At 54.2% G+C, this 56,104-nt stretch carries 40 protein-coding genes, 2 pseudogenes and 1 riboswitch; of the genes and pseudogenes, 16 read left to right on the forward strand and 26 right to left on the reverse strand.

The annotated features are described in order from the left end of the window. Together BG60_RS36510 and BG60_RS37375 are read right to left on the reverse strand one after the other, a co-directional pair. Positions 1-1,462 (reverse strand): HNH endonuclease (locus tag BG60_RS36510; protein ID WP_150126553.1); only part of this gene is annotated, 1,462 nt, incomplete at its 3' end. Positions 1,463-1,710: 248 nt separating this feature from the next. Further along, a complete protein-coding gene (locus BG60_RS37375) occupies positions 1,711-2,109 on the reverse strand; it encodes a HEPN domain-containing protein (RefSeq protein WP_075583589.1) in 399 nt (132 codons plus the stop codon). Positions 2,110-2,127: 18 nt separating this feature from the next. Between BG60_RS37375 and BG60_RS30805 the strand changes: the two genes are divergently transcribed. After that, positions 2,128-6,165 carry a helix-turn-helix domain-containing protein gene (locus BG60_RS30805; RefSeq protein ID WP_034473886.1) on the forward strand — a complete coding sequence of 1,346 codons (4,038 nt, stop codon included), beginning with the start codon at positions 2,128-2,130 and terminating at the stop codon, positions 6,163-6,165. 286 nt (positions 6,166-6,451) lie between these two features. Next, on the forward strand, positions 6,452-7,627 hold the full coding sequence (locus tag BG60_RS30810; protein ID WP_033536354.1) for a lactonase family protein: 1,176 nt from the start codon (positions 6,452-6,454) through the stop codon (positions 7,625-7,627). Positions 7,628-7,755: 128 nt separating this feature from the next. Here the strand turns inward: BG60_RS30810 and BG60_RS30815 are convergent, their stop codons facing one another. Beyond that, entirely contained in the window at positions 7,756-8,253 is a 498-nt protein-coding gene (locus BG60_RS30815; RefSeq protein ID WP_051627153.1) for a 6,7-dimethyl-8-ribityllumazine synthase, read from the reverse strand. A gap of 100 nt (positions 8,254-8,353) precedes the next feature. After that, positions 8,354-8,519: riboswitch (FMN riboswitch) on the reverse strand. A gap of 363 nt (positions 8,520-8,882) precedes the next feature. Next, entirely contained in the window at positions 8,883-9,446 is a 564-nt protein-coding gene (locus tag BG60_RS30820; protein WP_033536355.1) for an acyloxyacyl hydrolase, read from the reverse strand. Positions 9,447-9,945: 499 nt separating this feature from the next. Between BG60_RS30820 and BG60_RS30825 the strand changes: the two genes are divergently transcribed. Beyond that, positions 9,946-10,314, forward strand: coding sequence for a hypothetical protein (locus BG60_RS30825; RefSeq protein ID WP_008348650.1), 369 nt, complete (start codon positions 9,946-9,948; stop codon positions 10,312-10,314). A gap of 69 nt (positions 10,315-10,383) precedes the next feature. Here the strand turns inward: BG60_RS30825 and BG60_RS30830 are convergent, their stop codons facing one another. Next, positions 10,384-11,784 carry a sensor domain-containing diguanylate cyclase gene (locus tag BG60_RS30830; protein ID WP_235366237.1) on the reverse strand — a complete coding sequence of 467 codons (1,401 nt, stop codon included), beginning with the start codon at positions 11,782-11,784 and terminating at the stop codon, positions 10,384-10,386. A gap of 1,255 nt (positions 11,785-13,039) precedes the next feature. Here BG60_RS30830 and BG60_RS39760 point away from each other — a divergent pair. The 3 genes from BG60_RS39760 to BG60_RS30840 all read left to right on the forward strand — a co-directional run bounded on the left by BG60_RS39760 (position 13,040) and on the right by BG60_RS30840 (position 16,344). Next, entirely contained in the window at positions 13,040-13,204 is a 165-nt protein-coding gene (locus BG60_RS39760) for a carboxymuconolactone decarboxylase family protein (protein ID WP_080443024.1), read from the forward strand. A 980-nt stretch (positions 13,205-14,184) separates the two neighbouring features. Next, a complete protein-coding gene (locus BG60_RS37385; protein ID WP_080443023.1) occupies positions 14,185-14,301 on the forward strand; it encodes a LysR family transcriptional regulator in 117 nt (38 codons plus the stop codon). Between the two features lie 1,032 nt (positions 14,302-15,333). Continuing rightward, positions 15,334-16,344: a hypothetical protein gene (locus tag BG60_RS30840; RefSeq protein WP_140401997.1), complete on the forward strand. Its 1,011-nt coding sequence runs from the start codon at positions 15,334-15,336 to the stop codon at positions 16,342-16,344. Positions 16,345-16,669: 325 nt separating this feature from the next. On the opposite strand, the pseudogene BG60_RS30845 reads toward BG60_RS30840, so the two are convergent. The 4 genes and pseudogenes from BG60_RS30845 to BG60_RS36515 all read right to left on the reverse strand — a co-directional run bounded on the left by BG60_RS30845 (position 16,670) and on the right by BG60_RS36515 (position 20,566). Beyond that, positions 16,670-17,311: pseudogene (locus BG60_RS30845) on the reverse strand (DUF1109 domain-containing protein). Next, positions 17,308-17,856: pseudogene (locus tag BG60_RS37390) on the reverse strand (sigma-70 family RNA polymerase sigma factor). The pseudogenes BG60_RS30845 and BG60_RS37390 overlap by 4 nt, the downstream one beginning before the upstream one ends. A gap of 284 nt (positions 17,857-18,140) precedes the next feature. Continuing rightward, the gene (locus BG60_RS30855; RefSeq protein WP_033536357.1) at positions 18,141-19,412 is read right to left on the reverse strand and encodes a glycosyltransferase; all 1,272 of its coding nucleotides are present in this window, start codon (positions 19,410-19,412) and stop codon (positions 18,141-18,143) included. A gap of 158 nt (positions 19,413-19,570) precedes the next feature. After that, the gene (locus tag BG60_RS36515; RefSeq protein WP_051627154.1) at positions 19,571-20,566 is read right to left on the reverse strand and encodes a YiiX/YebB-like N1pC/P60 family cysteine hydrolase; all 996 of its coding nucleotides are present in this window, start codon (positions 20,564-20,566) and stop codon (positions 19,571-19,573) included. A gap of 666 nt (positions 20,567-21,232) precedes the next feature. On the opposite strand from BG60_RS36515, the gene BG60_RS30865 reads away from it, so the two are divergent. Then, positions 21,233-22,372: a porin gene (locus BG60_RS30865; RefSeq protein WP_033536358.1), complete on the forward strand. Its 1,140-nt coding sequence runs from the start codon at positions 21,233-21,235 to the stop codon at positions 22,370-22,372. Between the two features lie 51 nt (positions 22,373-22,423). Here the strand turns inward: BG60_RS30865 and BG60_RS30870 are convergent, their stop codons facing one another. Next, on the reverse strand, positions 22,424-23,332 hold the full coding sequence (locus BG60_RS30870; RefSeq protein ID WP_174447759.1) for a LysR family transcriptional regulator: 909 nt from the start codon (positions 23,330-23,332) through the stop codon (positions 22,424-22,426). 332 nt (positions 23,333-23,664) lie between these two features. Between BG60_RS30870 and BG60_RS30875 the strand changes: the two genes are divergently transcribed. From BG60_RS30875 to BG60_RS30890, 4 genes are all read left to right on the forward strand, one after another. Then, complete coding sequence (locus BG60_RS30875) at positions 23,665-24,852, forward strand: M20 aminoacylase family protein (protein ID WP_033536360.1); 1,188 nt, start codon at positions 23,665-23,667, stop codon at positions 24,850-24,852. Positions 24,853-24,895: 43 nt separating this feature from the next. Further along, positions 24,896-26,200 carry an MFS transporter gene (locus BG60_RS30880; protein ID WP_033536361.1) on the forward strand — a complete coding sequence of 435 codons (1,305 nt, stop codon included), beginning with the start codon at positions 24,896-24,898 and terminating at the stop codon, positions 26,198-26,200. Positions 26,201-26,324: 124 nt separating this feature from the next. Then, positions 26,325-27,578 (forward strand): alpha/beta hydrolase, encoded by a 1,254-nt coding sequence (locus BG60_RS30885; protein ID WP_033536368.1) that lies wholly within the window; start codon positions 26,325-26,327, stop codon positions 27,576-27,578. A 240-nt stretch (positions 27,579-27,818) separates the two neighbouring features. Next, a complete protein-coding gene (locus BG60_RS30890; protein ID WP_241484913.1) occupies positions 27,819-28,898 on the forward strand; it encodes an alpha/beta fold hydrolase in 1,080 nt (359 codons plus the stop codon). 43 nt (positions 28,899-28,941) lie between these two features. Here BG60_RS30890 and BG60_RS30895 read toward each other — a convergent pair whose 3' ends face one another. The 6 genes from BG60_RS30895 to BG60_RS37405 form a co-directional block, all read right to left on the reverse strand. Further along, entirely contained in the window at positions 28,942-29,910 is a 969-nt protein-coding gene (locus BG60_RS30895) for a LysR family transcriptional regulator (RefSeq protein WP_033536363.1), read from the reverse strand. A gap of 51 nt (positions 29,911-29,961) precedes the next feature. Then, positions 29,962-31,485 (reverse strand): mechanosensitive ion channel family protein, encoded by a 1,524-nt coding sequence (locus BG60_RS30900; RefSeq protein WP_235590050.1) that lies wholly within the window; start codon positions 31,483-31,485, stop codon positions 29,962-29,964. Then, complete coding sequence (locus tag BG60_RS30905) at positions 31,454-33,637, reverse strand: FUSC family protein (protein WP_075583590.1); 2,184 nt, start codon at positions 33,635-33,637, stop codon at positions 31,454-31,456. Before BG60_RS30905 ends, BG60_RS30900 begins: the two co-directional genes overlap by 32 nt. 167 nt (positions 33,638-33,804) lie before the next feature. Next, the gene (locus BG60_RS37395) at positions 33,805-34,563 is read right to left on the reverse strand and encodes an alpha/beta hydrolase family protein (RefSeq protein WP_075583591.1); all 759 of its coding nucleotides are present in this window, start codon (positions 34,561-34,563) and stop codon (positions 33,805-33,807) included. An 86-nt stretch (positions 34,564-34,649) separates the two neighbouring features. After that, complete coding sequence (locus BG60_RS40230) at positions 34,650-35,009, reverse strand: DUF3331 domain-containing protein (protein WP_080443022.1); 360 nt, start codon at positions 35,007-35,009, stop codon at positions 34,650-34,652. Positions 35,010-35,763: 754 nt separating this feature from the next. Further along, positions 35,764-36,363 carry a methyltransferase family protein gene (locus tag BG60_RS37405; RefSeq protein ID WP_075583593.1) on the reverse strand — a complete coding sequence of 200 codons (600 nt, stop codon included), beginning with the start codon at positions 36,361-36,363 and terminating at the stop codon, positions 35,764-35,766. A gap of 1,052 nt (positions 36,364-37,415) precedes the next feature. On the opposite strand from BG60_RS37405, the gene sdhC reads away from it, so the two are divergent. The 4 genes from sdhC to BG60_RS30925 are packed head-to-tail and all read left to right on the forward strand — an operon-like array spanning position 37,416 to position 40,698. After that, a complete protein-coding gene (gene sdhC / locus BG60_RS30910; RefSeq protein WP_033536299.1) occupies positions 37,416-37,826 on the forward strand; it encodes a succinate dehydrogenase, cytochrome b556 subunit in 411 nt (136 codons plus the stop codon). A 4-nt stretch (positions 37,827-37,830) separates the two neighbouring features. After that, positions 37,831-38,199 carry a succinate dehydrogenase, hydrophobic membrane anchor protein gene (sdhD, locus tag BG60_RS30915; protein WP_033536300.1) on the forward strand — a complete coding sequence of 123 codons (369 nt, stop codon included), beginning with the start codon at positions 37,831-37,833 and terminating at the stop codon, positions 38,197-38,199. A gap of 5 nt (positions 38,200-38,204) precedes the next feature. After that, positions 38,205-39,980 (forward strand): succinate dehydrogenase flavoprotein subunit, encoded by a 1,776-nt coding sequence (gene sdhA, locus BG60_RS30920; protein ID WP_033536301.1) that lies wholly within the window; start codon positions 38,205-38,207, stop codon positions 39,978-39,980. Positions 39,981-39,996: 16 nt separating this feature from the next. Beyond that, a complete protein-coding gene (locus tag BG60_RS30925) occupies positions 39,997-40,698 on the forward strand; it encodes a succinate dehydrogenase iron-sulfur subunit (RefSeq protein WP_033536302.1) in 702 nt (233 codons plus the stop codon). Positions 40,699-41,015: 317 nt separating this feature from the next. On the opposite strand, the gene BG60_RS30930 is transcribed toward BG60_RS30925, so the two are convergent. From BG60_RS30930 to BG60_RS30970, 9 genes are all read right to left on the reverse strand, one after another. Beyond that, the gene (locus BG60_RS30930; protein WP_033536303.1) at positions 41,016-43,589 is read right to left on the reverse strand and encodes a DUF502 domain-containing protein; all 2,574 of its coding nucleotides are present in this window, start codon (positions 43,587-43,589) and stop codon (positions 41,016-41,018) included. Between the two features lie 1,033 nt (positions 43,590-44,622). Next, positions 44,623-45,753 carry a porin gene (locus tag BG60_RS30935; protein ID WP_033536304.1) on the reverse strand — a complete coding sequence of 377 codons (1,131 nt, stop codon included), beginning with the start codon at positions 45,751-45,753 and terminating at the stop codon, positions 44,623-44,625. Positions 45,754-46,072: 319 nt separating this feature from the next. After that, complete coding sequence (locus BG60_RS30940; protein ID WP_033536317.1) at positions 46,073-47,440, reverse strand: MFS transporter; 1,368 nt, start codon at positions 47,438-47,440, stop codon at positions 46,073-46,075. A gap of 682 nt (positions 47,441-48,122) precedes the next feature. Next, positions 48,123-49,097: a LysR family transcriptional regulator gene (locus BG60_RS30945; RefSeq protein WP_033536305.1), complete on the reverse strand. Its 975-nt coding sequence runs from the start codon at positions 49,095-49,097 to the stop codon at positions 48,123-48,125. After that, a complete protein-coding gene (locus BG60_RS37410; RefSeq protein WP_075583594.1) occupies positions 49,094-49,882 on the reverse strand; it encodes a gamma-glutamyl-gamma-aminobutyrate hydrolase family protein in 789 nt (262 codons plus the stop codon). The genes BG60_RS30945 and BG60_RS37410 overlap by 4 nt, the downstream gene beginning before the upstream one ends. After that, positions 49,882-51,138: an NAD(P)/FAD-dependent oxidoreductase gene (locus BG60_RS30955; protein WP_033536307.1), complete on the reverse strand. Its 1,257-nt coding sequence runs from the start codon at positions 51,136-51,138 to the stop codon at positions 49,882-49,884. The genes BG60_RS37410 and BG60_RS30955 overlap by 1 nt, the downstream gene beginning before the upstream one ends. A gap of 4 nt (positions 51,139-51,142) precedes the next feature. Continuing rightward, positions 51,143-51,466 (reverse strand): 2Fe-2S iron-sulfur cluster-binding protein, encoded by a 324-nt coding sequence (locus tag BG60_RS30960; RefSeq protein ID WP_008348707.1) that lies wholly within the window; start codon positions 51,464-51,466, stop codon positions 51,143-51,145. Positions 51,467-51,489: 23 nt separating this feature from the next. Further along, positions 51,490-52,926: a glutamine synthetase family protein gene (locus BG60_RS30965; RefSeq protein WP_033536308.1), complete on the reverse strand. Its 1,437-nt coding sequence runs from the start codon at positions 52,924-52,926 to the stop codon at positions 51,490-51,492. A 54-nt stretch (positions 52,927-52,980) separates the two neighbouring features. After that, positions 52,981-54,300 (reverse strand): aromatic ring-hydroxylating dioxygenase subunit alpha, encoded by a 1,320-nt coding sequence (locus tag BG60_RS30970; protein ID WP_033536309.1) that lies wholly within the window; start codon positions 54,298-54,300, stop codon positions 52,981-52,983. A 365-nt stretch (positions 54,301-54,665) separates the two neighbouring features. Here BG60_RS30970 and BG60_RS30975 point away from each other — a divergent pair, with 365 nt between their 5' ends. After that, positions 54,666-55,397, forward strand: coding sequence for a GntR family transcriptional regulator (locus tag BG60_RS30975; RefSeq protein ID WP_008348710.1), 732 nt, complete (start codon positions 54,666-54,668; stop codon positions 55,395-55,397). 48 nt (positions 55,398-55,445) lie between these two features. Here BG60_RS30975 and BG60_RS30980 read toward each other — a convergent pair. Further along, on the reverse strand, positions 55,446-56,104 hold a 659-nt coding region (locus tag BG60_RS30980), incomplete at its 5' end, for a GMC family oxidoreductase (RefSeq protein ID WP_034473889.1).

Genomic DNA, 56,104 nt, shown 5'->3' on the forward strand with positions numbered 1-56,104 from the left:
TGTTATTTGGCAGTTCAACCCGCTGTTCGTACTTGAATGGAATCGTTTCGATCTCGCCTTTCACTCGCTCGACTCCGCTGAGGTCTACAGTTCGCACTTCGCTCCGGCCGAACTTTGCCTCGACCTCAGCTAAGCCCCCAATATGAGGGAATGGCATGATCTCAAAGAGTTTCCCATCGCAGAGAGCCTTATCCTGTTCGTGCATCGGCAACGCGATCTGCAGATGGAGGTGGGAAAATTGAAGCACGAATATCAAATACGGAACTCTGCTCGCAGAATCTGTTCTGCGAAGCACGGCGTATGTAATTGACCCATTTAAGGTTTGTACTGGAACAAACTGTAGCCACACGGACAGGGGCTTGAACTTATAACTTTCAAACGTATGGCTTTTTTCGAGAATCCACTTTTTAAGATGCTCACATTCAGACGCGTAGTCCGCGGGCATCACGGCCAGCGCCATCTTGACAATGCATTTATAGGCCGCCATAGGAACGTACGCCTGACGCTCTACCCTCAAATGGATGCGATTTTCACCAGACTCGATGAGGCCACTTTCGCCGATCGACGAAACATACAGCTTCAGATGAGTCACATCGTCCGCTTGAACACGCATCTTTCCGTCACCTGACTTGGATGTCGGAATACCTTTGCGCCCTGCTACGCGAAAGACTGAGCGCCAAGGCTGCGTCCACTTCGCAAAGTCGTCGTCAAGCATGTCTCCAAAATGGCGATTACACGCATCGCACTCCGCCAGGTCGACAAGCATCTTGTTCCCGATCTGTTCTGGAAATGCGTGAGACTTCCAACGGAACGTAGCATCCGGCGGCGAATTGCCACAATAGCGGCATCTCCCTGTGCCATCGTGCGGCACATATCGGCTCGAGTTTTCTCCTCCAAACGTATCGGACGCGACGACTTTATAAAACTGTCTGTACCAAGATAGCTTTTGCTGCAACACCGATGTACGAGCAAAACCTAATTCTCGCGACTGCTCTTCCTCCTTCCAACTTATCCGGTTCGAGTCCGGCGCCAAGCGCATATAAGCTTTAAGATCGCGTTCTCCAAGGGGCACGAAAATCAACGCGCCAGCTGTATCTAGTACTTGAGACGCCTCAAGCTCGAGCACACTCGTACCGAGCGCGACGATGGTCTCATGCTCGTATGTGACAAGTTTCGTCGTGTCGATCAAGTTGAACTGGACACCATCCGCGGCGCAGTGCCCTTCTCCAAGCAAATGGTCAACCAAGTCGACTGACATCGCGCTTTCGAGAACATCGCGCGCCGGCAGGTCATTGCCCATCCACAGCACAATGATAGGTTTTTCTTTCTTTCGAACCAACCACACCGCCGTCTGAAGCGCGCACGCTAAGGCAATCCCGTTAGATTTATACGGCGGTGTGTGGGCCCTAATGATTTTGCAGCCCGCGTGTTGCTTCAAATTAGCATCATTAGAAAACGTCACCGAATTGACTCCTCGTCAGAGCGGTCGAGCCAGTCATGTTCCATAATAACGGCTTGCAAGTCGCCTGTGTCCAAACGACGGCATCTGCAAATAAGCAGGCGTCTGTATTTTTGTGACAGTCCCATGTTAAAACTCACCCGATGTTGACTGACAAGAGAGCAAAGTTGCGCGATGAACTTCTGTCGTCGGCGAACATCTTGCGATATGTCGTGCATCCATCAATGGATATTTCAAGGCGATGGTGCATTTCAGACGTCAATCATGGCTTCGAAAATCCGCTGGCCGAGAAGCAAAGACCCGTAATGGGCTTCAACGGCTTCTTCGAGAGAAACCGACGTTTCACCGTAGCGTACGTCTGCAGGTGTTTGCAAACACCTGATAGCGAGTTCTTCAAGCGGCCGCATACCGCCAGTTTCTGCAAGCCCCGCTAGCGTCCGAATGTTGTGGTTGCGCGGAAAGTCGATCAGCTTCATCTTTAAAAAAGATTTGAGTATTTTTTCCGCTGCCTGTGCGGACGACCATTTCGACTGTCCATAGTGCGGGGGGACCGAAAAAACGTGTTTGACCGCTGCGTGAATGTCCGAAAGGGTGACGCCGGACTGCTTTTCGATGATAATACACGGTAAACTGTGTGTGAGAAGTGGCACTCGGGAATTTTTATTCAGATGAATTCATTACATTTTGCCTACGCCAACTTTGGGGAATTACTCGGACGCTTGCGGCTCGGCGCTGGCTTCATCAAGCAGCAAGAGCTAGCCACAGCATTAGGAAGGACCCAACAATCGGTCAGCCGTTGGGAGAGCGGTGCTGCTCGCCCACGCGTGAGCGACATCCGCGCGCTTGAAAAGCTGCTCGGGGCGAAAGATGGTGAGCTCATGATCGCTGCGGGATACCAAACTGCGCCGCAAGAGGTCTCCTTCGAGACCTCGACATCGCTTGACCGGCCTCTTCCACTCCCTGCTCTAACGCCTGAGACTTTTGAGAGTTTCTGCGCCTCTCTGCTCGATGGTCTGTACAGAACTCGCGATGGCAAGGTGTGTCGATACGGCGGTACCGGTCACAAGCAGCACGGAATTGATCTTGTCGCCACCGGCCCCTTTGGAATACATACATTCCAATGCAAGCGAGTTAGTGAATTCGGTGCCCAAAAGGTGCACGCGGCTGTTGCCCAGCAAACGTTCGTTTCTGATCACAAAGTTTTGCTTCTCTCCAGCGTTGCTAGCCCAAAGGCACGAGATGCAATCGCTCTCCATTCCGAATGGGAGTTGTGGGATCGAGAGGACATAACGCGAAAATTTCACCAGTTGTCCGCATTTGATCGTTTGGACCTAGTTGACCGCTATTTCAACGGACAACGCCTCGACCTGCTTGGAGAGCGAGAAGCCGGCCCAATACAGACGGCGGAAGCCTTCTTCAAGCCGTTCTTAGTCCCTGGCCGATTTTTTAATCATTCGTGGGAGCTCATTGGACACGGCTCTGAGGTTGAAGAAGTTTTTGATTCCTTGCGCGACGATTCAATCCTAGTGACTGGACTTGTCGGTGCCGCCGGATCTGGAAAAAGCCGAATTCTGTACGAGATAACGCAGAGACTCGCTGACGAAACCTCCTTCCTGATTGGATGTATTTCTCCGACAGAGGAGATAAAAGCTCACCACTTGGAAAACCTGCGTGATTCCAATGGTGGAAAAACCATTCTTATCATTGACGATGCACACGAGCGCGAGGATTTGGGAACACTTTTGCGTCATGCTTCGGTGCCCGAGAACAATACTCATTTGCTCCTAGCGTTACGCCCCTATGGAAGAGAAGCGCTTCGACTCCAGGCTGCGGATGTGAGCTTGTCAGGTCCACTTGTCCGCTTTGTGGATGTCCAGCAGCAGACCCGCGAACAGGCACGTGCCCTCGCAGAATCTATCCTCGCGGCGTGCGGTGCACCTCCAACTTCGGCGTCTGACATAGCTGGTGCAACTTACACCACTCCACTTGCGACCGTACTGGCGGCACAATTGGTCGCTCGCGACAAAATTTCTCTACAGCTACTTGGGAACGCGGAAGATTTTCGGACCCACGTGCTTTCTCGGCTTCAAGACGTAGTTGCCCTCACTCTAGTAGGAGGTCAGGACGTTCAAAGACTTCGCGCTGTGCTTCGAATCATCGCGTTGCTTCAGCCCATTATCCCTGACGACCCCAGTTTCCTTAACATCCTCGCACAGGTCGAGGGTGTTGGACAGGCAGATGCTACCCGGTTAATTCGTCTTCTCAGCGAGGCAGGCGTTCTTTTTAAGCGCGGCGCTCGACATCGCCTTGCTCCTGACCTCTTGGCAGACGAAGTCATACGCGAGCACTACCTAGGAGCCAACGGCGAAGCGAATCAGGACGTCTCGAAAGTCTTCGACCTCTCCTGCGCGCATCTCTTAAAGAACTTGTTCATCAATCTCGGCAGATTGGACTGGCGCTTACGCGAAGGCAGAACTGACGACAGCTTATTGCTCAACAGTCTCAAGACAAAACTGCAATGGGGCACGAAGTATGACAACCCGCACGCGGAAGCTGTCGAGGCAGTAGCTTATTACCAACCTCGCTTGGCTCTAGACTTTGCAAAAAGGCTCATCGATGAAGGCCACGGAAACACCGCTGTCGTATGCAATATGATTCGGAATGCCTCGTACACCTACAACCACTTGAGCGAAGCATGCCACCTTCTTTGGATCGCGGGACGAAACGATTCTCGGCCTATAAACCAAGACACGAGTCACGGGATACGCGTGCTGAAAGAGTTGGCGACAGTGCAGTTGAACAAACCCCTCGAGTATGTCCAACAAGTCGTCAGATTCGCGTTGTCGCTTTTGGAGCGACCTATGTCTCTCAATTTTGAGCACGCACCATTCTCTGTTTTGGAAGGGGCGCTAGGCACTGAAATCGAAACGACCAACTATGCAAAGGCGACCTTCACATTTACGCGCTACCAGCTTCCGCTGAGTCAAGTTCAAGCTATCCGCGACGAGATAACTGACGCACTGCTCAGTTGCTTGCAAGAAAGGTCGTCCCGCAAAGCTTTTTTGGCAGCACAAACCTTGGCGCAGGCATTGCGCGGTCCGATGCACGGCGATACGTCTGATCAGGCTTGGCAAAAGGCTCACTATAAGCTGCTGCACGAGCTTTATCTCACTCTACAAGAATTCTATCTAGACCCGGTCGTCCTCGTGCAGGTCGCAAAATCCGTAGCCTGGCACGCTTTTCATGGTTGGAAAGACACGTCATCGGAAGCAAATGCAATTTTGGCGCTGCTGAACCGGGATTTGAGAACACGCTTGACCAGAGCCCTCGTTGACGGTTGGGGAACGGACACATGGAAGCTCCATAGTTCACTCGAGCGTGAGGAGCATCACTGTGACAAGCGATTGTTGGCTGAAGAGTTAAGGGCGACCTTCTCCAACTCCCATGACCTCCTCAACGAATTGGATGAATGCCTCTTGGATATTTCGAAGGTGACTCGCGGTGCACATGGAGCGCCATTTCTGTTCATAAACCAGCTCATGGATTCCCAACCCGAGCTTGCCGGCGAGCTGGTGTTAAGAAGCCTCGAGCGTCGAGCTGGCCACCTGAGTCCATACGTAGGCCATGCATTGTCGGTAATCCTGTCCAACGGTGATACAAGTCTCATAAACGATTACATCGCGAGCGGAGAAAATTCATCGGAAGCTCTAGCCAAAGTTGCAGAAGCCTATGGGACATTTTCGACAACTCGACCTTACACGCTTTTTGAAATTAACCTGTTTAAGCGGATCTTCTCAACGACAGACCCGCAGGTATTGTTTTGTGCCTCAAGGCTGCTACGCCAGCTAGCCGGGCGTTCACCAGCATTAGCGCTTGAGCTCGTCTGCCTAGTAGATTTCCTTGTGGATGCCAGAGCTGTACACGACATGTTCATGTGGATGGCAGACGACAAGCTCATTCCCGCTGGGGAGGTCAATATCAGGCGGCCCGAGCTCTTGAGGAAACTGGTCGCATTAGACGATCTGGACGATCATTGGATTCGAGAGTTCCTGCTTTCATCGATGAAGCAGTCGCCCTCAAGTGTCGTTGAAATGGTTAAGGCGAGAATTGTCGAGGCTCTGCGCAGAAACGACTGGACTTATACTCCACTTCAAAAGGACTTCAACGGCAAAGGCTTGGAATTATCGGAGATTGAAACAGGTCCTTATTTGCTCCGAGACCTTTTAGACTGGGCGCAAAGCAATGCGTTTGAAGGGCGAAGCCTCCAACTCGTCGGTGAAGCAATCTCCGGACTCTGCGGTGACTTTAGTGAGCCTGTATTGGAAACCCTTCTTGCATGGACGTCGGGTGGAACGTCAAGCCACGGGACGCTTGCAGCATTCATCTTGGCCGAAAGCCAGCCCACAATCATCTATGAGTTTCCGACGCTGATACGGAGATTTCTCGATGCGGCCGAGCTGATCAGTGAACCCGTCATGAACAACGTCCGAACCTCAATATCGATGGCTGCACTCTCTGGAGGACGAATGGGAACCCCTGGCGAGCCGTTTCCCGAGGATATTCGCCTAGAGAAGCATTGCATCAATATGTTAGCCACGTTAAGTCGCGTGGAGCCTACGTTCGAGTTATACGACGGGCTGCTCAAATACGCTCGCCACTCCATTGCTCATCAACGAAGGGCCGATGATCTCGATGAGGACGACTAGAACGCAGATGTTGCTCTGTAAATCGGCGCCTACTCTCTTCCATCGATTTGGCGAAAAGCTCAGGGGCTTCCTGTGTTCCTCGTTATCCTTTCATTTTCATGAACTCGCATCAAATCCAAAGCGATTAACTCCCACGCTTTAGACCGCCAAGTCTCGCAGCTTTGATCGAAAAGTTTTTGTCCGCTTTTGTAACCATCTCGCGCTCGTCGACGAACTAGAGCGTATGGCCCGGCAAATTCAGACAACGGTCATGAGCAACAATTCCAACTGCGAGAGGTAACGAGGAATGAAGCAACATATTCTGCTGGCAGCAACTATGACCGCCATGCTTGCTGCGTGCGGCGGCGGCTCCGACGACAATCCGGCACCCGTGCACCAACTGTTTGCACAAACTAACGACTCATCGAACACGGTTGTGCGCTTCGTGCGCAACGCAGATGGCACGCTTACGCCGAAGGGAACGGTCGCGACAGGAGGCAGAGGGACAAACGGCGTCAACTACTTCATGGGCAACATCGTGGCGCCGGACGCTTTGACCAGTAACAACAGTCTCATCGTCTCGCCCGATGGCACACGCCTCTTTGTCGCCAACGCGGGCGACAATACCGTAAGCACGTTCTCAATCACCAGTTCAGGCGACTTGTCGCTGCTGGCGGTCTCACCGACCGGAGGCGTACGTCCAACATCACTGGCGTTTTCGAACGGCGTGCTCTATGTGACCCATCAACAGGGTGCTCAGGAGCTTGGCGCCTATCGCGTCGGGTCCGATGGGAAACTCACATCACTCGCCCAGTACACCGTCGCTGCGCAAGATGCCCTTCCAACCCAAGTCGCCGTCAGCCCCGACGGGAAGTTTGTTGTCGTCAATGGGTTCCTGAAGACCGTCACTCCTGTCACGCCTTTGAACATGCTTCTCGCCTATCCGATCAACAGTGATGGAACGCTGGGACAGCCCGTAAGTAGTAAGTCAGCAGGGGTCGGGCCGTTCGGTGGCCGATTCGGTTCCGGCGCGCTGGCAGCCGCCTACATCGTCACAGAGGCAGCCGGAGGCACGGCCAGTTCATATTCGCTTTCCTCAACGGGAAGCTTTTCGACGCTAAGTGGACCTATCGCTGTCACCGGCCAACAAGCGCCGTGCTGGATTGCTCTGACGCCGGACAACAAGTTTGCCTACGTTGGCAACGGTAGTGGCGCGGTGTCGCTTTTCTCTCTCGACACTACCGGTAAGCTGACACTCGTCAACACAGCGGTTGCGACAGAAACGGCAGTTGCAGGTCAAGCTTCCGCATTCGCTAACGACTCTTGGATTAGTCCGGACGGCAAATACCTATATCAGGACTATGCCGGCGACGACAAAATCGTGTCATACACGATCGGACCCAACGGCACACTGACGAAGCTCGGTGAGCAACCTGCCAACACAGTGTCGAAGATCAGCCTCCAAGGTCTTACCGGTACTTGATTTCGCCGTGCTTTAGACGAGACCCGCGCCAACCGCGAAATTATTTCGCGAGATGTGCGAGCCTCGCCCTTGGGAAAGTGGCCCAACGCCGGGCCACTTTAAATCGCGTGTTCTTCAACTGACCGACGTCAAACTGGCAAGGCGCTCAGTTTGACCACCGTGTCTGCGCACGCATGCGCGGCCTCGGCGCCCTTGACCACAAAATGTTCTGCAAAAAAGCTGATATGTTCTACGCCGCCGTGGAAATGATGGGGCGTCAGAACCGCAGAGAACACCGGCGTGCCCGTTTCGAGTTGCACTTGCATCAGCCCGTTAATAACCGCCGTCGCAACGAAATCATGCCGATAGATACCACCGTCGACAACAAGCCCTGCCGCGACGATGCCCGCGTAACGCCCGCTTTGCGCCAACCGCTTGGCGTGGAGCGGGATTTCAAATGCGCCCGGCACCTCAAAGAGTTCAATGTCTTCCAGATTAAAGCCCTTCTTGACCAACGACTCGACAAATGAGGCCTTGCATTGATCGACGATGTCTCGATGCCAGCAGGCCTGGACAAATGCGATACGGGGACGCTGAGAACCAGCAGAAGAGACTACGTCTGCTTCGATAGGGTTGGAGCTATTCATGAGCCTATGCCTGTTAGTGTGAACAGGGCGAAGGACAGCGAATGAAAACTAGGCGCGAACATGCGCACAAATGCGCGAGCACGCCTAATCTAACTAGCTATCCTGTTCTCTTTCATCCGGACTATACCGTCGGCCCCGGAATCTAACCGAGTCTGCTGACCCTATCGAACAAGCGATCATTCGATAAGCGCTCGCGGGCTACATCCCTTGGCAATTGCTGGATGATTACCGCCGGTGGGGAATCTCACCCCGCCCCGAGAACATGTTCTTCGTGACATGAAGAAAGAGGTGTACGGTACCACGAATCTACAATAAAAAACGCGCCCCAATTCTTACGCCTGGTGAGTGAAAGAGAGAGAATGACGCATTCGTTCCACGCTCACCGTTCTCACTCGTGCGACAAAGCATGATTTGCATAAGCAATGAGAAAACGATTGCCAGACCGACTGCGATAACTGCGTGTCACGTCTCGGCCCAACAGCAGGAAGGCTTGGGGCGGAATGGCGCAAAGAGCGCAACTTATCTTCCAAACCAATTAATGGCACCGCTTCGCTCGAGGAGACGGCACGTGGACGACACCTCGCGACTTCCTGTTCGCATATTCAGAACGATGCGTTCGTGTTTTCTGATCAGAAATTGTATTGCAGATAAATCTGTTCAAAATTGATGCCAGGGTTCGGCTCTTTGATGCTCGCGTTCGATAGATGCTGAAAGCGGAACCCGGCCTGGTAGCTCTGCTTCTGCCCGAAGATCATGCCGACGCCAACCATATCGGCAAACTGGAAGCCAGTCGATAGCGTGTAGTCTTGCGTTATTCGGGCATGCGACAGCACTCTCACGCCGACTCCGGCCTCAACGAATGGTCGGAAGTAGCCGGAACTCTTTATGAACCTCAGAACTGGAGTCAGGCCAAACTCCCACACGTTCGAATTCACAGCGTTGCTCTCGGTCGTATGCCAGTAGCCGATGTGCCCTTCACCGACGAGCGTGAAATGAAATCCACTAACTTCCCACCAAGTCAGGTTCGGATCCCACACAACCCCAACATCAGCCTTCTTGAAGTCGTGATTGGCTACGCCACCTGCGATCTGCAAACCCCAACGATCGGCATATGCTGACGTCGTGCCGAGGCTGAGTGCGACTGCGAGAGCGCTACGGAAGATTTTGTCACGCCAGAATGTTTTAGTTTGCATGAGCGTACTGAGGACGTTAGCGGCGACCTTAGCCGAAGAAATGTCGAGCGATTGTAGTGCTCCCCAGCTAACGTTGCATGGATCGCCATTCCTCAACCTACCATTACCATATCCAATCCCGTCTATCTAAACAGGATCGAGGTGGTAGTGATGCGCAAGGATGCTCCCGCCGCCCACTGAGACGTGCGAGTAGCCAAATCGAACTTCTGCTGACGGAGTCTTCGCTATTTGTTTAGTTGCTATGGAGAAACAAACTTACTAAACTCCCTACGCCGCTCATCTCAATTTACGCGAGTGGTTCTGTAATGTCGTATTTGAGCGCCGTACACGTTAAGGTCGGCATCGATTAGTGGCTTCAAAAACTATCAAAGCGGAAAGCGCCCGTTGGCAGTCGACGGCACTGAACCGGAAATCGGCCATGGCAATGAAATCCAAAGCGTCGTCCTCAATTCGACCTCCCCTAACACACTCCGAGATAGCCGATGGAAAGCGACGAAGCATGTTTGAGGTCGTGGCCGCCATCATCGCCTACCTTGCTTTCACCTCAGCAGTAGCGATTGCTGCGGTCAAGACTGACTCTCAGGCGCCCGCCTTTGCAGCCATCGCTACGGTGTTCGTGCTCGCGGGAATTTTGATGGTCAGCTTCGTGTTTCACAGGCTCGACAGGTACACCCCTGTGTCCGAGTGCGGTGTAAAAGAAATTGACGAAATTGCACGCCGCTGTCGACAATGCGGAGAATACAAACTACGAGTCGTTGCCATGGGCCGCCCATTGCTTGGAGAGGATCTGCGGATCCTGTCTCAATTCCTACACGGGAAGACTTACGGCGACATTGATTCAAGTACGGACCCGGATGGCGCTGATTGAAAGGTCGTTGGCACGAATCCGCGGCGAACCTTATATAAGACTGCTGTTTGCACGACCATGCTAGGCGTATTAGTGTGTCTGAGCAGGCGGCATATATTTCTCTGAGATGCCGCTCATGTCTGCCTCTATGTCGATAACCCGGTTTCGCCCGGATGCCTTCGCTCGGTACAGGCCGGCATCCGCCGCGCCAAGAATACCCTTGGGCGATTTATCGAATATTGACGTCCAAGCGGCATGACCGATCGAAACTGTAATTGGCGCAGAGCATTGGGATGTGGACGGGAGCGAGGCGACCCTTTCGCGGATGTCCTCCGCGACACTCATTGCCGCCTTGGAAGAATGTCCAGGAAGCACGACGACAAACTCTTCGCCACCGAATCGTGCAGCGAAGCCCCCATATTTGTTGGTCGCGATGCTCAACGTGTGTGCTACTTGCTTCAGTGCCTCGTCGCCTGCAAGGTGTCCACAGGTGTCGTTATAACTCTTGAAATGATCGACATCAATCAGCAACACCGAGAACGGTCGTCTTCGTCCATCGGCAATAGCTATGAGCTTATCCAATTCCGCATCGAGATAAGAACGATTGAAAACGCCCGTCAAGCCGTCGCGTTGCGAGCTTGCCATGAGTTCCTGATGTGACTCGTTCAACGCGCGATACAACCTGTTCGTCTCGTGCATCAGCATCCCAAGAACCACACTCGACGACACCATGGAAGCTGCCTTAGCTGCATACCAGCCAACAGAAAACCGCGCGCCGCCGATGAGGGTAAGTATTACATCACCGAGATCAGCAAACAACACAACAGCGAGCCACAAATCCAACATCGAGCGCAGCCGAGTGACCATGATTTGGGCCCATAACGCCACGAGCGAGATAGACAGAACCAACACGGAAGCCGGACTCATCTGAAGACGCGCGTACGATCCGGTCGCTGAGACAATTTCTGGGAGATGAGTTTTACCTGCTATCGCTACGACTCCGAAGCCCGCAGCAAGTGCAAGCGCGCCGACGACGGAATACCGTCCGACGCCAACCTGGCTTTCGCTCACTCGACGCATCCGAAATGCGAGGGCAGTCGTAACAAGGGCCGGGAAGCCGCAGTGCCAAAAAACCCAGATCCAAAGCGAACTTTGAGAGCCAGCTCCAAGTAGCCCATTTGGGGCAAACACACCAGGAAAGGAAGCCAGCTGCAGAACAGCTGTTAAGCTAGCAAACGCATAAGCGCCGCTCAGCGAGGCAAACATCAACCGCCCAGTAACCTTGTACTCAGTCCATAAAAGATACGCAGTCAGCGATCCGGTAAGTGCCACCCAAGTTCCAAATATGGGCAGAAACTGAACAATAACAGTCGTTCGCTGCGAGGAGAAGTGCCAGACGATCGTTGTCTCAATCAGAACGACAAGAACAACTACGGCAGCCATGACGCGGTGCGCCTTACTTGAAGGCAATTGCAGGAGGGTGACTTCCATTGGACATCTAAACGGTAAAACTGATAAATGACGCAATCCCGAGAAGCGTCCCGCTTGTGGCGGCACTGCATATCGAAGAGCTAACGACGCGCGCTTGCCCATGCCGCCACAGAAGGTGTACTACGGGACCGGATAACATCTTAACGCTACGCCGTTATTGACCGCGCGATCTATTAGTTGTCGGCACTGATGCATTCTACTTTAGGTTGCCCACTCGCGAAGGCGCAGCAATCGAGAGGTACCGAGTCGAAAGCTGCGAAAAGCTAACGATCCTTTGCAGCGATAGTCCACTCCCTCGGTGCCCCCAAAGGAAAAAACACGGTCAAACTGAAGGCTTCGCGCAGGGAGATTCACTGCCATTCGACCTTGCAAATAAACAGCAGTTGACGCCTCCGAGGTACGAGCAAATGAAACTTGAGATACCTGATTTGCCGTTCTCACCATGGCGTGCGTGGAATCTGCGCGATCGGCCATCAGCCGACTTCGACGTTCCCCGTGAATTCGGCATTTTTGGTTTGTATCTACTGGCGGACGGGCACGGAGACAGCTGCTGCAAACGTCCAAGCACCGGGCGGCATCTTTGCCCCAAAGTCATCTACATCGGCATGTCGCAACACGTCGATCGGCGTCTAAAGGAAGCACATCACCCGGTCAAAGCATACCGCCTGCAATATCGCGATAGGCGATGTGAACGTCTTCACTCTGCGACCTGGCAATCCGAATGGAGCCATCAGGGCAGACCGCCCTTAGGTCTACTGTCAGTGACCATCGCTTTTTATGAGAGGGCACTTATGCTCGACTTCTATCGCGTCCATGGAAGACTTCCGGCTCTGAACAGACTGTAAGAAAATGAAGCTTGACTCAAGCGCGATTCGCTTATACCTAGAACGCGTTTACCCTTCGTTCAGCTTTGGATACATGGTCAGATCCGCTGTTCAGAACACCCTACATCCATCACGCGTTCTGAAACTCAGAACAACGCGTTCGGCGCGCAAAAAACAACGACGCGGGTCGTCATTTACCTTTTGTCGCTGAAGTTTGAAGATAGGGGGTGTCTAGCGTCCTGAAATAATGCCAACGATATCTTCCAGACACACCCGTAGCAACAACCTATCGAACGAAGGGAGAAGCGAATAGTAATCGACCTGCCTACGCGCAAGTCGCTGTAGGCGGTGTTGAAGCTCTCGGCGGGATCTACAGCGACGTCGCAAAGATGGCCCCATTGCATGTTCTAATCGAGCTGTAGTACCTTCGGGTGTCGCAGATCAATAACTGTGCGTTCTGTCTCGATATGCACACCCACGATCTTCTCAACAAAGACATAAAGGCTGAGAGACAAGCGTTGATACAAACGTGGGCGGGATCCGACGACCTCTTTGCCGTACTCGAACGTGCTGCTGGGCACGGGCCGAAACGGTGACGCCGGTTGCAGAAACTGGAGTTACCGAGGTCGCGCACCCCTGATCGCGCTTTTGAATTGACCGAAAAGCGCAGCGACTACCATGCTCTAAAAGTGTAATTTGATCGTCTAGACGACTGTTTGCCTGGCTTTCTATTTCAACGATTCCGGAATTGGCATGGTGGGTAGGCGTCTTGATGCTCCACAAAGGCCAAAGCGTCATTGCGATCAAGGCACATGCGCTTTGTAAGCTCGCACATGCAGGAACCTGAAAGCCTGAGAAAATGAGCAAAGCTCGGTTGTTTCGAACTGTCGGCCACTGGTGTGGCTGACGGGCTATTAGGAATATACGGCCGGGTTGAATCCGGCGTCAGACCTCGCGGCCGAGCAAGCGCAAAAAGTCGGTCACTTCGCGGCAGCATAACTGTCATCAGAAGTTCGAGCGAAATTTCGGCTCAGACGCAACGTTCTCGCATCGGCCGTCTCCCGAAGATTCTCACCTATCAACATTTCTTCGTCCGGTCGCACTTGTATGGATCTTCGCGCAGCTGTCTTAACCCCCACCGTGGTTCGAGCCTCGATGCACATGTCTTTAAGGCGTTCATCTCGCCGTTGCCAACTCCCGCCCGATACGGACGAGCCCGATTGAGGAAAAATCGCACAGGTCGAGATTGAAGTTTTCACTCAAGACACGCAGAGATAGTCGGAGCTAATATAGTGGGCGATTTAAGCTAAATATAGCCTAACTGCGACGTGCAATTATGCGAGCTTCGTGAAACATCGTTGCCCTCATGTTGCTCTTGCGCATTAAAACGAGATTCCAGCATGAAGTATGCGTCTAGCGGTACAGATCGGTACGAGCTGCGAATTGTTTAAGGAGAGCGCCAGGTGATGCCTCAAGACTTCGCTCTACTTCTCGGGCGAGCATTCGTTGCAGTATCGGACATCCGCAATTTCACGCAAGCTGCGGCCCGTCTTCACCAAACGTAACAGCAGTGAGCATGAGGATCGAGCGTCTCGAAGAGCTTATCGGTCAACGCCTGTTTGAACGCGACACTACAATCGTGCGACTAACTTCTGTCGGCGAGAGATTATTACGAGCGTGGCACAGCGCCTAATCGAGGCTCACGAAGACGCGTCCCTTGCACTTCAGCACGGACTCGCAGCCGGCAGCCCCAAGCTTGCCACGTCTGAGATCTTCGCGTCGTGCCTCATGCCGCCCATCCTGCGCACCATCAGAACAACATTTCTAAATATTGAGGTGGAAATTCGTTGAAGACATAGCTGGAAGCTGCTGAAATCAGCGGATTCCCACAACATCAACCTCGTCGTCGCCACGAAATTTCTGCGCACGAGCGACGGCGGCTCCTTGCAAGAGGGGCTCGCTCGGATGTGTCAGGAGAGCAGCCAAGTCTTTCGGCAAACTCCCCTCCCGCTAGCGGTATTTCCCGAAGCCTGCCTGGATCGCAAAGCAGGCATTGCGGCGTTTGGACAAGCAGAAAACGGATTGGCGATTTGCGTACACAAGCCTAAATCACGAGGGACTTCTCGCCGCAGTGGCAGCCGGAAGCGCCACTTCAGTCATGATCGAAAGTGCGGTCACGACCCATCACAGGTTTTTAATATCGGCTGATGGGTTCTCGACTCTCACTCCGACTGAGATATGCATGTACACGCCTCGGCCAGAGATTTAGCCCATCGTGAACAGAGTCGCCAAAAGCACACGACGCCATTTCGCAACTCGATCTGTCGAGCGCGAGGTCAAGTCGATTCGAGACCTGACTTGGACGGCAGAGTCCGCTTACGCGCAAAAAAGCGTACCTAAAAAGACCTCGGAAGCTGGCCAGCGCATGCTCCGCTATCAGGGATTGGACGGTATCGTCCCATCCCACGAACGCCGGCACTTTCGAATTGGTCAGGGCCAATCACCGCCTTTACAGCGGCTTCCAAGATTTTCGACGTCAGCGATCTTGATAGTCGACCTCACGTGGCTTCAGTGCTCCTGTCGCTACCTTATCATCAAGGTTGCATTCATCAGTCGTTCACAGGCATCCAATTTCTGATCACGTCGATGTCCGAATGTGAGCTGCACAACATACCGGCCAAAAATAACTCCTCAGTATCCCGAGAGCTAATCTCAGGGGGTCGTCATGCCACGGCAACCAGCGTTAAACAAATTGACGGCGAGCATCGTTTCAGCATCATTGCTGAGCGGCTGTCAGTTCCTGCATGTCGTAGGTGACGAGAAACATCCCTCCAGCGAGACTGGACAGGGACAACTCAAAGTCGAGCTCATGGGTAGCACGGACCTGCGCGGCGAAAGGCTCGGCAACGAGGATCCGCTAACAGACTTCAATAGATTCTGCAAGGCATCGCTTCAATCGCGGACGCAGCCCGTCCACAGCAAGGGACCGGACGAAGTATTTGTGGTACCGATACTTGTCGGCATCGCACTGGTCGCAGCGTTCTCGGTAGCAACAACGGAAGCGGAAACCTCGTTCGCTAGGTACGCAGACAAGAAAAAGCAGGCGTTCTCGTTCAACACAGAACATGCAGGAAACGTAGCTGCACTTGTGAGAGAAGGCCGCCCGACCTTCAATTGCTTGGTGATTCGCTTGCTAAACAAAGATAAACCTGCGGAAGCCGACTTGACTTTCGCGGCCACTTTGAAGATGAGCGGCGCGACACAGCCTATAGCTTGGCAGTGGGTCCCAACTTATTTCAAACTTACAAAGAGTTCGGCTCGAACCGATCGGTCGGGTCTTGTCGACGTTACAGTTGGTATCGCAATTTCAGGTGTGACGGAAAAAGGAAACCAATCCGTAGCTAACACTTCTATCGCGTTGAAGGGACTCTGCCTTCCCGGCGGTAGTGCGAAGGACTGCGCCCAAAACAGTGAGGGACAATGGCACGATGACAACACCAAGCTCCCTCTTGGTGTCTACAACGCTACGCCATGGTTCATCATTCCCGAGACCGACAAAGCCGGTGCTCAACAATGTAAAGGGGATTGCGTTCCAGGGACCATCACCGTCAGCGTCACTGAATCTGGAACAGGAGCGCCGGACTTTGGAGCGGCAAAGACAGAGCTCGAAAACACAGACAAAGCGTTAGCCACCGCTCTTGGCAAATACATCGACTCTCAAGCGCCCAAAAAGTAATTGGGCGCCCTCGAAGAGACGACTAAAGCCACCGCATCGGCATGTGACTTTGCTGCCAAGAAAAAAACGCCGGCGTGTTGCCGGCGTGAAAAGTCCGTCTTTCCGAGGGGTGGCGACGAACCTGAGAGAACTCCGATCCCGAAGCATCGTTAGGACTTATTCTACAGAAATTTACGTGCTTCGAATCTTTGATTGAAGAAACGGATTGTTCAATAAAACTATGTAATTCATAATCAGCCTTGAGCCAGACACGAAGCGCGAAGAGCGTTAGCTTGCTGCAACGGCCGGGATCGTGCGTATTCGATATTTGCTATGTCAGCGTTTTCTACCAATGCAAGAGCTTTGGACCCAGCCACGCACCAATCAGTGCTGGCAAGAGCATGCCCATTGCATACCAAACGCTCCAAAAAGCCGGGCTCATTTCAGGGCAGTGCAAACAATACACCACAGTAGCCATTGAACTTGCCAGCACGCCGCTCGCCGCGCCGGCCGTTCTTAAACGTGTGGGCGCTAGAGAATGCATCGCCCAGATGACTGCAGGAAAAAGTGGCAAGGACAAAAGGAGAATGTTAAAACGACAACTCCGCCATGTATGGCCAAGCACAAGCGGCCAACGAGCGCTTGGGGTTGTGGTATCGAGCGTCATTCAGCCGGCAACTGACACGACCAAAAATGGCAGGACGAGAAAGCACCAAGTGAGCCCTATACGGGCCCCTGGACGCCCCACGCGCTCAATGGTTAGCAATGCGCCCAATGATATTGCTGACGGAAACGCGAGTTTCGCCCAAAACACGCCTGTGCGAGCAACGCTGGCAAGGTCATGACGAAAGCCAAATACAATGCTCATCACGAGCAGAGAGCCCGCGACACCGCACAGCAACGCCTTCGCGAAGCGCCGCCTAACCATAGTACGGTCAACTTCAACCACACCGCTGGCAAGAACATTGATGAGATCGTCAGTTTTCATCGGAGACCTCGAATTTTCGCGGCGAGGGCTTTTAATCCGCGATGCACTCCAACCTTCACGGCCGACTCCGAAAGTCCGGTCATCTGAGCTGTTTCGCTTACCGATAGACCTTCAATCTTTACGTGAACGATCGGCAAGCGCTGCTTATCTGGCAAAAACTCGAGGAGTTTGCTGATGTCGCGGCGAGCCTGTTTTGGCTCGTTGTCCAAACTTCCGAAGAGCTCTTCCGGGTCGCCAATTACGACATGGAGCGATTCACGCCGTGCTCGCGAGCGAAAGAAATCCATCAGCTTGTAGCGCGCAATGGCGTGCAACTAAGCCGTCAACGGTTCGTTCAGCCGGTAGGTGTGACGAGCATTGTGGACTGCAAGCAGAATCTCTTGAGTTAGATCTTCAACGTCATCTAGATGTTGCGGAATACGTTTCCTAAGAAATGCTCGAAGGTGTTGAGTTAGATCTCGAAGAAATCCACGGTACGCGCTCTCGTCTCCGTCCAGGCCGTCAACAAGAAGCGCCCTTAAGCGTGTTTCTGCGTCATTCGACATGGGATTTTTAGAGCTTACGAAGCAGCATGCCGACAGTCTAGTCGAACGCGATTGCGAATAAATCGCAGCAGAATAGCTCAACCTATAACGCGCTGCAACAGCGCCCTCATCGTTCATCTCATCCTATCTCCGTTACGCGCTTGATCCCATACCGGTAGTTGGTGATCTTCGTTCTTTAAGGCTCGACTCAACAAAGTACCAAGATCCCAAAAAAGCAATTGTTGTCTCAGACCGGAAGACCTTTCAAAATAAATGCGTATCGAAAGGTCTTATCAACTTTCTTATCAAATCATTGATTCGAGAATCTGAACGACATCACCATTCGATGCGTGTCGCCGGTACTCTAAAGCGAGTTCACGGGCCTTAGCTCTATATCTCGCATCCGAAAGGATCTTCCGTACGGCATCTCGCAATGCCATCACTGTGGGAGTGTTGGTCTGCAAATCAATCCCTACTCCGGCCCAAGCGACCCGTGCGTTCACCTCTGCCTTATCTTCGGAGTTGCCTGCGCCAACTATTGGCACCCCGTAGCTAAGTGCTTGGTTTACGCTCCCATAACCACCATTTGTCACGAACACATCGACACGAGGCAGAAGCCATTCGAACGGCAGGTATGACGCGATTCGAGCGTTCGAAGGAATCGAGCCAGGTACGTCGTCAACAGATCGTCCGCCAGCGGTGACAACAACAAGCAAGGAGGGGTCGTCTGCCAATGCGTCAAGAGTTGGCCGAATTAGTTGTGTGAAGTCAAAGTTTGACAGCGTCCCCTGACTCACCAAGACGACCTTCTTTGAGCCATCCAAATCGCCAGCCCAGTCCGGCAACGGGGCTTGCTTGGGAACAATGGGGATTGCGCCAATGAAGCGGACAGAGTCAGGCATGTCACTTCGAGGATACTCAAACTGAGGCACTGTCGTTTGCAGGTGCAGGTCCGGCAGATGCACGACCGAGTCGAATATGCTGTCGTTCAGAGGCGAACTACATGTTTTCGCCAATATGTTGTTAAGATACGTCCGATATGGATCATCGAACGTCGCCTTGACTTCGGCTGCCAGCTCGTTATAGTGCCCCGGCGCTGCCAGCGGAAGCGCCATGTTACAAGGCGCTTCGTCTGCTCGGTGCCACAACAGAAACGTTATGCCGAAGTATGCGATTGGCGGGCGCTTCTTGCGTGCACCTAAGAGCAAAGGAAGCAGGCCGAAGAAGAGATTGTCCGACACAATCAGGTCGACAGGGAACTCATCGAGAACTTTACAGACGCTTGCGTATTGCGCCAACATAGGATCCGCGAACACCCGCTCAAAGTAAAATTTGTTGGTCTCAACGCCAGGCGGGATAGACGATATCTCAGGGAAGTATTGCACAAAGTTGCTGAGGTCCCTGTTCGCATTTCCTTCAAAGGCTCGAAAGGTCGCGCCGATAGCCTCCACTCGTTGTTGGAAGCTTCGGGCTGACAGGCCTATTACTTCATGCCCGCGGTTCACGAGGCCTCGGCCAATAGACAGAATGGGGTTCAGATGGCCCATGAGAGGAACAGACGAGATCAAGACGCGCATGATATTCCTGCGTTGTGGATAGTCTTGATCTAGTTCGGCTCAGCCTGTCCCGCGGTTACAGAGACAATGAATAAATTGATTGCAGAAACATGATTTCGGTGGACAACAAGAAGGACGAGAACTGACAGAGAGCGCGCGTCAGCGCTAACGTCAACGTATCAACGGTCGTAGACTTTCAGCAGCATTTTCGCCGATTCCACCCGCTGTTGATGATAAAAGCAAAGCTTCAGATACAGATCCGTCTGAAGCTTGAATGTCTCAAGCGGCACCGTCTTCATGAGCTTCCCAAGCTTTCTGAGGTTGTCGTTCCAGTGTTCGAAATCGCCTTCAGCATCATGTCGAAGAGTGTCTCTGCAATACTGGAGAACCTCTTCCTTGTTTTCGACAGCATGATAAAGCTGGGCGAGAGCGACTGAATCATATCTCCACGGAAATCGCGCAACCTCCACTTGCCAGAACGTTGTGTATCCAGACTCGACCAAGGCGGACGCGAACTGAGCGTCATACTGCGGATTTTTCAATAGGAAAGGCTCAATGTCGGTTAAAGTACGAATTGACTTACTAAGTTCCCGTACGCGCTTCAGCAGAGCGCTCGTAACTGCACGCATCCCTTCTGTCGTGTCAAGCTCCTGCGCCAACGCCGCAACGTCTTCGGCACTGAGCGAGACGGTCACATCCTCTAGCTTGATCAGCTGAGTTGATTTCTGAATCTCCGCAGGTGTCAAGAAATCCGGGTTACTACCAATCCTCAGCCCGACTCTCGCATATGCCCGACCGATCAGCCGAGAACAGAACTGCCTAGTTCCCCCTCGCACATACGCCGCGACAGGCGATACGGTCGCTTCTGCTAACGAATAGGGCGCGCCCGTTTCAGACCGTACGTAGCCAACCACCATATCAAGAGTCGCTTCCGGCAGCTCGACAACGGGACGATAGGCGTATATCGCACAGCTCTCATGGTAGCGCATCTTGTCGATGTTTCTCGCTTGCACACCTTCGGACGTGGAGTCCATCACGGACGAGTTGGCGACATACAGCATCGCGTGCGATATATCGCTGTTGGTAAAGAAGCGAATGGCCGCACTAATCTTTCCGGTCGACGTCGAAAGAATGATGTCGCCCTTCTTAAGTTTTCTAACGTCGATCTTCTTCATGTTGTACCTGGTAAGAGAAACGTCATCCAAGCATTATCATACCGGGCGGTTCAGTGTCGCCGCCTGACGCAGTCCTAGCATAGAAACCAGTTGAAGATCGAGAAGCTGACGCAACCGGCAAGATAGTCGCGCCTTGATATGGGTCGACTCTTCCGCGGCACCGAACGTCCTTGCCAACCGACTTCTGAAAACGTTCGTGAAACTGGTTCAATGGCGGCGACGGCTCTGGACGCTCAAAGGCGCTCCTGATAATTGGCGATGGTCATTGGGCACCATACCGACGGTAACGGCGGCCGCTATGTTCGCGCAACAGGATGACACCTACACGGGCATGCGGCAGCCACGATCTTGAGCAGGACATTTTCTCCGATTTCTCAGCGCAACCGTGCTGGTAGCCGTTCTTCGTTGAGTATGCTGGATCTCGATAACTCCTTGCTTTCCCGCTCTCGGCTTAGAGATTGGCAACGCAACGGAACATGGAGACTCCCCTGTCATCGATTCATGCGCGATAAAATATTCTTATCGCGGTAAAAAAAATAGCATCTTTTTCGAGTCACCGTCCGCGACTAAACTCCGCTCATTCTTAATTTGCGGGTAGGCAAAATCCTCGCCTACAACCGCAGGCACCAGCAGGCAAAACGCTGCTCGGTGAATACAAGCGGAGACATGATGACGGCAAAAATCGCCCTGCTAACCGGTGCACTGTGTTCCGGCTTAGCTATGAACGCATACTCGCAATCAAACGTAACGCTCTACGGACTTATCAATTCTGGCCTCACTTATCAGAACAACGCAAAGGGGTCGCCATTATTCAAGGCTCAGAGCGGCGCGTGGGGCGGTAGTCGTTGGGGCATCCAAGGGTCCGAGGATCTCGGCGGCGGCATCTCAAGTATTTTCCTGCTAGAGAACGGTTTTGACGCCTATTCCGGGACGCTTGGGCAGAATGGGAGAATGTTCGGCCGCTCTGCGTGGGTCGGAATCGCCTCACCATGGGGCAAGGTTACCGCTGGCCGGCAATACGAGGAAACGACCGCGTTTTTGGGAAAAATCAGTGCCTCGGGCTTGTGGGCCGGGTACATCGGAAGTCACATTGGTGACGTAGACAATGTCGGCGCGACAAATCGGGTCGACAACACGCTTCGCTACGAGACACCCGACTTAGCGGGGTTGCGTGTAAGTGCGCTCTACCGTGTCGGTGGCACGCCGGGAAACATTGGGACAAACGAAATCTTTGGCCTCGGCGCATCATATGTGCGCGGAGGCTTGCAAATGGCCGCAGCCTATGAAAACGTGCACAATCCCGCGACGTCGCTCTACGACGGCACTGTGGTTACTCCCACGTTTGTCAGTCCCGCGAGCAACCCCATCTTCAGCGGATATGAGTCGGCATCGGACATGCGGGTGATTGGCGCAGGCGCAACGTATCAATTCGGCCAATTGACCGTTGGCGCCGTCTACACCAACACACAGTTCAGAGACGTCATTCGGACTGCCTCAACTCCACTTGCTGGAAGTCACACGTTTCAAGACGTCCAGGCCAACCTCACTTACCGAGTCAACACGAGCACGTTGCTGGGTGCAGCGTTCGACTATTTGAGTACAAGCACGGCGCATTACAGTCAAGCGATGTTCGGCCCCCACTACGCGCTTTCAAAGCGAACTGAGCTGTACGCCATCGGTATCTATCAACACGCTTCTGGAACGAATTCGGTCAATAAACCGGCGGTCGCGAGTATCAACACACTCACCGCCTCCTCAACTCCGAATCAGGTTGCGGTGAATGCCGGCATCATTCAGCGCTTCTAACGCGCGACATACGAACCGCTGGAAGCGCAATTCCCGAACTTGTTTTTGAGCCTATTGCAACGAATCCGCCTGCTCGCGCGCCGCCTGACGCAAACACTCGCTGAATCGCAGAACCGCCGGTGTCGGCGCAAGGTCTCGTCGAGAGATGATTGCGAAATCAAGTTCAGGAAGTTCATCTTGGATCGGTGCCATCGTGATTCCGAGCGGAATCATCGAACGGACCAAGGGTCGGGTATAGCAGCCAATCACGTCGGTTTTTGCAAGCAAACCGGCCCTCACGGCAAATGAAGAAGGTGCGTCAAGCATGCGTCTCGGAAAAGGAAGTCCCTGCGCTTCAAACATCGCCTTCATCACGCTTTGGGACAAACCCTCTGACGTCAGGGTTGCAATCCACTCTGCATCCAGCAATTCAGTGAGCCGAGTGGATTTAGCAAGAGGGTGCCCGGCCCGCATCGCGATCGCGAACCGGCAAGTAAATAACGAATCGTGTTCGAAGTCGCTGTCCAGCTCTGGCGCGCGGTGCGTTACCGCAATGTCCAGTTCCCCGTTGCGCAAGCGGGCAAGAGTCTCGACGACTGAAAGCTCATGGATGCGCAGCTTCACCAAGGGCATCATCTCGCGAAACTTGAGCACCGCGTCTGGAAGGATCGTTAGCGCAATCGTCGAAAGCGTGCCCACGGAGACATTGCCGACGGGTCGATTTTTAACTTGCTCTATCGTTTCCCTAACGCGCCGCATGTCAGCAAGAAGTTGTTCCGCACGTGGTAACAGAGCATCACCCGCCTCAGTAAGTTCGATGCCCCGGTTTGTTCGCGTGACCAGTTCGACGTCAAGAGAGCTTTCGAGCTCGCGAATTGTGTGCGTCACTGCCGGTTGCGTAAGCCCTAGCTGTCGTGCCGCTGCACGAAGACTACCCAACCTCGCGGCATACACAAATGCAAGCAATTGCTGCTGTTTCACTGCGTGCTCCATGCCTAACTGCAGGCGAACCCATGAGGTTAAGGACGGAAAAACAGGATCGATACGTATTCGCGAACGCTCAGCGTCGACCGGAAATTATAGATGACCACTGCGCAATAAGCCGTCGCAAGACGTCGCCATGATTGCGGTCATCGCAGCGATCACGTCAGCAATCCGCTCCGCAGGCCTTGATGTGTGGCGTTCCGAATCACAAATTGGATCTGCTCGTGTTGCCGCGAACACTCAAATGTTGAAGGCCCAAACGCTTCTTGATACACCACCTATCTAAGGGGGACTGCCGTCAAGGCTCTCCTCGAAAAAGGACTGATCGTATGTCGCACCTTGGATTTACCTCTATAGACGAGCTCGCGCCTCACTCTGGCGAGCTGTCTCACATCCGCCAACATCTTCATCAGCACCCTGAACTCGGGTTCCAAGAATTGCAGACGTCAGATCTGGTTGCTAGCAAGCTCAAGCAGTGGGGGTGGGACGTGACCAGAGGTGTTGGAAAAACAGGGGTCGTTGGGACGCTCAAGATAGGGAACAGTCATCGGAAGATTGGAATTCGGGCTGATATGGACGCTCTGCCCATCTTGGAAAAAACTGGTCTACCGTACGCCAGCGTCGAACCGGGAAAAATGCACGCCTGCGGCCATGACGGACACACAACCATGTTGCTCGGCGCCGCTCGCCATCTGGCGGCTACTCGCCGATTCAACGGCACGGCGCATTTGTACTTCCAGCCCGCGGAGGAACTGGGAAAAGCAGGAGGCGCGCGAAGCATGATTGCTGACGGCCTATTCGAGCGCTTCCCGTGCGACGCAGTCTTCGGGATGCACAACCATCCCGGTGTGGAAATCGGTACGTTCTTGTTTCGCAGGGGCCCGTTCATGGCCGCCAGCGATAAGGTTTACGTCCATATCGATGGCGTCGGTGGCCATGCAGCGCGCCCGCACTTGTGCGTCGACCCCGTCGTGGTTGCGGCCAGCATCACCATGGCGCTGCAAACAATTGTGTCTCGAAACGTCGACCCGTCCCAACCTGCGGTCGTAACGGTCGGCGCTTTGCAAGTTGGCGAGACCCACAACGTCATACCTTCTTTTGCCAAGATGCAGTTAAGCGTGCGCTCGTTCAATGACGAGATTCGCTCAGTCATGGAGAGACGGATCCGAGAACTCATTCAATCGCAAGCCGAAAGCTTTGGCGCGAAGGCATCGGTCGACTATGTGCATGGGCCAGACGTAGTCGTGAACACCATTGAAGAAACGGATTTCGCCATTGCAGTCGCGAGGGAGCTCGTTGGCGACGAACACGTTAATACTCATGCGGACCTCGTGATGGCGAGCGAGGATTTCTCGTTCATGCTGCAACAGCGCCCCGGAACCTACCTTAGATTAGGCAACGGTACCGGAAAACGGGGTTGCTCCGTACACAATCCGCTCTACGACTTCAACGACGAAAATTTACCGATCGGTGCTGCCTTCTGGGCTCGGCTCGTCGAGCGATACCTCGCCCACTGACGACGAACGACCCTACCTAACAGATGTCAAGGATCGACAATTGATGCCTACCACGAACAACACGGATGCTGCAGCTACGGTTACTGTGCGCAGCGGTTCGAGAAAGATGATGATTGCCGGAACCGTCATCGGCAACTGTCTCGAGTTCTACGACTTCACGGTCTACACCTACTTTGCCGTCATTATTGGGAAATTGTATTTCCCCTCTCAAGACCCGACGGTGTCTTTGATGTCCTCAGTTGCAACCTTCGCGGCGGGGTTCATTACTCGTCCGCTAGGCAGCCTGCTCCTCGGTCTCTATGCCGACCGGCGAGGTCGAAAGGCCGCTCTCAGCCTCACAATCTTGCTAATGGCATTCGGCACCGGTCTCATCGCCATCACGCCGACCTACGACCAAATCGGTGTCGCAGCGCCGATTCTCATCGTGCTTGCACGTCTCTTACAGGGATTCTCGCAGGGCGGCGAATTTGGAACGGCTACATCCACCTTGCTTGAGGCCGGTGACCAGAAAGCCCGTGGCCTTCGCGTGAGTTGGCAGCTTGCGACGCAAGGCACTGGCACGATCTTGGGTGCAGGCCTGGCAGCGCTACTTTCGGCGACACTCTCGAGAGAGGCCTTGGACGCTTGGGGCTGGCGCCTGCCGTTTATATTTGGCGTTCTCATAGCGCCCGTGGGCATCTACCTGCGACGAAATCTCCACGAAGACTGGGTAGCCTCCGCCACCGAAGGCTCAGCCACAGGCATCCTGAGGGAGCTTTTCACCACCCACCTTCGCACACAGATATTGATCACTCTGACGGGTATGGGCGGAACCGTCACGGTGTACCTTCTCAATTTCATGCCGATCTATGCAATCAAGACATTCGGTCTGCCAATGGCGACGTCCATGTTGGTCGGGGTGTCAACGGGCATGGTTACGATGTTTGCGGGTCCTTTGGCGGGCGCAACGTCCGATCGTTTGAGGAGCCGCAAGACGCTAATCTTCATCGGGCGCGGTGCACTTCTCGTGGGGCTGCTTCCCGCATTTCTGTTTATCAATCGCACACCCTCCGTGAGCGTGATTCTCCCAATCACTGCTTGCCTGACTTTCTTCTACGCATTCGGTTCGGCAACCTCGTTCACCTTGATGTGTGAATCGTTGCCCCGAGCCGTGCGGGCAACCGGAATTTCGATTGCCTACGCCGTCAGCGTTTGCGTCTTCGGTGGCACCGCGCAGTTCGTTAGCGTATGGCTCGTCCGAATCAGTGGCGATCCTGTCGCACCGGCCTGGTATGCAACAGCATGCGTGGCAGTGTCACTGCTCGCGGTCTCGTTGCTCAAGGAAACTGGGAACAAATCGCTGCGCTGAACGCAGGGCCTGAGCAGAGCAACGGGCTTCCTGCAGGATCATTCGAGATTGCGCACTGTTACTAACACCGTTGTCGCGAGATCAGGCGTTCACGCCACCGCTATAGAGAGAAAAGGAAATGAATATGGTCAACATTCCAAAGCACTTGGCCGCCGTATTGTTGACGCTTGCCTCAGCGGGTCTGTCCATCGCGTCGGCCGACTCATTGTCGGCACCCGGCGACGGGGGCGTGCCAGCTTTTTACAACTGGAAGAAAGCAATACCGTCCAAGCCAGGTCAGCTTCTGCGCACAGAGCCGTTGACGGGACAACAGGAATTGGCGTCCGCTCAGGAGAACATTCGGATCCTATACGTTTCAACAGATGGCATCGATAATCATACCCCCGTTGTCGTGTCCGGCGCCCTGTTTTTGCCAAAGGGAACGCCGCCACGCGGAGGCTGGCCGCTAATGGCCTGGGCCCATGGCACTGTTGGAAGCGCGGACATTTGCGCGCCGTCGTTCACAGGTCGCAGCGACCGCGATATCCATTACCTGAACTACTGGCTGGCGCGGGGCTACGCAATTGTCGCCACCGACTATCAAGGGCTTGGCACGCCGGGAATTCACCCCTACGGACTGACCCGCCCGCTTGCATACGACGTACTTGATAGCATCCGCGCAGTGCAAAACGGGAGCTTCCCACTTTCGAAGCGTGTTGTCGTTTTTGGCCAATCTCAGGGCGGTCGTGCCGCGTTCGCAACAGCCGTCTACGCGAAATCTTACGCGCCCGATCTCGATATCGTCGGCGTGGTCGCAACGGGAACCCCGTACTCGACCGGCCAGGATTTAGCAGCAGCAGAGCATGTGGAGGCACATCGGTCGGTTGTTCCGACATTTGCTTACAACGTACTTCGCCTCACCACAGCTGAGCGCCTGGACTCATCGTTCACTCCGGCCGACTATCTGAGCAGTCGGGCGATAGAGACGTTTCATTTGAGCCAGCGTGCCTGTCTCCACGAAATCGAACGCGACATCGTGGAGAAGAAACTTACGTATAACGATAGTTTTGTGCGCTCCCCGTCAGCGGTGTTTAACAACATCGAACGGATGGCAGCCTACCCGACCTTAAACTCGGACATTCCCATTTTCATTGGTACAGGCGGCAAGGACCGCGACGTGTTCGTTCCAAGCCAGGTCGCGCTGGTGGCCAATGCCTGCAAAGCTGGAGATCGGATCGAATGGCATTTGTACCCTGCTCTCAACCATTCCGAGACCGTCAATGGCTCGCTTGTCGATTCGACGCGCTTTGTCGCCAGCGCGTTCGCAGGCAATCGCCTTGACGGTAACTGCGCATCGTCCATGGCAGATATCGCGAGAAATTTCCCGCCTCAGCAATGAGCGTTACCAAAGTGTATCTACGGTTGGCGCATCGAAATTCCTCGTTTCGTTCGCCTCCATAGTACACACGACCCCTTGTCAATCAAGCATTTGCGACACATATCACGCGGAACGATGACAAAACCAGAATTTCGATGCTGCCTCCATTAATATCATCGGTCTGTTGAGCGCGTGTTTCTTTACCCTGTCCGAGTCAGAGTAATCTCACCCGTACGAGCGAGGCGCAGCGAATAGACGTGATTGTCCGATTGGCGTGCTGCGCTTTTCAGAAAATTGTTTATGCAAAAACGCAAAAACGAAAGCAGCCTAACTTCGCAAGCATCAAAGCGCGGGAACGAATCTTTGAATATGCGCCGAGACGTGCTGCGCGCTATCGCGGCGCTTCCTCTTGCTGGGGGCGCGATAGCGGCTCCGGCGGAACGGGAAAGTTTCCGTCCGAGCCAACCCGACGCAAAAGACTTCGTCTCGTATCGAACAGTAGACGTCAAGGGCGTGAAAATATTTTACCGCGAAGCAGGGCCGGAAAACGGACCGGTATTGCTGCTCTTACATGGCTACTCGTCATCATCGCGGATGTTCGAATCAATCATGTCAAAGCTCTCTGCGTGGTTCCGAGTCATAGCGCCTGACTACCCCGGATTTGGTTGGTCCGATGCGCCAGATCCATCAGCGTATGCATATACGTTCGAGAATTTGTCACAGACAATACTGGATTTTTCAGACCTCTTAAAGCTAGAGCGCTATTCTCTGTACATGCAGGACTATGGTGGCCCTGTCGGCTTCGGAATGGCAACCGCTCGTCCCGAGCGCATCCATTCCCTCGTCGTACAGAATGCAGTCATTCACGAGGAAGGTTTGACAGGGCTGTGGGACGCAAGAAAGGCATACTGGACGAATCGCGATGCTCATGAAGCCGCGATCCGTGAAGGTATGTTCTCTGTGCCTGCCGGCATTGCGCGTCACGTCGGAGATCGGCCGCATCTCGAGCGTTACAATCCCGATCTTTGGATGGACGAAATACTCTCGCTGCGAAGGCCCGGGATTGATCGAATCCAATTGAATCTGAGCTTCGACTACCAAAACAATCTTAAGCGCTATCCGGAATGGCAGTCGTACCTGCGAACCAAGCGTCCACCACTACTCGTTCTGTGGGGGCAGCATGACCCCCTATTTTCAGTGAAAGGCGCCTGGGCGATGCAGCGGGAGCAGCCTAAGGCGATCATCAACGTATTGGAAGCGGGACATTTCGCTACCTACGACGTTCCTTCAGAAATCTCAAAGCGCGTTCTCAGTTTCCATCACGACCTTGAAGTAGCCTAGACCACTTGCGCTATTAGCTTTACGCTTTAGCGCAAGATTCCTCTCAAACCGATGTTGCGCGATCAATAAGCTGCGACGCGCGTTCACTTTCGTTAAGCAACTCGACGTCCGCTTTGAGCGTCTCAGGTAGCACCCCTCTTAGGAAATCCAACCAAGTACGAACTTTCGCATCTAGATATTGACGGGAGGGGTAAAGAGCGTAGACATTCATTTCGAGCGTCGTGTACTCCGTCAGAACGCGGACCAGCGCCCCGGTACGCAATCCCGCCAATGCTGAATACGTTGGAAGCACGCCCACTCCCATACCTTGTCGAATCGCGTTCTCGATTGCTCCCGCGTTATTGACCGTTAAACTTGAAGGACCGATAGCCACGCTTTCCTGTCCTCGCGGCCCTTCGAATACCCACGAGTCAGAAGTGAATTTGGGGTTCATCAAGTACAAACACTTGTGATGCAGCAGGTCCGCAAGTACTTTTGGAGCTCCGAATCGTTCGATGTAGGCCGGTGATGCGCAGGCAATGCTGAAAATCGAACCGAGTTTTGCCGACACCAGCGCGGAGTCAGGCAGGTTGGACGCAAGGATGACCGACATGTCATAACCTTCCTCAAGCAAGTCGGGTATCCGTTGCGCGAGCGTCAATTCGAACTGAACGCCGGGTTGCTGCTCTTGATACTGCGAGATCATCGGGACGATATGATGCTGCCCGAAACTTGTCATCGAGTGCACTCTTAGCTTCCCCATCGCCCGAGCGGTCGAATTTCCCGCCTCCGCTTCGGCTTGCTCGATACTAGAAAGAATCTCTTGGACGCGTTGCAAATATCGTTGGCCGGCGTCAGTTAGCGCGATGCGCCGAGTCGTTCTGTGAAGCAACCTTGTCTGCAAATGCGCTTCAAGATCCGAAACGGCCCGCGATGCGTTCCCCGTCGTCGTCTTTAGCAGCTGCGCGGCTGCAGTAAATCCTCCGGCCTCGACGACGCGGGCGAAAATTCGCATGTTCTGAAGCGTGTCCATCGTATCTCTTAAGTAGATCTTGCGATTTCAACATTATGCCGTCATCCCGACTCAACCACCATCATGTAGTGAGTGCAAATGCCGCACTTTTTCGACGAGCCAGTGGAAAAGTGAGTGCCCCTCTTCCCGCGCAGCCGACGTTGGCATCGCGAGCTTCCCAAGCTTGTCTTGACGGAAGGCCAATAGCAAACACATTTGCGTCGCGACGTCGGGAAACTCTTTTAAGAACGACGTCATATCCTCTTTACTGAGCTGAAAAAGAACACAAGGGGTGAGCGTTGTGATAGTCACGTTCATCGGCAGCCCGGCGAGCAGCCCAGACTCACCAAACGCCTCACCTGGCCCTACTCTATTTATTTCGCGTTCCCCAGTTCCACTATCAAACTTCACAGACAGCACACCAGAGTAGATAATGGACAGACTCTCTGGAATCGTCCCCGGTGCGAATATTCGATGGCCCGATTGATATTCGTGTCGCGAAAGCCGCTGAGCTAACCGTGATATTTCATCGCCAGAAAGGCTGCTGAACAACGGAACTTGCTTCAACAACGACTCGCGTTCATCCCGTGTAGTTGCACTAGGTGCCGGTACGCCGAGTGCGCGCAAGCGCACCCCGGATGAAGCCAAATGGCGGTAGCACAAGTCGAATAGTTCGTTTGATACGCGCATTTTCCTCCCCAAATCATCGACATACCCTACGAGCTCGTAGTGTATTGAATTTAGGGTTGCACTTTTCACTCTCGAATATGGTGTGGGTGCCGACAGAATTTCGCTGCAGCCCGTCAGCGCAAGATTCATTGCGTCCAGCACCGCTTTGGGCCTAGCTTCAGGATCGATCTCAAGGACGATGGAAATGCCGTGAACTAGAGACGGTCGACTGTTATTCACAATCTTAGATTTTGATGCAACTGCGTTCGGTACGATGACAGAATTGCCTTGACCTGTCAGTAAATGGGTCGCACGCCAATTCATTTCGATAACTTTGCCCTCGACGTCGTCGAATGCAATCCAGTCACCGACTGAATATGGCTCAGTCACGTTCAGAACAATGCCAGCAAACACATCGCTCAGCGTGCTCTGAATAGCGAGGCCAAGCACAATCGCGAGCGCGCCCGATGTAGCTACAAGTCCACGAACCGGGAGTTCCAATACAAATCCGAGAGCTGCAACCGTCGCCGCAAGAAATACTACTGCACCAAAGATGTCGGAGAACAGTCGTTGCTTTCTCCAAGCACCAGGCAGCAGCAGGGAGTCGACGAACAAAGTGAGCAATCGCGCACCGAGGAACCACCACGCGACTTCAAGAAATTGCCACAACCAGTGGAGGTCCGGCGTTTCCAGGAACGGCGCTTGTGTGAATGGATTCAATCCGGATGAAAGAATCCCCCAACTCAGCGTCATGAACAGAACCACTCTGACAACAAGCCGAGCCAAGTCACGTTGAGGCACACGCATACGCCATATCAGCACTTCTATGGCAATGACAGAGAAACCAACAACCAGTCCTGTATTCACAATCCGCTCCAACACGTCACAACCGCCATCAACTTGCAACACCGTCAGCGTCCCACGCAAGGAATCGCCTTAGCCATTCTTTGCGATCAACCACGCTTGTGCTTGGTAGCTGACCAAGCTTGAAGTCGATAAAATGCAGGTACGCCGACAGTCTTCTCAGTTCGCGAACTTGTATGCAGTCCGCTCGCGCGTCAAATTCCGCACGAAGGGCGAGGATGGCGTCACGTGACCCGCGCCGAACAACAATTACTTGATCGGCCGATGGTGTCTCGAACATCGAGAAAATACAGTCCAGTAGACGCTGTACCGAGACACGCGTATCGTCTCGCAGATCCGATAACTTCTGCAACTCGACACGCAACTCGACGATCGAGTGCCCAAAGTCCAATATTGTGAACATCCAAGCTGCAGCCGATGCTTGAGCTTTCAACTCTCCTGCGGAAGCTACGTTTAGTTGATGGCCGAGATCTCTCGTGTGGCTTTCGAGATATAGGCGGGCAAGTGACAGCTTTGTAGAACACGCAAGCGATGCTTGCCTAAGAAGATCGCGCAGAAGCATGTTCCGCAACCACGGCCTAGCAGAAGGAAAAATAATCGTGCTCGCAAGAAGCACTATCACCATTGATATCACAAGCCCTAGAGCGTCGTTCAAAGTGCGTTCGACGTCGTAGACCATTGGATTGTCGGGGCCAGCGAGCAAACAGAAAGAAATGCAGTACCCCAATCCAAAGCCCATTCCCCCGGGACGTGTGCTGATATACACACCAAGAGCCAAAGGAGGGATTAGAACCGCGCAAAGCAGAGCGTAACCGTCTATAAGCGGATACACAAAAAATAGAACAGCAGGCGCCAATACGCATGCTGTAACGGTCCCCCATAACATCTGTCTAGAGGCCACGGCAGGATTGGGCATCGTTCCAGTGAGCGCACTATTTACTGCCGTGTTAACTACTGCTCCAGCGCCTGAAGGCCAGGCCGTCACGTACCAAATCATCGCACTCAGACATAGTGCAGCGGCAGCCCGAAGCCCCGACGCACTCGCGGCCAATAGGTTGGTTTTGGTCGCGAACCGTGCAGTTGCAGCGGGCCCATCGTACGCGTCTTCCGCTAGTGAAGCGTAGGCCTCGGTGTATCGGTGCATCTCGTCGACGAGCCTCTCTAGCAACTCAGCCGAAGTATCGAAGTCAGGGAGCATCGTCAGTGACGACTCTTCAATAGCTGACCGAGTGTTGGCCAACCGGCTGGGCAATGCCGCATTGAACGCAAGCAACTGCTCTGCAGCATCTTTGGCTTCTGCGGCGTTGCGTACGGGCTGACCTTCTGCTGTCACCAGTAGCGACGGAATCTCTTGAAGGCAGTTCTCAATGAGATCCACCACGGCACCCTCTTCGGTCGCTCGCAATCTGAGCAGCCACTGATGTAGAGCGCGCACTCGAGTTGTGACATTCATGAATTCCGTGTTCAGTTGCGACAGCCGGCGCGCACGCCACTTTGTCTCAAAATCCTCGAACACCGCGACACTACTCAGCGCTTCGAGCCCAACAACATCCGCTGAAAACAACGCGTGAAGTTCTGTTGGCGCACCGTGCACTGCCTGAGCGCCTACCGCGTCACCGACAAGCTTCGAGAAACGTATAAAGCGGGTGCGTACAACTTCTCTCAGCGTGTCAGCGACATGCTGAGGGAAAATCAAGGCGCTAACTGTTGCAGCACAGAAGATTCCCATCGATAGTTCGGAAAGGCGCGTCATCGCCGAAATGAACACCCCGTCAGGGTTTGCTAGCGCTGGTATGCCAATGAGCGCAGTCGTATAACCCGACAACACGAAGCCATAGGCGCGAAAACTTCGATTCAGTGACGCTCCGATGGTGCAGAGACAGATCCACAGTGTGATGGACAGGAGAAATAGCTCGAAAAATTGGCCAAAAAGTGCCGTCAATCCGACAGTAACCGTCGCCCCTACGATCGTCCCAATGAAGCGATAGAAGCTCTTGGCAATTACCATTCCGGTTTGGGGCTGCATCACAATGAAAACCGTGACCATGGCTGTCCGAGGTGACGAGAGCTCTAAGCGCATCGAAAGGCCCATTGCAATCAATGCCGCACCGACGGTCTTAAGTATGTGGACCCACACCCGTGCCTCTGTTTCCAAAGTCGCGCTAAAAAACTCACGCGCAAGGGCGATGGACCGCACAATAGAGGAAAGAGACATCTTTTTCTCTACAGTATCGTGGTCGGACGAGCTTTGGCGTCAGCACTAGCAGTAAACGCCCACTCAACACCGATGAGCCTAAGCTTCGTGTTCTTTCATCGACGCGGATGGTAGCTTCTAGTAAGGAATAAATCGTTTATCTAAATTTTTAGGGTTGGTAATTGAACTTACTCTATGTATCGCGCGCTCCATGATGAAATGATGCTTGCCGCATAAACGGCATCACGTCGTTTGCTCAGAAGATGATCCGATCCATCTAATGACACAAAGCTCTTCGGATGTTTCGCTGCAGAAAAGATAGTTGCAGCGTTCCGAATCTCTACTGTCGTGTCCTGCGGTGAATGCATGACAAGTAGGGGCCGCTTCAGTCCCGCGACTTTCTTCGACAGATTGTGCTCAGCAGCGTCTTGCAGAAACTGCTTTCCAATGCGAAACGAACGACCTGCAATTTGGACGTCGGCTTCGCCTTCAGCCTCAATGCGCGGCACGTCCGACTTAAACAGCCCGATCACATGCGACGGATCGCTGGGCGCAGCTATCGTCACAACAGCTCTGACAACTCCGATATAGCCAGCAGAAGCGAGAACTGCAGCGCCTCCAAGACTGTGACCAATGAGGATTGATGGCGCGCGCCCCACGTCCTCAAGGCGGCCTGCCGCTGACACGAGGTCGTTGCAATTTGACGAGAAATTCGTATTGGCAAACTCTCCCTCACTCGCCCCGACTCCCGTGAAGTCAAAGCGTAAAACTGCGATACTATGATCAGTTAAGGCTTGCGCTATTCGACTCGCAGCGAATACGTCCTTTCCGCACGTGAAGCAATGTGCAAAGAGTGCATATGCGCGAGGCTCATCGGTGGGCGAGTCTAGGCGTCCAGCCAATTTTTGCCCGTCTGCTCCGAGAAAATCAAATCGCTCGCTTGGCATCCCAAGTTCTACCGTGTAATGTTAATTAAAAAGTCGAGTATGAGCGCCACTGATTTGAAATGCCGGTTGCTACATAAATCACGGCCCTAGTGCATAAACTCATGAACGTGTTTTGCTAAAAGCATGGCTCTAGCGTTAGCCGGCGGCGTCTTTCCACATTTTGGCGCATAGGTTAATTCTCCAGCCATTATCAACTGCCCCGTTAGCACGCATCTTCCGGATGCGCGTGCAATCTTGAGACGCCACGTCTGATAGCCGAAGTTTCCGCTGCAAGCGTCACGCCAAGACACAGTCAAAGTTTTTTGCGAAGGAGCATCAAGAATCGTCACTACGGGGCGGCAATCTTGAAACTTTGACGGGCTTAATAGGCCTCTGCGACCACACGCCTCAAGATAGCGGTTCTTGTCCAGTGTCTTTCCACTGATTGCAATAAGGTATGTTGCCATGCTCCGCTTGTTTGCAGTTTCATGTTCTCAATTCCTAACGTTAGACGAAACATCGGAATTTACTTTTATGCTGTCTAACAGCGATGAAAGAGCCTTTTGCGGTGTTGATACAGTATCAATGGGACAATTAACGTTGCTAAAAGTATTTTAACCTTTCCACAAGAATAAGAGACTAAGTACGACCGCTCACTATGCCGAAGTTTTCTCCCCGAAGACTTAACACCAATCGAACACCAATCGCTACTGCCAGACCAAGTTAAGGGTTCTTGTTTCTTTCGGCAAGCCAAAGGCTGTGCCAGTCGGAAGTTGGACTTATCGTCGAACAGATGAAAGCGAAAGTATAATTCACTCATTCTATTGCATTTTTTGGTGTGAATCTATCGTGTACTCCCACGGAGTGATACAGGAGTTTTGATCTTATAGGCTTTATGTAAGAGGCAGTAAGGGTTTTGATGCCAAATGTAGTTTCTGCATAATTGAATTGAATCAAATTCAAGTTGTTTTCTACATGGCATTTCCGTCAGATTCGAATATTCCAATAGCCGTTTTTCTGACGAATCGTGTTGCAGCTGATGACGGCAAGCGCTGTTTATCGAAACCTGCGTGGTGTACGCCGTCGCATCACGATTTGAAGCGAATCAACGACTTCTGACATACAGAGATCGTCGCAAATACTTGGCGCTATCGGGAAACGCCTGTACGACGCCGCGACGTCGTCCCACAGGTACTGGCTCCCACCGAAACATTTCAACGTCTAAAGCCAACGACGCACGCGAGAGCTATAATCGGCAAATGCTTTTGAAAAACGCCTCTTCAAGTAGTCTTCTTCGAACCGGACTTGAATTTGGGCAAGTAAGTCACAGCAAACCGCAATAAGAGCAACTGGCCAAGTCTGAATTACAAGTACCTGAGCGACCAGAGAAAACCGTATGCCGAGATAAACCGGATTTCTCGAGAACCTAAATAAGCCGTGAGAAATTAATTCTCTTTGAGGAGTATCGTCAATACCCATTCGCCACGAATCTCCCATTGCTGACTGCGCGCTCAACACCCAACAAAGCGAAATGACAAGGGCAACGGCGCCCACTTTTCTCAGGACCGATATAACTCCGCTGTTAAATTCAAAACTTCCGTATGCGTCATTTGCAAGCACGTGCAGAACTAAATACGCCGCATCGACAAGTGGCAACCACAGATAAAAGCATCTTGCGACATAGCCCTCGGGTGATTGGCTTCGCGCGAAGGACAGAATGCGTCCACCTCGTTTTGCAGCGAAAAATAGTCGCATTGCTACGGCGAATATCACAAAAAAAATAGCGTGTAGTAGCGGGACAAATCGCCAGAGTTGACTCATGCTCAAGCAGAACCTTTAGGTTGATTATCACAAACGCCTAGGGAACAGTTGATCCTCTTAACTCTTTGCGCCATCAAAGACTTTTCTGTTTTACTGAACGCGTCGCGTGACTGATGTAGTGCAATACGATGGCCGGTGGACCCTACGCTGCCTGTGCAAATTCAAGGCGTTGAGCGCGATGTGTCCATCAGCGCTCTGAGTCACTGCGTCGCGACGGATACGAATCTAACGGGAGGTTGGACAAGGTGCACACAAATTGTATTGAGATCGTCTCGTAACTGTCTAGGGACACGCCGCGATTTCTTGGTTCACCGACATAATTTCCGGACACCACGCATGCATGCCCTATTCAGCGATTTCTGACGGAAAACACATGACGCCGTTGGCCGAGATGTCTCACGATAGATTTGGCTCGGCCGGCCCGATGAGCATTGGTTTCTCGTATCACGAACCTAACGTTCTGTTTTTCCGAACGCACATGTCTATCTTTGCTCTCCGAACTCGCTTATATTCAATGTGACAGAATCGCGAATTTTTGCATTGCGACTTCAGAATTATGTGGTGCCTGACGCAAGGGTTGGACAAAATAACAGATAGCGCATGGATGCTATGTGCGGGCTACCGGCAACGCTCCTAGAGAAAAATACAATGAGACAAAGGTATGCAGACTGTTTCGCCCGTCATGCCCCCAATGTTCGACGAGAACTATGCGCATCAGCCACTGATAAACAATGCGAATATCGCGTGCTGCGGATGCCTATCAATCGATCGCTGGTCAGTGCCTTCCTCTCTTCCTGATCGTCTGATTGAATAAGTCATTGCTGTACTCGAATCAGACCAGCCCTTTGATTTTTCACTCTTCGTAGTATACACGGCCAAGGCCGTGCAGCAGATCATTTGCAATATGAACCATGTGCACTGACGAAGCGGATACGATCGTCGATGCCACCCAGACTTTTCTTGATAAGAATTACTAATTTGTCAGGTAAGACTTCTTGCTCCACTCGTATGATCGATGTGGCTATGAACGACGCTAACGAAAGGAGAATCGAATGCAGAGCCCAGTGACGGAGAGGAAGCGGGCATTTCGAAATATTCAGATCGGTCAGTTAATGCACTATCGCTTGCCGCTAGCAGGGAAGGTCTCCATCCTGCATCGCGTCAGCGGTTTGCTGCTGTTCGTCTCGCTGCCGTTCATTCTGTATCTGCTCGAACAGAGTCTCACGTCGGAAATTAGTTTCGACGCATTCAAAGGCTTCCTGGCCAACCCCATCGTCAAGATCATCACGCTCGTGCTGTCGTGGGCGTATCTGCATCACTTCTGCGCGGGCATCCGTTTCCTCTTGCTCGATACGCACGTCGCAGTGAACAAGGAAGGCGGCAAGCAGACCGCTCTCATCGTGCTGGTCGTGTCGCTGCTGCTGACGCTCGCGATGGCCCTCAAGCTTTTCGGAGTGTTCTAAAAATATGGCAACCCACGATAAAGTCGGCCCAAAGCGTCATGTCGTCGGCGCGCACTACGGTCTGAAAGACTGGCTCGGCCAGCGCGTCACCGCCGTCGTCATGGCCGTGTACACGCTCGTTCTCCTCTTCTGGTTCTTTGCCGCGCACAACTTCTCCTATGAAGGCTGGGCGGGCATTTTCGCAACCCAGTGGATGAAGCTCGCCACCTTCGTCGCCCTGCTCTCGCTCTCCTATCACGCGTGGGTCGGCATTCGCGATATCTGGATGGATTACGTGAAGCCGACGGGCATTCGCCTGCTGCTTCAGGTGTTGACCATCCTCTGGCTCGTCGGATGCGCCGGCTACGCTGCACAGATTCTCTGGAGAGTTTAAAGAACATGGCTGCAATCAAGACTTCCCTGCCGCGTCGCCGTTTCGACGTGGTCATCGTCGGCGCGGGCGGATCGGGCATGCGCGCATCGCTCCAGCTCGCGCGTGCGGGTTTGTCCGTCGCGGTGCTGTCGAAGGTGTTCCCGACCCGTTCGCACACGGTCGCGGCGCAAGGCGGCATCGGCGCATCGCTCGGCAATATGAGCGAAGACAACTGGCATTACCACTTCTACGACACCATCAAGGGTTCCGACTGGCTCGGCGACCAGGACGCCATCGAGTTCATGTGCCGCGAAGCACCGAACGCGGTGTATGAGCTGGAACACATGGGCATGCCGTTCGACCGTAATGCGGATGGCACCATTTATCAGCGCCCGTTCGGCGGCCACACGGCCAACTACGGCGAGAAGCCGGTTCAGCGCGCCTGCGCCGCCGCCGACCGTACCGGCCACGCGCTCCTGCACACGCTGTATCAGCAGAACGTCGCAGCGAAGACGCACTTCTTCGTCGAATGGATGGCGCTGGATTTGATCCGCGACGCCGAAGGCGATGTGCTCGGCGTCACCGCGCTCGAAATGGAAACCGGCGAGGTCTATATCCTCGAAGGCAAGACCACGCTGTTCGCCACGGGCGGCGCGGGCCGGATCTTCGCGGCATCGACGAATGCGTTCATCAACACGGGCGACGGTCTGGGCATGGCGGCACGCTCGGGCATCGCGCTGCAGGACATGGAGTTCTGGCAGTTCCACCCGACCGGCGTAGCCGGCGCGGGCGTGCTGATCACCGAAGGCGTGCGCGGCGAAGGCGGCATTCTGCGTAATTCGAACGGCGACCGCTTCATGGAGCGCTATGCGCCGACGCTGAAGGATCTGGCGCCGCGCGACTTCGTTTCGCGTTCAATGGACCAGGAAATCAAGGAAGGCCGCGGCGTGGGTCCGAACAAGGATCACGTGCTGCTGGACCTGTCGCACATCGGCGCCGAGACGATTATGAAGCGTCTGCCGTCGATCCGCGAAATCGCGCTGAAATTCGCCAACGTGGACTGCATCAAAGAGCCGATTCCGGTGGTGCCGACCATCCACTATCAGATGGGCGGAATCCCGACGAACATGCACGGCCAGGTGGTCGGCACGGCGAAGGGCTACAACGATCCCATCAACGGTTTCTATGCCGTGGGCGAATGCTCGTGCGTGTCGGTGCACGGTGCGAACCGTCTCGGCACGAACTCGCTGCTCGACCTCGTGGTGTTCGGCCGTGCGGCCGGCAACCACATCATCAAGCATGCGAAGGAACTGAAAGAGCACAAGCCGCTGCCGGCCGATGCCGCCGACTTCGCCATGGAACGTCTCGCAGTGCTGGAAAAGTCCACGTCGGGCGAGTACACGCAGAACATCGCGAACGACATCCGTGGAACCATGCAGAAGCATGCTGGCGTGTTCCGTACCTCGGCGCTGCTGGAAGAAGGCGTCGGGCAGATCGCGGAACTGGCAGAGCGCGCGAAGCACGTGCATCTGAAGGACAAGTCGAAGGTGTTCAACACCGCGAAGGTGGAAGCGCTCGAACTGGCGAACCTGATCGAAGTCGCGCGCGCGACGATGGTTTCGGCAGAGGCGCGCAAGGAAAGCCGCGGCGCGCATGCGCAGAGCGACTACGAGCATCGCGATGACGAGAACTGGATGCGCCACACGCTGTGGTTCAGCGAACGCAACCGCCTCGAATACAAGCCGGTGCAAATGAAGCCGCTGACGGTTGAATCGGTGCCGCCGAAGGCGCGTACCTTCTAAGGGCAAGGGAATCGAAATGGCAAAACGTACTTTTGAAGTCTACCGCTACGATCCGGACAAAGACGCGGCTCCGCGCATGCAGACGTATGAGCTCGAACTCGAGCACGAACGCATGCTGCTGGACGCGCTGGTCAAGCTGAAGTCGGTCGATGAAACCCTGTCGTTCCGCCGCTCGTGCCGCGAAGGCGTATGCGGTTCGGACGCAATGAACATCAACGGCAAGAACGGGCTCGCCTGCCTGACCAACCTGAACGACCTGCCGCAGAAAATTGTCCTGCGTCCCCTGCCGGGCTTACCGGTCGTGCGCGATGTGATCTGCGACTTCACGCAGTTCTTCAACCAGTATCATTCGATCAAGCCATACCTGATCAACAATACGCCGCCGCCGGAAAAAGAACGTCTGCAATCGCCGGTCGAGCGCGATGAGCTCGACGGCCTGTACGAGTGCATTCTGTGCGCGAGTTGCTCGACGTCGTGCCCGAGCTTCTGGTGGAATCCGGACAAATTCGTCGGGCCGGCCGGTCTGCTGCAAGCCTATCGCTTCATTGCGGACAGCCGCGATGAAGCGACCGGTGAGCGTCTGGACAATCTGGAAGATCCATATCGTCTGTTCCGTTGCCATACGATTATGAACTGCGTCGATGTGTGCCCGAAGGGCCTCAATCCAACCAAGGCGATCGGCAAGATCAAGGAATTGATGGTGCGGCGTGCCGTATGAACATCAAGCTTTGCGGTAAGCGACGCTAAGATGTCACGAAATACTGCGCGGATGTTCACGGGGGAACTACATGACGGCGTGCACCGGGCGGGCGACGCGCGATGCACTCCTTATTGCGTTGGTTCGCCGGCACATTGAGCGATTCAGCAGGCCTCGGGGTAGGCCTGCCGACCCGAGACAGTCCAATTCGTAATTCTGTGCGTGGGCAGCTTCGGTAAGGTGAAAGCAATCTTACGTGTGACGCTGTTCCCACACGAAAATCCGGATACCTAATTTCGAGTCAGGTCGCGCACGAAGATCGTCGTTCTCACTCTCCATCAGTTTGGATCGATTGGCACCGGAGGTTTTACCGATACCACAGGCACAGGCAGAGCTGGCTCATCCGAGTCGCCGTCCTCGTTCAAGTCCAGGCGCGGAGGATTTCTGCATTCAAGATTGACCAGACGGCATATTGATGGAACCTGCATCGTCACAGATTTCATGATTAGCGCAGCGGCGCGAGACCCCGTGTACCATCCAAGCGGTGGTACCTGAGCTTGATGCACGCGTGCACATTGAGTCTTGTCGTGTTTGGTCACCTTAAAAACCTGCTCTAGATCCAATGTAGCTTGGAGAGAGCATCGCCCTGAGTTCTGAGCGTCGGCACTGCAAGGCGGAACGATATCGATGAGCTGCTGAGAGGCTAAGCTCGCGCGTGCCGAGCGCGATAACAGCAGCGCCTCGACCGCGACAGGAATGACGGATTCATGAGAACTCAGTCCGCAGAATTTGCCGTGTTCGGGCGGGTTCCCGTCGATTTCCAATAGCCTCGAATCGGAGTCCCGGAGTTTGTCTTCGCCGACCTGATAGCGCAGCGTTTGACCACCTGAATCATCTGCGTAGCCGCCATCAACTAACACCGCCAATTCTTCCTCTGCTGGGAAGGCTCCGGGCGGCGTGATGAGCGGAAAACGAGCACTATGTAGAACTGCTTGCCCCACAGTAAGCGCACCACACAAAGTCGGATCATCCTTGTAAGCATTCGGAACGGAGCCATATTCGCAGTCAGGCATGTCCGCAACCTTGTTTGAGAACCAAACTATCCCGCCGTGTTCCGAATCGGTCGCGTTGAAATAGACAGTGGGCTGGATCTGCATGCTACCGGTTAAATCTCGCAACGGCATGTTGAGCGCTTCGGGTTTGTCGTCCTTGAAAAATGGAAGGATGGCACGCGCGATCGTCGGTTCCTTCTCTTGCCGATAAAGATCTGACTGGACGATTGAAACTTTTAGTGCATCGTTCCAACTGTCGAGTAGCGCCATGCCTCGCCCCGGTTTCACGAATGGTACGAGATCAAGCGTGACACCTCGCACGATTGTCGCCGACAAATGATCCTGTACCAGCGCACGGTTGACCGCGTCAAGCAGGGGCGTTTCCGTGGGCACAGCACCAGGCGTACAGTGGTCCCACATTTTTCGATTGGTTTGCCAGGCATGCTGCACGAGTTCCTGCCGTGTCACGAGATAAGCCGCTATGCCGAGACTACCGCCGGACACACTGCTGGTCGCAGCAATGTGCTCCCCGAACATTCCACAGGACGCGTCGTCAGCCAATGCGAGCAACTGAGCGGTAAAGATTGCAGCTCGCACGCCGCCGCCGGACGCTGTAATGTACAAGCGAGGATGGATCTCGATGGCCGCTTGGCGCAACGGCAATGATGGGAAAACGCGCGGATTATCGCGAGCGTCCAAGCTCTTTCCGTTGGATTCTCGGCCGGCCGCCGTAGCCTTCGACCCCCATACTGGAACTTCGCTCGCCGGGCCACGCGTACTTTCATGTGGCATTCGGCGAAGCGCTTGCTGCTCGAACGCTTCTCTGCCGATGTTCCGCTTGGCTACCATGCCGATGGGAACGATCAGGAGTAAAACAACAGCCGTCGTAAAGCCAGGGACGCATTGCGTGGCCCAACTCAGCGCGAGTTGCAGGCCCGTCAGGAACATCACGAGCGCAGCGAGGGAACCGATGATAGCGGATGCCGAACCGATGCTGCGCGCTATCCCGCTTGGCGAAAGCGCAAGGAAGCCTAGCGCAATGAACCCGGCGAGCGTGAGCACGCCGACGCGTCCAAGTACTCGACGCAGAGGCACGTCGCGAGTTTTGACAAGGGTGCCCTTGCCACGTCCATTGATTGCGACGCGTCTGAGAACTAACACTGCCAGCAAGCAGGCTGGGAGAAGCGCTGCGATCACACTGACCACAAAGACTTTACGCGGGCCATCAGCCGCAGCAAAACAAATTACCGACACTAAGTAAAGCAGCACAGCGGGCGTCACGGCGTATACTTGCCAAGATGACGGCCCATCCAGAAAGCGTTTAAGGGTAACCGCTGCAACCAGCACCGGAGCTATGAGTCCCAGTCCGACGATTGCAATGACAACTCTGCCCGGATAGTGGTTTAGATGCACGTAGTTAGCAAAGATTAGCGCACCCATTGACGCGGCCAGCGAGGCGACGCCCAGAGCACGCGGCAGCCACGTCACGGCGTACCTGATCTGACGGCCCGCATACCTGCCACCAGGTCTTGTCCACGCGGCCGGTGAAATCAATCTAAACTGCACCGTACATAAGAGTCGCGCCGAATACCATATTGAAAGAGCAAGTAGTATCGACGTTAGGAAATAGGACATTAAAGCCGTTGCATTCACGATGCTCAGCAATGAGCGATGCACCTCTTGATGGGTATTGAAGTCAGCCTCAATCAAGCCGTGAAGAACTTCCTGGCTCTGCGGCACAGCATAAAAAAACACAGCTAGTACCACGCAAGACGTGCTGGGAATCATCGACCGTTTAAGTCCCAGAAAGAGCCACGGCATTACCACTGCGAAAAGTCTCACTATCCAGGTCGGCTTCATGGTTTTCCTCGTGTTAACGATCTCTCCGGAAGAGTTGGATTTTTTCGACTGGGCCTATGCAGTTATGTGAAGCGACTACCATTCCGGAATAGAGCTATTCATGGATTCGAAAGCTGAAAAAGGATCGACGCAGGCTCGTTCTGCCCAAAACATAAATGAGGGCCTTGTCCCTTACGCGGATGTCCCTGCAGATCCGCCCGGCGATGGCGAAATGCCTATCGGCGCCTCAAGAGGGCGATGCGCTCGAAATGAAGGTGTACGATCGTTGGCAGAACGTCGCGCCTGCGTCGCGCCAGCGGAGCCTGATGCGACCACGGCAGTATTAGGAGATGTTTGGACATGGTAGGACTCGCTCGATAATGAGGTTGGCGAGACTGATGCATGCCGACTGCCAAGCCTTCACGGCAGGCGAAAATCAATTGCGACATCGGTTTGCATGCATCCAAACGCAGGGCCGCGTCAGACAAACTTGACGTTAGTCAAACGGCTTCTTCGCAGAGTAGCGAGGACGCGCGATGCTTTGAGCGATGCGCGAGTGCGCTCGACAATTTGACTCCGATGGGTGCTCGCAAGAGTCGGACGATGCATCGGAAATTTCGGCGCGTGCTCAAACCTTAGGACTTTCCTCGAGTCGCCAAAACCCCCGTTAGAAGGGAGTCCAATACACCCATCGGGAGGGATATCGTATCGGGCAAGCAACACGACCGGAAAAGCGTAAGGATGGCGTCGACTGAGTCGAGTCGAGCACTGACAGGCCCGTGCGCTTCGCCGCCTGCTCAGTTCGAGAGGAGATTGGCTTGAGATTTGTGCAGACGCAACTTGATCATCAGATCTTCATTCAACCGAAAACTTGGTCCGAAGCGAATTCATGTACGTCCGACGCAACCCGAAAATCAGGTTGCGTCGGCGCAGAACAGGGCTGGTTCCCCTCTCTACGTCACGAATGGCCAGCAACAGCTGTTGCGCTGAGACGTTCCCCCAGATGAAACCGCGTCCCGCGAATTGTCGCTAGACGCACAGAATGTGGGATCGCTCAAAAACTCTGCCGAATGCCCACCATAGCGCCAAGCTGACCAATACCAGGGGCCGGGGTCGTACCGCCACCTCCGGCGCTTACTGAAAAGCGCGCGCGTTCGCTGTTCCACAGATATGCGGCCTTCGCATACACAGCAGTCCGCTTAGACAGCAGATAAGTCGCGCGGATTGTCGTCATCGTTGCCCGCGCGTCTTGCTGTTGCACGATGTCCCGATAAGCCTCCCCGTCAATGATGAGCGAAGGGGTGACGGCATACTGCGCACCTAAATAAAAGAGATTCGACCGAACGCTTGCAATTGTTGTGTCAGGCTCGACGCGTCGACCAATCCAACCACCGCCAAGTTTGACGCCCCATAAGCGAACGTAGCCATTTGCCTGAATCCGACTGTCCTTGGCGTTGCTCGTCGCAATTGGGAAAGGTGTAAGACCGTCGAAAAAGTTTGCGGCGGCGTTTGTGCCTCCCCTTTGCTCATCGTACGCTGTTGCTAGACCGAAGTTCGCGCTGTCATACTTGAGCATCGCGCTCCACTGTCTACATTGATTCACGTCTCCTGGTACCTCGCCGGCACAAGTACCTTGCCCGGGGGAATTGCCTGTGCCAGCACTGTCGCGCCCGAACGAATAGGTTGCGCCAACAGTCAAGCCGTAAAAGGTTCCGCGATATGCGACGGTGTTGTCACTCCGCGCGTTAGGAAGATACGAATCAAGCGCTCCTATCCCATGAATGTCGGGACCAAGCATATCGGCGTCGGTGAGCACCCAGTAAGTCATGGTGTACTGGCGGCCAAAGGTTAGCGCCCCCCAGTTTCCCTGCAAGCCGACGAAAGCCTGCCGTCCAAACAACCTGCCGCCTTGACCCATATCCCCTCCACGCAAGTTGAATCCACTCTCAAGCGTGAAGATGGTAGATAGGCCGCCACCTAGCTCCTCCTTGCCTTGAATACCCCAACGAGACGGGTATTCCCCAGAAATACCGGGCATTCGAACCACATAGTTACCCGCGGGATTAGCATGTGAAACAAACTCCACACCGGTATCCACAATGCCATATAGAGTGACACTGCTCTGCGCAAATGCAGAGACACTGAAGACTTCAAGTGCCAAGAATGAAATTAAAGCCTTCTTCATACTATCTCCTAAACCGACTTGTTTGATTTATATATAAAAGAACAGGGAAAGCGGGCCGAGATCGGACACCACCCCCATCGCGCAACCGAGGCGCGCAGAGCCTTCTCCAAAGAGGATTTTTGAAGCGAATCGAGGAAAAGATGCGCGCGCAGGATGCAGACAGCGAAGGGTCCTAGCGGCGCCGGACGTTTCAGTCCAATGCGCAAAAAACTCCTAAACTTCTTTCCGAGAGAGCGGAATGCTTAGTTTCGAGAATCCCTCGCTCCGAATGAAGCTACGGCATGCCTATAGATCACCAATTCAGCAATGCTCGTGGCATTCAGTGCGCAAGATACTTGCCCTCGTTCGACGTATCATCGTTCGCACCAAGCCGTCCCGAGATCGCACGTTTCGCTACAAGCGCGCCAGATGCGATTAAACCCGCAATGGCAACGACTGTAAAAATGCCTGCAAGAGTAAATTGGTGGCGCGATAGTTCAGCAACAAGAAACGAGCCGGCAATGCCGCCAAATCGCCCGACGCCCAGCATCCAGGCGACACCGGTGCCGCGCCCGGAAGTCGGGTAGAACGCTGCCGCGAGCGATGGCATGGATGCAAGGCTAGTGTTCACCAACAACCCCGCCACAAGTACCGCGAGCATCAACATCGCTGTCTGCCCCCCTAGTGCGTGACCTACCGCATACACGCTAATCGCACCCAAAGCAAAACAAGTCGCGACGACGCGGTCGGCGTCGAAGCGGTCCATCAACATTCCGCACAAAACAGTTCCTACACCACCAAGCGGAAAAAGCGCCGAGATCATCGCTGCCTGATGCGGATTGAGGCCCGCATCTCTGAAGAGGAGCGGCATCCAGTTGACGAGTCCATAGAAAATGACCAGTCCCATGAAATAACAAACCCAAAGCATTACGGAACCAAAGATATGCTTCTTAGACAGGACCGTGGCGACCCCTCCCTTTTGGTCTGACTTTGCAGCCTCGGCCATGGTGAAAGATGTAGCGCTTGCCGCGTTGGAATTGATACGTACCAGGATCGATCGAATACGTTCGGCTGAAACTCCCTTTGACACTAGAAATCGGATTGACTCAGGCATAAAAGCGAGCAGCGCAACAGCGAGGACGAGAGGAACTGCGCCACCGAAGATCAAGACACCTCGCCAGCCAAACAGTGGAATCATCCATGCCGCCAGGAAGCCTCCAAACGCCGCTCCGAGCGGAAAACCGCAAAACATCAAATTTACGATCGTAGCGCGCCTGCGTTCCGGACAAAACTCGCTCATCACCGTGCAAGCATTTGGCATTGCCGCGCCGAGCCCCACGCCCGTCACGAAGCGAAGAGCGGTGAGCTCACCTAGATTATTGGCAAACGCTGACGCCAAAGCTGCCCCGCCAAACAGAAGTACAGCAATAACAAGGACCATGCGGCGCCCCCAGGCATCGGCGACAGGTCCTGAAATCAGCGCGCCTGCTGCCAAACCGAAAAGTGCAGCGCTTAAAACGGGAGCCAAAGCAGCCTTACTCAAATGCCACTCTGTCACAAGCGACGGAGCGATAAAGCCGATCGCTGCCGTGTCGAACCCGTCCATCAACACGATGAGAAAACACATCGCAAAGATTAGCCATTGAAACGGTGAAAAACGGCTGCTATTAAGCAAGTCTTGAACATCCATTGTGCTCGTCTCTTCCATATAATCCTCACATTCAGGTATGCAGATCAACGCAGCGGTTCTGCGAAAACCTTCATTCGCTAAATTCGCTTAGTTTGATTCGCCCTTTTGCATCAAAGGTCTTTTGATGCGCAGAGCTTAGAGTTGGCTATTCTTGGCAACAACCGGGTGAAGCACTGCTCAATTGCAGGGGCGTATCTTGACACTCTTCGAGGACCAACGAATTGCGTGCAATATCAACGAAGAACTCCAATTTTGCGCGACGTTGACTTCAATTGCACTTCACCCCTGCCTTTCAGGAGACAGTTGAAATTTGAGCATCTTGCTTATGCATTGCCACACAGACTTCGATTTTTATGAAGCAGCTTACTAACTTACCACCGAAGCTCAGGCGACAGGCGGTATCGGTGAAGCGACGGGCTTCCTCAATCGGGATGGCGCAGTTGAACGCTTCCCCTTTATATGCTTCTTGGGAGTCGAAAATTGCGTCAATTGGTCGTGGTCAAGCGAAAAGGCAGATAGCATTGGAGCCGCATTGAACCACTGTACCGCTTGGGGCAATTGTTTTTAGCTAGCGACTTGGCGACACTCCATTCTGCCGATGGCACACTCTACAAGGCGCTGATGGACATCGCCTGGGCAGTTCGATCAGACCTCGTCATCGCACGGCCCATTGCGTCGCGATATTAGGTAATGTGCAACGCTATCGACCTCGAACCTGACGAGCTACATCCGTGAGTTGTTGCCTTAACCAGACCATTCCTGGGTCAGAGTCGTTACGCTCGTGCCAAACGGCAGTAACATCAACGTCGGGACAGTCGTACGGCATCTGATGAATCTTCAACTCGCCAAAACGTTCAAGTTCTCGGGCTAACGAGGATGGCAAAACCGCGATCATTTCGCTGTACGAGAGAAGCGCTGGCATCGCAAGGGAATGGGCAACCGACACACGGACGCGCGGTACCTCATCTTCGCCTGAGTAGCCTCTTTCAAGCGCTCGCCTATCGAACATCTCAGATTGTCGAGCCAAGCCACGTTCAAGAATGAAGCCGCCTACCGCGCCCTCTTCCTCCCCACCCAGCGAGACCACGACAAGCGGATACCATAGAAGGTCCTCTTTGCTAAGCTCGCGGTCCGCAGCGGGATGATTTCGGTGCAACAAAAGGACATCAGTCTGTTGCCAGAGCTTCATCGATTGAAATCGTGAAGGAATGTCCGAGAAGATCCCGATGGCGATATCGATCCGACCAACATCAATTTGGCCAGCCAAGTCCAGGCGGGTTGATGGACGCACGACTAGGTCGACCATCGGTGCTTCGGCGCTTAGTCGCTGGCTTAGTCGCCCCACAAGCAGGGAGGTGATGTAATCGTTGGCTGCGACAACAAACTTTCGACGTGCTTCGGCGGGAACAAACAGGTCAACGCCAAGTGCTGCGCGGATTTGCGCCAGCGCTCCTCGAACTTGACCTGCCATTTTTGTTGCGCGCACGGTCGGCACCATGCCTTGCCCTGTGCGAACAAACAGATCGTCACCTACGACCTGTCGCATCCTCCCTAGCGCGTGGCTTATCGCAGATTGGCTAAGATTCAATCGCTTTCCAGCGAGAACAAGGTTCCTATCCTCATAGACAGCATCGAACACACGAAGCAGATTGAGGTCCATTCGGTCGAGACTCATTCCTTGTCCCCTCCAACCGAACCTTGCTTTTTCTCTTGAGAGTAGCGTCGGCAACTATCGCCGAGTGCTTCAAAAAGTGCCCTTGAGACTCGGTCAGTTCCTGTCAAAACTTCGGGGTGCCACTGCACGCCGAGCGCAAAGTGATTACCCGGCAGACTGCAGGCTTCCACCAATCCGTCAGGCGACATAGCCTCAACGAATAACGGCGGGGCAATTTTCGCAATCCCCTGACGGTGAAGCGAATTCACGTGCGCATGGTCACTTCCTGCCAAACGACTGAGAATGCCTCCGGTTGCCAGGGAGACGTCGTGTTTGTACCGGTACCGGGTCAGGATGTCTTCGTCGGCTTTCTCGAGATGAACCTCCGAGTAGCCATAAAGTCGAATGTCTTCGAACAGGGTGCCACCGAAGGCAACGTTCATCTCCTGACAACCACGGCAGATCGCAAGAAACGGCATGGAGCGCCGTGCTGCTCCTTGAAAAAGCTGCAAGGCGACATGATCTCGGTCTCGATCAATGAGCGATTGGCTAGCGGAAAGACCGCCGTAACGCGCCGGATCGACATCTGAAGCGCCACCGGGAAACAAGAGCCCATCCAAAATATCGAGATACCCGTCGGTTGAAACCATTAGCTCCGTTGCAGGGACAAGAACGGGGTCGACTGCTGATATCGAAATCAATGCTCTCAGGTAGCTATGCTTCGAACCGTGGACATCATGACTGTCCGCCATGAAACGATCGCAGACAACCCCGACAATCGGTCTTCTTTTAACAACTTCTCGCATCAGATTGCCCCTGCGCCGTCATGCGGATGGCTCTTCGCATACTCCTTCAGACTGAAGCCCGGATGCTCGACATGTTTCACTCCAAGCTCGGCCCCCTGTGCGAGCATCTTACGAGCCATCATATGGTCTTGAGGACTGTTGACGCTGTCTACGGCGCAGAGTTTGCCATCGCGGAAGTAGAACACCGAGAACTTGGCGTCCGATACTGAGCCGGAGATTGCAAAATCAGTGTGGCCGCTACTGATTCCAGCCATCTGCAGCTTCACGTCGTACTGGTCGGACCAAAACCAGGGCACCGAATGGTAGGGAAGGGGCTTCCCGACGATAAATGCAGCGGCGGCCTTCGCCATATCGTTTGCGTTCTGTACCGATTCGATGCGACAAGGACGTCCTTCTTGCAGATCCCAGTACGGAACGAATGCGGCACAATCACCCACTGCAACAATCGACGAATCACTCGTACGGGTGAATGAGTCGACCAGAATTCCACGCTGGACCTCGAGTCCACACCCCTGCGCCAGCTCGGTATTCGGCTCGACACCGATGCCGACGACTACGAGATCAGCGGTGAGCGTCGTACCGTCGCTCAGGGTGACCCGTGCGCGGCCGTGGTCGTCCCTGATCTCGGAAATAGTGCGACCAAGCTGAATCGAGACGCCCTTTTCAGAGTGCAAACCTTCGACGAAAGAAGCAAGTGATGCAGAGGCGACTCGAGCAAGCAGATTTTTCTGGGCCTCTATTACCGTGACGTCAATGCCCTTCTGACGAAGCGACGCGGCGACTTCGAGACCGATGTATCCACCGCCGACAACGACTGCTGACTTAGTATCTTGCATACGGGCCACGAGCCGAGACGCGTCGTCCAGGTTACGGAGATACAAAACCGCCTCGTGAGCCGCTCCGGGACAGTTGAGCATGCGTGGCCGCGCGCCGGTCGCTATGCCTAGGAAATCGTAGCCTCGGCGCGAGCCGTCGTTGAGTTCGACCGTCTTTGAGCCCCGGTCGATAGCCGTCACGCGTGCGCCGCGCGTCAAGTCGATTTTTTGATCTTCGAAAAAGGCGTTCGACTTAAGCGGGAGCCGCTCACTGGTGAACGCGCCGCTCAAATAGCCCTTCGACAGAGGCGGTCGTTGATAAGGAGCGTAGGACTCGTCTCCGAGCAAGTCGATCCTCCCTTCGAATCCCAATTCGCGCGCTGACGCTGCAAGTTGCAGCCCCGCATAGGAGGCTCCGATGATCAGAAGTTGTTCGTTCATAGGATCAACCTTGCTTGTCTGGAATACGGACGACCAGGCCGGCGGTGGCTGGCTCGACAATAATCTGGCAGCTCAGCCTGCTCTCGGGACGACGCTGAGCAGCGACCCCATCGAGCAATTCCACCTCCAAGTCATCGGGAGGAGGCAACTGCGCAGTCGAGGTCGGCTCGACATAGACGTGACAGGTCGCGCACGACAGGCAACCGCCGCACTCTGCGTCAATGCCGCGCACGTCGTTCTGGATCGCCGCCTCCATCACACTGGTGCCAGGTTTGACGTCGACTTCGCGTGGCGTACCGTCGCGCAGGATGTATGTGACGATTGGCATTTGTTTCTCCTTTGTGGGTCCGCTTAGAACATCTCGAAATATTCTCGGTGCTCCCACTCCGTCACCTCGAGATTGAAGCGAGCCACCTCTGCCTCTTTCAGCTTGCAGAAGTAGTCAACGAACGCGCCGCCGAATCCCTCCCGCAAGCACTCGTCTGTCCGCAGCGCGTCGATTGCGACGTCGAGGGTTCGAGGCAAAGCCGCAGCTTGCGTCTCATAGGGCGTGTCGGCCGACGGCGGCAAGTTTAATGCCCGGCGCATGCCGTCCAATCCAGAAAAAACCTGCGAAGCAAAATAGAGATACGGATTCGCAGTCGGCTCCCCGATGCGATTCTCGATACGACTCGCGGGGTCACCCGGAGCTCCAAGCACGCGAAGCATCACTCCGCGGTTATCGCGACCCCAAATGGCGCGGTCAGGCGCATTGGAATAGGGGCGGTAGCGTCGATATCCGTTGATCGTCGGCGTGGCGAGGGCCGTCGCGCCTTGCGCGTGAGCAAGCAGCCCGGCGAGATATCGCTGCCCGACAACTGAGAGCGGTGAGTCAACAGTCTCTGGCACAAACGCATTGGCTCCGTCAGTCTTGCCAGTGAGCGATTGATGCAGGTGCCAACCGCTCGAGACAACGTTGGGAATGCGGGGACGACACATGAACGTCGCGTGGTATCCATTGCGCTGGCAGATTTGTTTGACCGCGCTTCGGAAAAGCACCATGTCATCTGCCGCTTGAATTCCCTTCGTGGGCGCAAACGTGAACTCGAACTGACTCGGTCCATATTCGACTTCCAGCGACCGCAAAGGTAGGCCCAATGCCAAGACGTCTTTGCGAATCTTTTCAAGCACTTCATCCGCGGCGTCGTAGCGCAACTCAGTCAAGTATTGATATCCCCGCGAGAGCAGCTCAATGTCGGGTGCGATACCCGGCTGCCCTGAGTGTTCGAGGCCCAGGTTCTCGTTCGTAATTTTGAAGACATGGAATTCGACTTCCAGACCTGAGACGAAGTCGTAGCCTTCGCCGCTCAACTGCTCGAGCGCGCGTCGGAACAGATGTCGTGTGCCAAATGGCACCGCATTCCCGTTAGTAAAGTAGACGTCACAGAGAATCCATCCTGTGTGTGGCGCCCACGGAAGGGTTCGAAATGTCTCCGGGTCTGCGACCATCAAGGTATCGCACGCCCCCTGCATCTCGGGCATATCGAAGCCACCGCCATTTTCATACACCGGAAAGACGGTGCGGTGCGATGTATCTTTTGCAAACAGCGTCGTCGTGAGCGTCACACCGCTTTTAAGCGCCTTTATCGCCTCGTCAACGACCAACGTTTTGCCTCGCAGCAAACCGTGCTGGTCAGGAAACGAGAATCGTACGACCTCGATGTCCCCTTTTTTTAACCGTTCAAGCACCTGTAGGTACGCGTCCGACTGCGAACTCGTCCAGAGGCCGTGTGTATCGACGAAAGACATGTCTCATCCGCCGGGCGGGAAGCCCGGCGCTCCATTCTGATATTGGATTCCTGCTTAGGACTGGGCAGCTGCGGGCCAGGGTGCCGCGTTGCGACGCTCGAGGTCCGACTCTTTCCAGTACTCGTCCCACCGGTCGATAGGAGCGATACCGTCGATTGATGCGGGCCCAGTCATCTTGGAAGCCTCCGCTTCGTCGATGAGCATGAATGTCTTCTCGCCGGCCTGAGCCTTCTCGATCGCGTCGATCAGAAGCTTGCGGTACGCAATGATTCCCTTGTCGGTCGTACCGAGATGCTCTTTGGTTCTGTCCTGAATAGCGCCTTGCGACTCGACCGCCCATTGGTCATGGACATTGATGTCAAAACCCATTCCGGTATAGGTCTGGCTCTGTTGCTCGGCCAGATTGAATCCGTAGTTGTTCCTCTTGTTTTTACGCGAGGTGTACTCCGGAAGCTCGTAGAGCTCCAACCGCTGCTCGCGCATTTGCTGCTTGTTCGTTGGCTTATTGAAACTGGTGAAAATGGCGAACCAGTAGCAATTTTCGTCGTCGACGGGCACATGCCATTGCGTGATCGTCATCTCCGAACTCATCGGAATAACGAATGCCTGAGGGAACACCACGTTCGTCACGCGAACATGCATGTGGGTGTCGTCGACAGCGCGCTTTGCAATAAGACGCAACCCGTAGTCCGCAGGATTAACCAATATCTCGGGCGACTCGAACTCACGCAGAACCTTCGTGATTGGCATCTCCGAGTTCGCCGACGCCCCGCGGAACTGTTTGCCGTAACTGTCGCTTACGTCTTCGTCCTCAAAGAAGCGATGCAAGAAAGAGGCATGGGCCGGGTCGATGCCGACCTCGAGTGCCTGAAGCCAGTTGCACTCGAAAAGCCCCTTAAAGGCGAACGTATACTCGTCCGGAGCGGCAAAGCAGTCGAAGTGAGGAAAGGCAGGTGGCGTACCGCTTCCGATGTAGGCAAAGATCACCCCGGCACGCTCGATGACTTCATAGCTGCGCTGTTTAATGCGCTTGCACAGGGTGCTGCCCGCCGGCTCACCCGGCGTGGACGTGCATTGGCCGTTGACGTCGAAAAGCCAACCATGAAAAGCGCAGCGAAGCCCGCCGTCCTCAAGACGTCCCGAGGCCAAGTCGGCGCCACGGTGTGGGCAATCTCTATCGAGCATCCCTAGACGGCCTTGCTCATCTCTGAAGAGAACGAAATGCTCCCCCATCAGGCGAACCGCCTTAACGGGCCGCTCACTCGGCAGTTCCTCAGCCAATGCAACCGGTTGCCAATAGTTCCTTAAAAGCTGACCGGCCGGCGTCCCTTTGCCCACGCGGGTAATCACGTCGTTCTGCTGCTGACTCATCATGGCGAATTTCCTCCTGTACACAGAAAGATGACTTATGCATTCAGCAGAAGCCATCAACATGACGAGAGACTAGCCAACAAATCGCTAATGTTCAAGATCTGCATGCAAATCGACGTCGCTTCAATGAAAACACCAAGCGGCAAATACCATAAATACCATTGATTTTATTACTGTTTTATTTGTATGTCAGCATAAACCCGCTGCTTGCGAAATCAACGCTTGGTATGCAACGATCTCCTCAATGCATACCGTTCAATGTATAAATGCATACTCTTCAACTTCCTCGCTTACCTTGATGCATGCACTATTGCTAGAATGACTGTGGAAGTTAGTTGTCGTCGCGTCACGAGAATCGGAGAGAAGCAATGGAATCCCAGCAAGAGCGCGTGCTTGTGTACCTTCGCGATCTGATCCTCAAAGGGGAGTTTGTCCCCGGCGAACGGCTCGCAGAAGTAGCGCTTGCAGAGCGGCTTTCAGCGTCCCGTACACCCGTCAGGCTTGCGTTGACTACGTTGGAGCAGGAAGGACTCGTCGAGCAGTCGCCGGGAGGCGGATACGTGATGCGGCGCATCACCGCCAACGAGATTTCCGACGCAATCGCCGTCCGCGGGCACCTGGAGGGGATGGCTGCCCGGCTCATCGCCGAGCATGGCGTGCCGAGACAGCTAGCAAATGCGCTCCAGGAGTGTTTGCGTGCAGGGGACAGGCTCTTCGAAAAACCGGCGCTCGGCATCGACGATTACGCGGCCTACACCGATATGAACAACCGCTTTCATAAGTTGCTCGTCGAAGGTTCAGGTAACGCCGCGTTGATTAGAGCAATCGAAGTCAATAATCGCTTGCCCTTTGCTGCGGCGAGCGCCATGTTGCCCATGCAGTCCGCCCTCGAAGAGGGACGCCAATGGCTGTTTCTAGCGCACCAGCAGCATCACAGCCTCGTGAAAGCGATGCTGAAGGGAGAAGGGACGCGCGCGCAGGCGATTGCAACAGAGCACGTCCAAATTGCGCAGAGCAACTTGACCTTCGCCTTGGAACGACCGGAAGTGTTCCGCAAACTAGCCCCCGCTCTACATCTCGTCACTGAAGCTGTTCTATGACGAGCTTCGCAGGGCAGTGCGAAGGTGTCGTACTGCCCTGCTTCGAGCCTAGCTAGTTAACAACGCCGCGAGCCGCTCGCCGATGATGACACTCGGCGCCATGGTGTTTCCCGTGGTCAGATTCGGCATCACAGATGCATCGGCGACACGAAGATTTCGAATGCCTCTCACGCGGAGCTGTGGGTCGACCACCGAACTTGCCTCGCGCCCCATCGCACAACTTCCGGAAAGGTGGAAATACGTTCCTGCGGCGTTCCGAATGAAGTTCTCCGTAGCTTGACGATCGAGCCGACCAGGCGCCACTTCGCGCTTCACGTACTCCGACAGTTCAGGCGAACTGCCAATCGCGCGACAAATCTCAACGCAGCGGACCAGCGCCTTCATGTCATCAGGCTCAGCAAGGTAGTTTGGGTCCACGATTGCCATTTGCCGAACGTCCTTTGACCGGAGCGTAATCTGGCCGTGGCTCTTAGGCTGCACCAGGCCAGGGAGGAGCGACCAACCTGCCACCGGAATCGCATACTGTTTTGCGACCTCGTCGGTCGCATACGGCACCTGAATCTGGAATGGTTGCAAGTCAGGTACGGGAAGAGCCGAATCGCTCTTCCAGAAGAGCGTGCATTCTCCAAGATTGTTCCTCGGAGGCAGCGCTTCTTTATATTCGTAGATGCAGCCACCCATCAGGATGTGGTCCCTTAGATTCCTGC

Origin of the sequence: Caballeronia zhejiangensis (genome assembly GCF_000698575.1) — a bacterium.
Classification (GTDB): Bacteria; Pseudomonadota; Gammaproteobacteria; order Burkholderiales; family Burkholderiaceae; genus Caballeronia; species Caballeronia zhejiangensis.

Bases quoted from the DNA above. Each gene is read 5' to 3' on its own strand.
- BG60_RS30805 (WP_034473886.1), top strand. From the start codon at position 2,128: ATGAATTCATTACATTTTGCCTACGCCAACTTTGGGGAATTACTCGGA.
- BG60_RS30810 (WP_033536354.1), top strand. From the start codon at position 6,452: ATGAAGCAACATATTCTGCTGGCAGCAACTATGACCGCCATGCTTGCT.
- BG60_RS30815 (WP_051627153.1), bottom strand. From the start codon at position 8,253: ATGAATAGCTCCAACCCTATCGAAGCAGACGTAGTCTCTTCTGCTGGT.
- BG60_RS30820 (WP_033536355.1), bottom strand. From the start codon at position 9,446: ATGCAAACTAAAACATTCTGGCGTGACAAAATCTTCCGTAGCGCTCTC.
- BG60_RS30825 (WP_008348650.1), top strand. From the start codon at position 9,946: ATGTTTGAGGTCGTGGCCGCCATCATCGCCTACCTTGCTTTCACCTCA.
- BG60_RS30830 (WP_235366237.1), bottom strand. From the start codon at position 11,784: ATGGAAGTCACCCTCCTGCAATTGCCTTCAAGTAAGGCGCACCGCGTC.
- BG60_RS37385 (WP_080443023.1), top strand. From the start codon at position 14,185: ATGAGGATCGAGCGTCTCGAAGAGCTTATCGGTCAACGCCTGTTTGAA.
- BG60_RS30840 (WP_140401997.1), top strand. From the start codon at position 15,334: ATGCCACGGCAACCAGCGTTAAACAAATTGACGGCGAGCATCGTTTCA.
- BG60_RS30855 (WP_033536357.1), bottom strand. From the start codon at position 19,412: ATGCGCGTCTTGATCTCGTCTGTTCCTCTCATGGGCCATCTGAACCCC.
- BG60_RS36515 (WP_051627154.1), bottom strand. From the start codon at position 20,566: ATGAAGAAGATCGACGTTAGAAAACTTAAGAAGGGCGACATCATTCTT.
- BG60_RS30865 (WP_033536358.1), top strand. From the start codon at position 21,233: ATGATGACGGCAAAAATCGCCCTGCTAACCGGTGCACTGTGTTCCGGC.
- BG60_RS30875 (WP_033536360.1), top strand. From the start codon at position 23,665: ATGTCGCACCTTGGATTTACCTCTATAGACGAGCTCGCGCCTCACTCT.
- BG60_RS30880 (WP_033536361.1), top strand. From the start codon at position 24,896: ATGCCTACCACGAACAACACGGATGCTGCAGCTACGGTTACTGTGCGC.
- BG60_RS30885 (WP_033536368.1), top strand. From the start codon at position 26,325: ATGGTCAACATTCCAAAGCACTTGGCCGCCGTATTGTTGACGCTTGCC.
- BG60_RS30895 (WP_033536363.1), bottom strand. From the start codon at position 29,910: ATGGACACGCTTCAGAACATGCGAATTTTCGCCCGCGTCGTCGAGGCC.
- BG60_RS30905 (WP_075583590.1), bottom strand. From the start codon at position 33,637: ATGTCTCTTTCCTCTATTGTGCGGTCCATCGCCCTTGCGCGTGAGTTT.
- BG60_RS37395 (WP_075583591.1), bottom strand. From the start codon at position 34,563: ATGCCAAGCGAGCGATTTGATTTTCTCGGAGCAGACGGGCAAAAATTG.
- BG60_RS40230 (WP_080443022.1), bottom strand. From the start codon at position 35,009: ATGGCAACATACCTTATTGCAATCAGTGGAAAGACACTGGACAAGAAC.
- BG60_RS37405 (WP_075583593.1), bottom strand. From the start codon at position 36,363: ATGAGTCAACTCTGGCGATTTGTCCCGCTACTACACGCTATTTTTTTT.
- sdhC (WP_033536299.1), top strand. From the start codon at position 37,416: ATGCAGAGCCCAGTGACGGAGAGGAAGCGGGCATTTCGAAATATTCAG.
- sdhD (WP_033536300.1), top strand. From the start codon at position 37,831: ATGGCAACCCACGATAAAGTCGGCCCAAAGCGTCATGTCGTCGGCGCG.
- sdhA (WP_033536301.1), top strand. From the start codon at position 38,205: ATGGCTGCAATCAAGACTTCCCTGCCGCGTCGCCGTTTCGACGTGGTC.
- BG60_RS30925 (WP_033536302.1), top strand. From the start codon at position 39,997: ATGGCAAAACGTACTTTTGAAGTCTACCGCTACGATCCGGACAAAGAC.
- BG60_RS30930 (WP_033536303.1), bottom strand. From the start codon at position 43,589: ATGAAGCCGACCTGGATAGTGAGACTTTTCGCAGTGGTAATGCCGTGG.
- BG60_RS30935 (WP_033536304.1), bottom strand. From the start codon at position 45,753: ATGAAGAAGGCTTTAATTTCATTCTTGGCACTTGAAGTCTTCAGTGTC.
- BG60_RS30940 (WP_033536317.1), bottom strand. From the start codon at position 47,440: ATGGAAGAGACGAGCACAATGGATGTTCAAGACTTGCTTAATAGCAGC.
- BG60_RS30945 (WP_033536305.1), bottom strand. From the start codon at position 49,097: ATGAGTCTCGACCGAATGGACCTCAATCTGCTTCGTGTGTTCGATGCT.
- BG60_RS37410 (WP_075583594.1), bottom strand. From the start codon at position 49,882: ATGCGAGAAGTTGTTAAAAGAAGACCGATTGTCGGGGTTGTCTGCGAT.
- BG60_RS30955 (WP_033536307.1), bottom strand. From the start codon at position 51,138: ATGAACGAACAACTTCTGATCATCGGAGCCTCCTATGCGGGGCTGCAA.
- BG60_RS30960 (WP_008348707.1), bottom strand. From the start codon at position 51,466: ATGCCAATCGTCACATACATCCTGCGCGACGGTACGCCACGCGAAGTC.
- BG60_RS30965 (WP_033536308.1), bottom strand. From the start codon at position 52,926: ATGTCTTTCGTCGATACACACGGCCTCTGGACGAGTTCGCAGTCGGAC.
- BG60_RS30970 (WP_033536309.1), bottom strand. From the start codon at position 54,300: ATGATGAGTCAGCAGCAGAACGACGTGATTACCCGCGTGGGCAAAGGG.
- BG60_RS30975 (WP_008348710.1), top strand. From the start codon at position 54,666: ATGGAATCCCAGCAAGAGCGCGTGCTTGTGTACCTTCGCGATCTGATC.